Source organism: Shimazuella sp. NTD248, assembly GCF_059510395.1.
In genome coordinates, this window is record NZ_JCAJZT010000001.1 from 804,617 (window position 1) to 848,505 (window position 43,889).

Here is a 43,889-nt window from a genome sequence, read left to right on the forward strand (position 1 = left end):
CCCGTGTTGCGTAACATTTTAGAAAAACATGGATTTGACGTGACCTTTACTCGTTATAATCATTTTGTGTGGTTATTACATGCAACGAAAAAATTATAAAACCAAGTGCAGTCTTGCCGTTTTTGTTTTTTGGATACTCATTAATTATATAAATCGAATATTGCTCTATTACTTTTATACGTCCGGCTACACTGGACTTTTATTTTTACAGTTTCATCTTTTTTCTGCTCAATGATTAGATTTTATACTCTATTTGTAGGAAAATTCGTTTTATAATAGAATACTCAATGAACAGGAATGTAGCTCAGTGGTAGAGCAACACCCTTGCGAGGGATGCGGGTCAGTGGTTCAAGTCCACTCTTCCTGTTCACGCGTGGGTGGTCTCAGGATCATCCACGCACCAAGATTTTTTTATTAGACATATCGAGATTACTGTGACGATAAAGTTGATTTTGCTATAGTTATTTTCAACCTGTTTGATAATAACGCAAAGAATCCCGAACCAAATGGTATCGGGATTTTTTATATTTAACAAAAACCAAAGTGAGTATGCAGGCTCCATTTCCTTAGCTGCAATAAGACCTAAGCGCTTAACACAGTAAACATCAGGGATGAAACGTTTTTTCACCCCTCTAAATAAGCATAAAAAAGTTGATAACGAACCAAAGGGGAATTGTACGCCTTCCTAAAATTGTTTCATTAATCTTCCTAGCATGGCTAATTAAACAAACTGATCCTGGATCAATTTCATGTTTCCCTCCGAGCAAATTGATTACAAATCCTTAGGAAGTGGAACTTACTTTTACTTTTTTAGCCAAAAAAACCTTCTTCTCTTATTAAGTGTTTTACGCTGAATGAAAAATGAAGATTGTATGAATACCTATTGATCTATTTTTCTTAAGAAGATTACTCATGAGTTTCTATCAAAAAATATAAATGGATCTAACATTGGACTTGCGATAAATGCTGTTCAAACATATCAATGATTTCAAGGAATCTCTCCGCTTCCCGGAAAACATGATCTGCTAATAATGGATGAATAATACTTTTGATCCGACACTGTTCGATTAAATCACGTGCGGTTTTCTTGAAGTCTCGTAAGGATTGTACGGAAACACGATTTTGATCAAGAAACTGCCCAAGCAATGGAACTGTTTGTGATTGAGGTCGCATGGATTCTAAATCTTTTGCTTGAAAGAGTAACTGATCAAAATCGTGACTAAAATTCCTCGCAGTTTCCCCTAATTTTCGTTCAGAAGGATCTAGTAAATGACCAATAAATTTTGCATGGTCAGCCATAATACGTAAGAAGAATACATTCTCATCAATAATAGCGTCTTGTAGTGGAGCTAAATTCCCTTTATTCAGTTCCTTTAATCTTCTTCGAAAGTAATTTGCTTCTCTGCTTGTATGGTCAATTAGTAATGGAAAGTTATTTTGGCCTGGAAGTTTGCAACAAATGACCAAACCTAATACTTTTCTTTTAAATGCCCAAATGCCAGTAGCAGCAACAATAACTTTTGAATTAAAACTTTTTATTTTCTTTGGATCAGTTTCCAATGAGAATGCATGGGCTCTATTTTCTATGTCTTCGAATACGGCATAATAATAATCCGCTTCTTGGATTAGTTTGGTCCTCACATCGAAATCCTAACTTGAGAAAAAGGGAGTGCTCCTTCATAATACGTGCCCAAAAACGAATCTCATCTAGTGAACGAGCTACAAAAAGATCAGACATCCACCTACCTCCATCTTCATGGCTTTCGTTTTTCTGTATTACCGCTTCCATATATGAAAAAATTCTCTTCCTTATCTTTATGAAAGAAGACAATGAAAAAGAATTAGATAGGAAATAGGATAAAGAATTACCTTAGTTTCCTTGTATATATCTGAACGAAGACCAATGGCACATAGGTAAAAGTAAGATATGATTCGTCTCGATTTTCTTTCCCAATATTGCACAGGAAAGATCTATAATTTATTCTTATACTTATTCTTTTGGTTGATTAACTTAAACTATTCGACGAATTATTTAAAAATCTAGTGTTGGATATTGAAAAGTTGATGAAGTCTTATTGAAGGCAAGCATTATATTAGATTTTATTTGGAGGTATAGACAATGAAAGCAATGGTTATTAAAAGGTATGGGAGAGTCCCAGTAACTTTAGCAGATATGCCCTTACCTGACGTTGGAGATTATGAGGTTCTCGCGGAAATTCATGCCGCTAGCATAAATCCTGTTGATTTTAAGATCCGTGATGGAAATGTAAAATTACTGATTAAACATAAGATGCCACTTATTCTAGGGAATGATTTTGCTGGAGTCGTAGCAAAGGTTGGAGCAAAAGTGACTCGTTTTAAAGTTGGAGACGAAATTTATGGTCGTCCACGCAAAAGTAAAATCGGTACTTTCGCAGAATACATCTCCATTCATGAAAACGATATAGCTCTAAAACCTAAAAATTTGAGTTTGGAGGAAGCAGCATCGATTCCACTCGTAGGTCTCACCTCATACCAAGCGTTACATGACATCCTACAATTACAAAAAGGACAGAAAATTTTGATTCATGCTGGAGCTGGTGGTGTAGGTACATTTGCTATTCAATTGGCCAAATTAATGGGAGCAACTGTTGCGACTACTGCCAGTGAAGCTGGTATTAATTTAGTAAAATCTCTTGGTGCAGATAAAATTATTAATTACAAAACAGAAAAATTCGAAGATATACTGAAAGATTATGATGCAGTATTTGATACACTCGGAGGAAAAATCATAGAAAAATCATTCCACGTTATAAAAAGCGGAGGGAAAATTGTTTCTGTTTCAGGATTACCAAATGCCCGTTTTGCTAAAGAAAATGATTTAGGACTCATTAAACAAATCTTGTTTTCAGTAGTCAGTCACAAACTTTCTAAATTTGAAAAGAAGCATAATGTACAGTATACATTTTTGTTTATGAAGCCTAGTGGAAAACAATTAAGCATTATTGCAAACTTTATTGAATCTGGAGAAATCAAACCTGTGATTGATAGAGTTTTTAGCTTTGAAGATACCCAGAAGGCACTTGAGTATTCGGAATCAGGAAGAGCAAAAGGGAAAATAATTATAAAAATTAGATAAAATATCTGTCCATTCAATAACTGCGATAAAAACGATCTCCTTCTTATTTGACTGGCAATATCATGCAATTTAAATCACTTATCACTAGTGTTAAAAGCTATAATATAAGTAAGAAGGGGGCGTTTTCATGATCGGAAGTTTACTAAATCAACGATATCGGGTTATGGATGTGCTTGGTAAAGGTGGGATGGCTGCGGTTTATTTAGCTGAAGATCAAGTTTTAGAAAGAAGAGTGGCAGTGAAAATTCCCTTTGCCACTACAGATAAACTATTGGATCAACGCTTTTTTCGAGAAGCGACGAACTTAGCTAAAATGTCCCATCCGAATATTGTAAATATTCATGATGCAAATTTGGATCAAGATTTTCCTTTTATTGTGATGGATTATGTCGATGGTGTCTCCATAGATAGAAGGATCGCAAACAAGAAGCCTATGCCAGTGCTTGATGTATTACATATCATGTTTCAAATATGCAGCGGATTAGCCTATGCACATGAGAAAGGGATTATTCATCGCGATATCAAACCTTCTAATCTCTTGATGACGAGTTCAGGAGACATTAAAATATCTGACTTCGGTATAGCTCGTCGAATGGAATCGGACACCGTATTCACACAAACGGGAGAACTTGTAGGAACGGCATTTTATTTTTCGCCTGAACAAGCGCGGAATAAGGAAGTTACACAAAAGTCCGATATCTACTCTCTTGGCATTGTGTTATACGAACTATTAACAGGAAAGCGTCCTTTTACCGCAAATGATTTTGTTGGAGTTGCGATGATGCATATACTGGAACCTATCCCTGATCCAAGACAAATCAATCCGGATATTCCCACTCCCCTCTACCTAGTAATCAAAAGAGCGACCGAAAAAGAACCAGAGAAGCGATATGAGCAAGTAAGGGACATGTTTGATGATTTACAGCATGTTCTTCTCCAAATGGAAGGATCAGAAAAATATGTTAAATTGAAAAATGCAAATGAAGCAGCAGTATCGATAGAAATAGAAAAGCGCAGCGAAACAAACATCCCAGCGGCCGCTAAGGCTGGTGATGCAAAAGCAATGCTCCAGTTAGGACGGAATTTGATTGATGGAGAGCATCAAGAACGGGATATTGAAAAAGGAGAACAGTGGTTACGAACAGCTGCAAAAGCTGGAAATGTGGAGGCTATGCTTCATTTAGGAATGCTCTTGATGAAAGAAGAGAACCTAGAACAGGATATTGAAAAAGGAGAACAGTGGTTACGGGCTGCTGCTAAGGCTGGAAATGTGGAGGCTATGCTTCATTTAGGAGTTCACTTGATTGAAGGAGAGCATCTGGAGCGGGATATTGAAAAAGGAGAACAATGGTTACGGGCTGCTGCTAAGGCTGGAAATGTAGAGGCTATGTTTTATTTAGGAATGCACTTAATTGAAGGGGAGCATTTTGAACAGAATATTGAAAAAGGAGAACAATGGTTACGCGATGCTGCTAAGGCTGGAAATGTGGAGGCTATGCTTCATTTAGGAATGCACTTGATGGATGGAGATCATCTAGAACAGAATGGGACGGAAGGAGAGCTATACTTACGAGCCGCTGCAAAAGAAGAGAATGTGGAGGCTATGGTTTATTTAGGAGTGCACTTGATTGAAGGGGAGCATCTAGAACAGGATACTGCCGAAGGAGAACAATGGTTACGCGATGCTGCACAGAAAGAGAATACAGAGGCTATGTTTCTGCTTGGAAAGTATTTGATTGAAGGAGAACATCTCCAACAGAATGTGACAGAAGGAGAGCGATGGTTACGTGCCTCTGCCGAGAAAGGTTATGCAGAAGCAATGAAAGAGTTAGGATGGTATTTAAAAAAAGGGACGCATCTAGAACAAGATATTATCGAAGGAGAACAGTGGTTAATATCCGCTGCCAAAGCTGATCCTAGTTCGATGTGCTTTTTAGCATTAGATTTGATCGAAGGAAGACGGACAGAACAAAATATTGTGGAAGGGGAGTTATACTTAAGAGCTGCTGCGGAATCTGACCCGTATGCGATGTACCAATTAGGAAAGCATTTGATGAAAGGGGAGTATTTAGAACAGAATATCTCGGAAGGGGAGAAGTTCTTACGGGATGCTGCGGAATCTTACCCATTTGCGATGTACTGGTTAGGGAGGTGTTTGGTTGAAGGGGATTATCTGAAACAGGATATTATGGAAGGAAAACAGTACTTACAAGCAGCTGCGGAATTGGAAGATGTTCCATACGCGATGAAGTATTTAGGAAAGCATTTGATTGAAGGAGAGTATCTGGAACAAAATATTGGGGAAGGAGAACGGTGCTTACGTTCGGCTGCTAAAAAGGACCCTGCTTCGATGCACCTGTTAGGAACATATTTGATAAGTGGAGAGTATCTAGAACAGAATATTACGGAAGGAAAAAGATACTTACATGCGGCTGCAAAAGCGAACATGTTGTATTCGTACTTTTTAGGCAGAGATTTAATAGAGGGAAATTGGTATCACCTAAAACAAGATGTAGTAGAAGGAGAACAATGGTTACGTGCCGCTGCAAAAGCTGAAAATCAATTTGCGATGTTCCTGTTAGGAAAGTATTTGATTGAAGGAAAGTATCTTCTAAACCAGAACATTTCCGAAGGAGAACAATGGCTACGGGCTGCTGCTAAAACAGAGAATGATGAGGCTATGTGTTATCTAGGAAAACACTTGATTGAAGGAAAATATCTTAAACAGAATATTATCGAAGGAGAGCGATGGTTACGGGCTGCTGCTAAAGCTCAGAACGATGAGGCAATGTATTGTCTAGGGAAGTATTTGGTAGTAGGTAAGTATCTAGAACAGAATATTACAGAAGGAGAGCGATGGTTAGCTGCTGCAAAAAAAAGGAATGATGAGGAAGTATACTCTTCATCAAATGGAGAATCGATTGAAGATACTCTCGGATGGATAGCCTTCTGGATACTCATTATCTACCTCCTTCATAAGTATCTAAATTAATAAGACCGAATTTATAGAATACCGAAACACATAGTATTTAGCATATATACTCTCCTTTCCTGCTGGTAATATCATGCAAGTTAACTCTCCTATTAGTACAATTAAAAGTTATAATATTAAGTAAAAAGGGGGAATTTTCATGATCGGAAGTCTGCTAGGTCAACGATATCAGATTATGGATGTGATTGGTAAAGGCGGGATGGGTGCGGTTTATTTAGCTGAAGACCACATCTTAGAAAGAAGAGTAGCAGTGAAAGTCCCCTTTTCCGATGCAGCGAAACTATTGGATCATCGCTTTGATCGAGAAGCAAAGCTGTTAGCAAAATTGCCACACCCAAATATTGTAAATATTTATGATGCAAATATGGATCAGGATATCCCTTTTATGGTGATGGAGTATGTCGACGGTATCCCCATGGATAGATGGATCGCAAACAACAAACCGATGCCGGTAATCGATGTATTACATATTATGTTTCAAATATGCAGCGGGTTAGCCTATGCACATGAAAATGAGATCATTCATCGTGATATCAAACCATCGAATATCTTGATGACGAATTCAGGAGGAATTAAAATCTCTGACTTCGGCATAGCTCGTCGAATGGCATCGGATACCGCATTCACACAAACAGGAGAACTTATCGGAACGATGTTTTATTTTTCGCCTGAACAAGCTCAAAATAAAGATGTTACACACCAGTCTGATATCTACTCTCTTGGCATTGTGCTATACGAGCTATTGACGGGACAGCGTCCTTTTACCGCAAATGATTATATTGCAGTTGTAATGATGCATCTATTGGAACCCATTCCTGATCCAAGACAAATCAACCCGGATATTCCCACTTCCCTCTTCCAAGTAATCAAAAAAGCGACAGAAAAAATACCGGAAAATCGATATCAGCATGTAAGGGATATGTTTGATGATTTACAGCATGTTCTTCTCCAATTGGCGGGCTTAGACAATAATCCTGAAGCAGACAATGCAATTGAAGCAGCAGTATCGATAGAAATAGAAAGACACAGCGAAACAAACATCCAAGCTGAAAATGCAGATGATGTAAATGCAATGTTCCAGTTAGGATTGGATTTGTTAGATGGAAAACAGCTAGAACAGAATACAAAGGAAGGAAAACAATATTTACGAGACGCTGCAAAAGCTGGGCATGAAGAGGCTATGCTCCGGTTAGGATGTCACTTATTAGAAGGGGCACCTCTGAAACAGAATATAAAGGAAGGAGAGCAGTGGCTGCAAACTGCTGCAAAAGCTGAGAATAAAGAAGCCATGTACTCTTTAGGAATATATTTGATCAAAGGAGAGTATCTCGAACAGAATTTGAAGGAAGGAGAGCGGTGGTTACTAGCAGCTGCAAATGCTGGGTATACAGAGGCTATGTACTCTTTGGGAAAGTATTTGATAAAGGGAGAGTATCTCAAACAAAATAAAAAGGAAGGAGAACGGTGGTTACAAGCTGCGAAAAAAGCTGGGAATAAAGAGGCAGCAAAAATATTAAGCGATCGTAACGAGACTGTGCTTTTATGTGTTTTTGTATTTTTTATGTTCTTTATGTACCTTATTGTTAAGTTTCATTAATAAGACAGAATTTGAGGAATATCTGACTTTTCAAGTAATCGTTCTATGAACCTCCTTCACTTACGCTAGCGCTTGGAGGTGGAACAAAATAATCCTTTCTTATTTTTGGTAACGAAACTTATTTTGGAATTAATAAAATTATTGTTCTGCTGCTTGTAACATTTGGGAGACGGTTACAAACTGATATCCTCGTTTTTTTAATTCTGGCAGGATTTCTTTTAAAGCCAATACTGTTTTCTCGTTCATATCATGAAACAAAATAATATCTCCATTACTAGCATTCCTTAGAACCTTATTTACAATAGATGATTTTTTTGTCCGATTACTCCAATCCTTTGTATCTTGATCCCAACTCCACATAATCATCCTAAGTTGATTTTTCTTTGCAATGCTCACCACTTGATCATTGTATACTCCACCTGGAGGCCGAAATAAATAAGGTTTCGTTCCAGTAACTTGTTCTATAGCTGTCTGAGTCATCTTTATTTCTTTGTCTAATTTTTCACCCGTTAATCGATTCAAATCGAAGTGGAAATAAGTATGGTTGGCAATTTCATGACCTTGTACCACAATAGATTTAGCGATCTTCGGATATCGATTTACTTTATTGCCTAAACAAAAAAAGGTGGCTTTCGCTTGGTATTTTTGAAGAAGAGAGAGAAGTTTTCCTGTGGTTCTCGAACTCGGACCATCGTCAAAGGTTAATGCAATCCACTTTTTATGTATGGGTTTATCCCAAAAGATTTCCTTATGGGTCTCATAATATTTTCGATCTTTAGGAGGATCATCTGCATATGCAAGATGACTAGTTAAACCTGTATTGTTTATCGTAATAAATAGAAGTATGCCAATAATCAACCATTTCATAGTAACTTTTGCTCCATCTCTAATTGTATGAAAGTAGTATGTCCATTTCCCCTAAAAGAATGCCATACATCACAAAAATCCCGTACCAAAAGGTACCGGGATCTTTTACAGAGGAAATCGAACATATTTAAGTCTAAAATATTCTCTGAATGATAAAACTACAAGATTACCAACGAATACAAGTACAAGAAGTCTAACCATCATGATTGATCTAGACTTGCCTGACTGATTTTATTCCGCGAACTGAATTGGTTAAAACGAGCAGAACCTGCAAAAAACGCAGCAACTAACCCAAGCAAAGCAAATCGAAAGAATAAAGCCATGGTTCATCGTATGTCCGAGTGTCTCTCTGGGTAACTCTTGAATGTGTAAAGGAATTCGCGCTCCTTGGTGTATTAGAAGCTCAGGATTGGTAAGAGATCCAATCTGGTCAGACGGAATATGATATTGTGATGCTGCATTCTAGAGAAAGGTAAAATGGGTTCTTTGGCTCTTTTTTCAATTTGAATGAAGATAATACCACTTCGTTTCTTGTTAATTCATTACAGAACCAGCAATTTCGTTTTTCATATCCTTACGAGTAATGGACAGAAAACCTACAAGCACCAAGATAACTATGGTCATTGCAAGACTGACAATACCTTCTCCCCATCCCAAACCTCCACGGCCCGGTGAAACCGAGATCCAATCCGAGAAAGAGGCACCTACAGGACGCGTCATGATATATGCAAACCAAAAGGCTAAGATCTCATTCAGACCAAATAACCAACAGCCTACTGCTGGTATAATCAGGAAGACAGTGAACACTACTCCTGAAGAAAAATAGCCCAAGTGCATAGTGGATGCTGTCATATCTCCTGCAGCGGTACCTAGTGCAAATGTGATAAGCACCGTAGCCCAGTAAAATAGTTCACGTCGACGAGTATAGATACTGTGTATAGAGAGAGTTCTCTCTTTCGCATACCAAATGGAAAAGAGGACAATCATTACAATGATAAAAAAGATAGTGGATACCACATATGGGATACCTATGGCAACATGGATTACATCAGCAGCCATCGTCCCAAAAATACTTACCATCACAACGACTAACCAGTAAATCCATGCCACATATTTTTTTACGGAAAATTGCAGGATCAAAGAAACGACTAAGGCAATCCCTGTTAGCCCAACGGCAATCATGGGATTGATACTTTTGACTAGATAATCAGAAAATACTTCGCCCATTCCAGTGGTCAGTACTTTGGTTAACCAGAAGTAGGCTGTAATCTCGGGAACCTTTGTAAAGATTTGCATTCCCTGTTGCATGTTGTTAGATACAGATTTATTCATTTGTAGTTTTTTCCTCCGAATTTATACGAAATATATCCTTTATTCTCTGGAGTTCGTCCTATGAAAACGATTTGACTGTAAATTATTATTTACAGATTGAAAGATGGAGGAGAGGTTATGCTCCACCCTCTCCTAAGCGATTCTAAAGTCAACTGATTAACGAACAAGAAGCTGTTCCGTTTTGTTGGAATCATCTATTTTCGTCTTGGTTAGGTAGATGACTAAACTCAAGATGATGACAAGAAAAATAGAACTAGTTCCCGTTGTACCCAAACCAAGTCCTCCGTCGCTTCGAGGCTGGGATAGAAAATCTCCAACAGAGGCGCCAAAGGGGCGGGTCAAGATGTATGCAATCCAGAAGGATAACACTGCATTTAATTTAAAGCGATAGTGGGCGATGCTTACCACTAGAATTACGGCAGCAAACATGAGCGCTGATACCCAGTAACCTAGATCAAACCCTTCCGATATCAGATCGCCAGCAGCAGTACCAAGAGCAAAGGTAAACAAGATAGCTAGCCAGTAAAATGCTTCTCGCTTCGTAGTATTTATGGAGTGAATGGATAGAGTCCTCTCACTTGCATACCAAATGATAAATGTTGCTGCCATTAAGATGAAAAAGAAAGTTGTTGTTGTTTCGAGTGATACTCCATAATTGTCTGTGAGATTGTCTGAACCCAGCGTGCCAACAACACTGATTAGTACGACAGTGAGCCAATAAATACTCGGTATATATTTTTTTGCTCGAAACTGTAAGAACAGGGTGATAAGCAAGAGCCCACTCATAACAAAAGTTGTGTTCGTCAAACCAAAACCCAGTGTTTCATTCAGAAAGTCTGCCGCAGTCTCCCCAACCGTGGTGGCCATGATTTTAATAATCCAGAAGAAAATCGTAACCTCGGGAACCTTGTTCCAGATTTCCTGAATTCGTGATGAGCTAGTCGGTATATCACTGGACATTTTATGTGATCCTCCTTTGTTCATTCATATATCACTAGTTATTTCTCACTGAAAGACTATAAAACAGAAGACTGAAAAACACATGAAAAAAACAAAAAAAGTTAGACATAATTACTGTCTAACTCAATTCTAAAAAACTTACCCTTTTTGAAGTGGGATGATAATGGTAAATTTACTTCCAACATTTTGTTTACTAGAAACTTTAATTGTTCCATGTAATGCTTCGATAATCGATTTACCGATGGATAAACCTAAACCTGAACTTCCAGTTTGCCGTGAACGGCTTTTATCTGCTCGATAAAATCGGTCAAAAATACGTTTCTGTTGCTCAAAAGAAATGCCAATTCCATTATCCTGAACAATAATAGAAAGTATCTCATTTTTTCGTTCGTATGAGATACTTACATAACCACCATTTGGCGTATATTTTAATGCGTTATCAATGAGAATATACAGCAATTGCTTTACTTTTTCTTTGTCTGTGTAAATTGGTAATGGATTTTGTGTAAGTAAATCTAATCTTATTTCCTTTGATTCGGACAACCGTTGGAATAGGCGAATAATTTGTTGCATCAGAGTGAGTAGATCAAAATTCTCTTTTATCGTTGGTTGTTCACCTAAATCGGAACGGATTAAATATAATAAATGGTTCACTAGTTGTGTTGTGCTTCTTACTTCTTCTTGCAGATCGGATAAGATATTTTTGGAGATTGGCGAGAAACGTTTGGCTTCTTCAAATTCGATTGTCTCTAGTCCTGATTGCAACACACTTAAAGGAGTTCTTAATTCATGGGAAACATTAGCGATAAACTCAGACTGTAACGTATATGCTTTAATTATTGGCTTAATTGCTTGCTTTGTCATGGTTCGTCCAACAAGTAGGGCAATCACAAAAAAGAGAAGCGAAATTCCTAACAGGATAAATAAAAAGTGGTAATACATGGTGATCAAATAGGTGATATCTTTCCCGATGTAAATCGTTCCTTTGCGTTCGCCATTTTGATAAACATTTTGTGAAACAAGAAATAGATAATAAGAGTCCTTTTCGGACAATTCAATCCTCAAAAATTTGAATTCCATTTTGTCTGGTTTCCAATTTGCTACGTTTTTTAAGATAGGCTTACGGATTTTTGATGAAAACTCATCAATGATGATAAGGTTATGATTGAATTTTAGAAAATAAGTTAGAAAAATTCCTTTTGTTCTATTTATACTAGGAACTGGAATATTATCTTTGTTTTGCTCTCTTGGATATTCATCTATATCTATCTTGAGCTCATTAATCTCTTGTTTACCGAGATCAAACAATTCCATTCTCTGTTCCTGATAAATAATAAGAAAGAGAACAATACTTATTACAACATTAAAAAGTAATAAGAAAATAATTAACATTCCACTATTATATTGTGTAAGCTGTTTTCTAGTAGAAGAAAATAGATTCAAATTATGCTTCAATAGAGTATCCTACTCCCCGAATATTACTAATCATTGTTTGCTTTCCAGGCTCATCAATTTTTTTTCGCAACAATTTGATGTAGGCATCTACAGAGTTAAATCCTACATTTGCATGATAACCCCATACACGATCAAGAATTACTTCACGAGTTAAAACTTGACCTTTGTTACGAATCAATAAATCTAGTAAATCGAACTCACGTGGAGTTAGCGTAGTTTCAGTTCCATTACGATATAATATACGTTTCGTACGGTCAATTTTAAGATTTCCTAACGAGACAACATCCTCATACAATGGGGCATAGTTTCTTCTCGTAAGGACACGGATACGGGCAAAGAGTTCCTCCAATTCAAACGGTTTCGTTAGATAATCATCAGCACCTGAATCAAGCCCTTCTACACGATCCAAAACGTTATCTTTGGCTGTTAACATTAAGATAGCTCCTGCATAGCCATTTTGTCTTAGTTTTTGGCATACAGAGATTCCATCTAGTTTAGGGATCATCCAATCCAATATGATTAAATCATAATGGGAGGCAAGGGCATATTCATAAGCTTCCATTCCGTTCGTATACCACTCTACAGAATACCCTTCTTTCACTTTTAACATATGTTCTAATATTTTGCCTAGACGATGATCATCTTCGGCTAATAGGATCTTCATAAGGTCTCTCCAATCTTTAGTTAAGTAAAACCAAATGATATCTGCAATAGCAGCTGTTAATTTAAATCATATCCAAATTAGGATTTGATTATTGCGACAGATTTGGCACTCCCACCAGTACGAAGTTTTTACCGAATCATTGAACAGTATCCCCTTACAAAAATATGTGTTCATGACATCCGGCGAGCTCATGCTATTTTAAAGTTGAAACAGCAAAATTGTTTCAGAACTAAATCATGCAAACACAAGAATTAAAATGGACACATATAGCCACACCTTACTCAATATACAACAAGAAACTGCTGAGGGCTTTGAGCAATTGCTAACAGAAAACCAACCGAAAAATCACAAAAACTTCAGTGTACTAAAGATTTGTATTTCGTTTGCAGTTCTACATTTCCTCTATTTTCTTTGTATCTCTAAAAATCAAAAACCCCTTGATATACAAGAGGTTTGGGTGGCCGAGTATAGCGGCATTCAACCGCTAACCTCTACACTACCAGTGTAACTCACTATATGATTTTAGTTTAACCTAGTATACATATGTCAATTGTTGTACAGGATTTCGAGGTTTCACTTAACAAGCCTTATTCACACTGTTCCCTCACGTGATTCTGCAATTTGCTTAGTATGCTTTATCCCCCACTCCATCATTTGCTTTATAATCGGAGCCAATGTCTGCCCAAATTCAGTCAAAGAATATTCCACTTTTGGCGGCACTTGCTTATATATCTCTCGATGAATGATTCCGTCCCGTTCCAACTCGCGAAGCTGCAAGGTGAGCATCCGTTGCGTAATTCCAGGTATTAACCGGCGAAACTCATTAAAACGCTTTTTTCCTGCCAGAAGGTGATAAAGAATAATACTTTTCCATTTTCCCCCCATCACATCGATCGTTACCTCAACCGGACAAGCATATCCATATGGCTCCCAACTTGATAAGCCTTGAAATTCCAATTCCATCCCCCCATAAGTATAAAAAATGATACTATACAACAAAAATGTGCCTACTTTTAAATATGTATTGTACTCATTACAATAGACTTTGTAAAGATTCTTCGACTGAATAAAAGGTCTTTAAAATAAATCACTATCCAAACTAATAAAAAGAAAGGATCTGATTACGATAGAAACAAAACAAGTTAGAAAAGAACAAATTCTCGAAACCTATCATTTTCGCCATGCTTGTAAAGAATTTGATCCACTGAAAAAAATCTCGGATGAAGATTTTGATTTTATTTTAGAAACAGGGCGATTATCACCCAGTTCCTTTGGATTTGAACCATGGAAATTTGTCGTTGTCCAAAACGAACTTTTACGTGAAAAACTACGAACTGTCACTTGGGGAGGACAGCGTCAACTTCCAACCGCTAGTCACTTTGTCATCATACTAGCGAGAACAAAAGAAGATATGCACTATGATTCTGCTTATATTCAATATATGAACAGAGAAATCCAGAAGTTGCCAGAAAAAAACATTAACGGGAAATACGAAGCTTTGAAAAAATTTCAGGAGTCCGACTTTCGTCTACTAGAAAGCGACCGTGCTATATTTGATTGGTCAAGCAAACAAACGTATATTGCCCTCGGCAATATGATGACAGCAGCAGCTCAAATCGGAATCGATTCTTGTCCCATTGAAGGATATGACAAGGAGAAGGCAGAGGACATTTTAAAAACAGAGGGGATTATTCAAGGACAACAATTCGGCATTTCAACAATGGTTGCATTTGGATATCGCATACAAGATCCTCGACAGAAGACTAGGCAGTCTATCGATAAAGTGGTGGAGTGGGTGAAATAACCAACATCAAACCATTGTCATTCGAATAAAACAATTTGGATAATCGCGTAATACAAAAAGGTTTCGTTTCATTGGATAATTATCGGATGCAACGAAACATTCCCATGGAACCAAATCAACGACACATCGTTTTAACCTTTTTCCAGATAAAAGAAAGGAATGTTATACCATGAATGAAATCATTTGGCCCGAAGGATATACGCCAAGTACAACCGACAACTTTGTTTCTAATGAGATTATCGTACCTAGTATGAGCACAACTGAGGTGTGGAAGTACCTCAATAACACCTCAGAATGGCCAAGTTACTACAGCAATGTTTCGGATATTCGCTTTTACGATGGATCTGGCCCTGAGTTAAGTAAGGGTGCCCGCTTTCGATTCACTACCTTCAGTTTCCCAGTAGAGGCGGAGGTAACTGAATACGAACCGCCTGTCGATGGTAAACCGGCACGAGTTGCTTGGCACGGCTGGGTGGAAGGTTCAGCAAATACAGCATTAGATGTTCACCACGCTTGGCTGCTGGAGGATCTTCCCGGCGGTCGGGTACGAATCCTCACCCAAGAGACACAGAACGGGAAGCCAGCTCAAGATATGGCTCAAGAAAAGCCAAATCCCATGCTTAACGCCCATCAAGAATGGATCGACGGGCTGGCACACGCAGCTCAGCAGGTATATTCCTAAAAATCGTCTTGAAAAGAGATGAGACTGACCGTCACTTCGCAAAGGTGGCGGTCTTGTCATGAAATAGATGAGATAGGTGGTATCGTGCTAGTTCTTCATTAACCCAGCTTAAGCGTGTTCTAATTTCGTCCGTCCTCGTTTCCCCTCTTTGGAATAACAAAAAAACCTCCATCGAGCACGTTTTCATAACGTACCTAATTGAAGGTTATGACACTACATATTATTTACAGAGTACACTTTGCATAAATTACCGTACACATATCGTTTAAAAACGCTTATAGACATTGGATGGTGGAGTATAGCGGGATCGAACCGCTGACCTCTACACTGCCAGTGTAGCGCTCTCCCTGCTGAGCTAATACCCCATATTAGATACGTTGCAAATGTTAGTGTAGCGCAATTTCCGATAAAAAACAAGTGTTAAAGATAACCCCCGTTACCTCTATTATTGCAAATACAGTTTCCCGAACGTAATTAGCACGCTACCCGAAGTGAGCAAATTCACCATATTACACACTATCCAATACGCCAACTCTAGCGGGTATCCACTCTAGTTAGCGTTAACCTGTTGAAAATGAATTGTAAATAATTTAAAATAAAGTTAGTCAATAACCAACCTCTACAGGAGGTTCCTGTGTCTGCTCACGCTGAGACCCCTTCCGACAGTACGGACGCGCAGGTCGAGATCCCTGTGAACTCCCGCGCGGTGTGCTACGACTACGTCGACAGCGAGGGAAACAAGTGCGTCATCGAGGACGGCGTTCACTACCGCCTCGACCACCGCGGCAACCGTAGGTGGAGGAAAAACGGGGACGGAACGTACACCGACGTCGTACTGTGATAACAGAGAGCCCCACAGGGATATTTCTCCTGTAGGATGTGCTCCGGCTAAGAGTACACCTGAGCAACTGCTTTTAATCAAGCGGCTGCTCGGGCTCGATAACAACTTTTGTTCATATAAATTTGACGGTATAATTAACTCAAATATAGAGCCGCTGATACGCCCTGTCACGGAAAAAAAGTCCGCTGAGGTACTTTGACCTTTCAGCGGATTTTTAATGCCCTTAGACGGCGTTTCTTTAAATTAAGCGTTTCAAGAACCCTTTATTTATGAAATATATAAAACTCTATTTGCCAGTTCTTCATTGACACGGCTTAAAGCACGTTCTAATTTCGACCGTCCTCGCTTTCTCTCTTTAGGCATAACAAAAAACCCTTTCGTTAATTACGTTATTTACAACGTACCTAACGAAAGGATTCTCTAGTTTTTTGGGTAGTGTACACTCTTTTTTATTGGCAGATAACACTACGTATAAAATAGCGTTCATAAATCGCCAAACTATATTCCGTAGTTCAAGCGGTTGACCTCTCGGAATAAACTGCCAGTGTAGCACTATCCCATCTTCTTTTCTTAACCATATTATATATTTTTCACTTTCAAATAAAAGTCAAAAGGAATACTTTGCACATGATGAAAGGTGTCCTTATCGATCAAACATTTACCCTAAAGTTTCGATTATCAAATTAAGTTTCATAAATCAGACACAAAAAATCGATATAATCACAACATATCTTTGATATTTTAGTTGATTTGACCATTTTAAAAACCTATAATTAGCTAGTTAATAAATATAATTTTATACTCCTAAGGAGGAAATTCTTTTGATGAAGCGCTTACTTGCCTCTTTTTTCTCATTAGCGTTAATTTTTACACTTTCACCTCTACATAATCTTGCTAAGGCGGAAGAAACTCAGAAAGATGATTCTACCATAACGAATACGGAGCAACCTCATACTTTACCTGCTCCAGTAGACGAAAAAACAACTTCTGATAGCAAAGACCAACAACCAGCTGAAAACAAAGAAAAAGAAACTCCTAAACCAAACACAGAAACACAACCTCCTGCTGGTAAAACGGATAAACCAAAAGAAACCGATAACAACACTACTACTCCTGTTACAGAAACAAAGCTGGAAATTCATCGTAAACTCAACGATGTTGGTTATGCGATCAATGCACAACTGTCCGATGTTAAATCTGCTGAAGGAACTTGGACTTTTTATGTAGATGGCAAGAAGAAAGCTACTAAAAACAACAAAAAAACCTCGGTTTCCTTTAACCTCTCTCTCGATGCTGATTTTGAGGAAGCGGGAGAAATTCAAGCTCATGCGATCAAAATCGTATTCGAAGGAAAAGCAGATGGGAAAGAAACAAAAGTAGAAGGAACTCATTCCATTCCTGATCTAACATTTGACTACAAACAAGTAGGCAACAATGATAAATTTACTGGTACTCTTAACCCTGCAAAAGACGCAGTTGGTAGCTGGGGTATTGCAGTATCGGATGAGAATGGTGAAAAAATTATCGACGCTAAAGACGTTGAAAATTTTAAAGGTACTACTTTCACTCATACTTTCAAAGGAATCAAAGCAGGTACTTATTTGGTCTATATCGCTTTTGAAGGAAAAGTGGATGGTGAAGAAACTGCGATCATCAAGTTCATGACCTTGGAGGTTACGGAAGAAGGGAATGGCGGAGAAATCAAACCTCCTCCAACTGACTACAAACCTACAAAACCTGTCGATAAAGGAACCGTGGATAAAGTTATTAACAACTCTAAAAAGGGTGGACCAATGCCTAAAACTGCTACTTCTAACCCAACTGGTTTGGTTGCAGGACTTGTTCTCATCGCACTTGGTGGTGCAATCCTCGGATATCGTCGCTTGGTGAAATAATAAAAAGGATTCCAAAGGCTTACTACCTAGGTAGTAAGCCTTTTTATATACTTCGATCATCCATTTACACTTGTTTTGCGTGGTTTTCTTCTACGTCTTTTTCGTGGTTTTGCTGGAGCGTCTGCCTCTTTTTTTGCTGTTTCTTTTTTGACTCCTGTTGGTTTTGGCTTTCTTGGGGTTGCTTTATTTGTTGGCTTTTTACGAACAGGCTTCTTCTTTTGCTTTTCCTTTTGTGTTGTTGGCAATGGAATATCTTGTGGAGTATGCTCTAAAAGCTCAAAATCGATTTTTCGCTCTTCCATATTGACTCCACTTACTTTGATCTTTACTTTATCGCCAATTCGCAGCACTCGACCGGTGCGTTCTCCAATCAAGCAATAATACTTTTCTTCATACCGATAGTAATCATCATTGAGAAAACTAACATGAATCAAACCTTCGATGGTGTTATCCAACTCTACAAAAATACCAAAGCTAGTTACTCCACTGATAATTCCTTCGTATTCTTCACCAATATGCTCTGTCATGTATTCTGCTTGTTTCAGATCATCTGTTTCTCTCTCTGCATCTACTGCAATTCGTTCACGAACAGAAGATTGCTCAGAGGCATCAGACAGAAATAACTGCAACTGTTCTATTCGCTCTGAGGATAAAGCCCCATTATTGTAAATTTCCCTCATCACCCGATGAATCAATAAGTCTGGATATCTGCGAATGGGCGAGGTGAAATGCGAATAAAAATTAGCTGCTAAACCAAAGTGACCAGCATTTTCTGTTGAATATTTTGCTTGTTTCATGGAACGGAGCATAACCGTACTTATCACTTTTTCCTCCGGCCGTCCACTGACTTTTGCGAGTAAATCTTGGAGGGCACGAGGTTTTACTTTATCCGCTTTGCCTTTCATACGATAACCAAATGTGGTTACAAACTGGTAAAAGGACTGTAATTTCTCTGCATCTGGATTTTCATGTATCCGATAAACAAAAGGTACTTCTAAGCGATTGTAATGCTCTGCCACTGTTTCATTAGCAGCAAGCATAAACTCTTCAATCAGACGTTCAGCAACAGAACGCGGGCGCTTTACGATATCGATTGGCTTCCCACTCTCATCTACTTTGATTTTTGCTTCGGTGAAATTAAAATCGACTGCACCTCTACGTATCCGTTTTGCTCTAAGTTTTTCTGCTAAATCTCCCATCAGTTGAAAATAAGGTACCAGATCTTTATAACGTTCGATGAGCTCTTCATCCTGCTCCTCTAAAATCTTCTGTACATTGCTATAAGTCATCCGTTCATTGGTACAGATCACAGATGGATAAATATCATAAGCCACCAATTCCCCACGCCTATCCATTTCCATATCACAAGTCATGGTTAGGCGATCGACTTGTGGATTCAAACTACAAATACCATTGGACAACCTTTTTGGCAGCATTGGGATTACGCGATCTACTAAGTAGACACTACATCCACGCTCATACGCTTCACGGTCAAGGGCACTTCCTTCTGTCACATAGTACCCAACATCCGCGATATGTACCCCCAATAAAATGTTTCCATTCGGTAATTTTTCCACAGACACCGCATCATCGAGATCTTTGGCATCTTCTCCATCGATTGTCACCATTACTCGATCACGTAGATCATGTCTGCCCTGGAGATCTGTATCTGTAATCGTCTCATTAATAGTTTCTGCTTCTGCCTCCACTTCAGGTGGAAACTGTTCCGGCAGACCATGTTTGCGGATAATGGAAACAATATCGACTCCCGGGTCATTTTTGTTTCCAAGAACTTCGATAATCTCTCCTTCTGCACTATTGCGGTCAGTTGGAAAATGACTCAGCTTAACAACGACTTTTTGACCATTGGACGCACCCATGCGATGCTCCTCAGGAATAAAAATATCTGCTGGCAGCCTTCTATCATCTGGTACAACAAAACCAAAATGTTCGTTGATCGCACGAAAAACTCCAACCACCTGTGAACGGCCGCGTTTTACAATTCTTACGATCTCCCCTTCTGGTCGACGGTCTTGTTTCTTTTTATTAAATACACGTACCAAAACGATATCTCCATCCATTGCACCATTCATATCACTGGAGTGGATATAGATGTCTTTTATTTCGCTTTTATCTGCAATAACAAAAGCAAACCCTTTGGCATTTCCCTGAACTTTTCCTCTAACGAGATTCATTCGATCCGGTGTTCCATATCTCTTGTTCTTCGTTTTGATGACAAAACCATTTGTTTCTAATTCCTCTAAAAGAGAAGCAAGCTTATCTTCTTCTCCTTTTAAATCAAGCGCTGCCACAATTTCCTCAAAGGATAGTGGTTTATAAGATTCTTCATCTAGAAACTGCACTATTTTTTGTAGGCTTAACAACCAAATTACTCCCTTTCAGAAGAAGTACGCAATATAAACTGCTCCACTTCTTGAAATAACTTTTTTCTCTCTCGATCAACCGTAATAATATGAGAGGAGTTTTCATACCAGGTAAGTGTCTTATCTTGGGAAGAAATGCTGTTATAAATAATAGTGGCACTACTTGGATTCACTGTCTCATCATGGCGTGATTGTATGATCAGTGCTGGTACTTCTACCTGTTTCAAATTTCTTCGAACGAAACGGATCAATCGATTTAGTTCCCCAACACTTTTGAGTGGTGTGCGATCATATGGAATCAAATGCTGTTCAATATCGGGATGTTTTTCTCCTCTAAGCGAAAAAGGCATAAACCAATGGATCAACCGCACAAAATTTGCCCGAAAATCCTTTACCTTTATAGGAGCACACATCGATATTACTCCACTGATGAGTGACTGCTGCTGGATGGTTTGGACAAGAGCTAATATGCCACCCATGGATAATCCCACTAGGTATAGTCTTTGTACACCTGATTGTTTCAATTCCTCAAATGCATTTTCAACACTTTGCACCCAATCTTGCCAGCGGGTAATCTGTAAATCTTCAGGAGAGGTTCCATGCCCAGGCAATAGCGGTGCAGATACCGTAAAACCTTGTTTATGTAAGTAATCTCCCATTGGTCTTAACTCAGATGGTGTTCCAGTAAATCCATGTATGAGTAGAATACCCGTTTTTCCAGCTGAATAAAAAAAAGGGTCAGATGAGCGCTTTATCAATTGCATCACATTCAGCTCCGATTTATATGAAAAGCGACTCACAGACGAGTCGCTTTAGTAGTTTGAATAGGTAAAGTGCTGGAAACTCTTACGAAATTATACCACGAGCGGAAACAAATCGCAAAAGACAAACAATAATGAACAAAAAAAAACAGCCGATAAACTCAGCTGTCTAAAGGGAAACTATTTTATTTTATAAAGTATCCAACTGCTAAAGCAAGAATCATAAAGAGTATTGCCAATGCTACTGTTATCCGGGATAACAGTAAATCGATCCCTCTCGCTTTTGCTTTACCCATATTATGTTCAGCACCGCCACCAATTGCACCTGATAGACCAGCGCTTTTGCTCGACTGCATAAGGATTACAATAATGAGGCCTACGCTTACGACGCTAAACAATATTTTTACTGCAAGTACCATATGATAAAACCTCCTCGCCCCATTCAATTTACCACATTTATTTCAGGTTGTAAAAAGCATTATCCCCTAGATACGTTGCAGTAAAACCAAGTTCATCCTCAATCCGCATCAATTGATTGTATTTTGCCACACGATCTGTACGTGATGGTGCTCCTGTTTTGATTTGACCGGCTCCAGTAGCTACAGCGATATCTGCAATTGTCGTATCTTCGGTTTCACCTGAACGGTGAGAGATAACAGCAGTATAACCTGCTTGTTTAGCCATTTCAATTGCATCAAATGTTTCCGTCAAAGTGCCAATTTGATTTACTTTTACTAGTATCGAATTCCCTACCCCACGGGAAATCCCATCTGCCAAACGTACAGTGTTGGTCACAAATAAGTCATCCCCAACCAACTGTACTTTTTCTCCTAGACGTTCCGTGAGGAGTTTCCATCCATCCCAATCGTCTTCTGCAAGTCCGTCTTCGATTGAAACAATGGGGTATTTGGACACAAGATCCTCATAAAAAGCGATCATTTCTTGAGGAGAACGAGTAATTCCTTCACCAGCAAAATGATAGTTTCCATCTTGATAGATCTCGGTCGCAGCAACGTCGAGTGCCAATTTTACTTCTGTGCCGGGTTTGTAGCCAGCACGTTCAATTGCTGTAACAATCGTTTTCAAAGCTTCTTCATTAGATGAGAGGTTCGGAGCAAATCCACCTTCATCCCCAACAGCAGTAGAAAGCCCTTGTTCATTTAATACTTTTTTTAGAGAATGGAAAATTTCTGCTCCCATTCGGACTGCTTCCCGGATATTGCTGGCTCCAACTGGCATGACCATAAATTCTTGAATATCTACGTTGTTATCTGCATGTGCTCCGCCATTTAGGATATTCATCATTGGAACTGGCAACACTTTGGAGTTAAATCCACCTAAGTAGTTATACAATGGTACACTGAGTGCATTTGCTGCTGCACGTGCCACTGCCATGGATACACCTAGGATAGCATTAGCCCCCAGACGACCTTTGTTAGGCGTGCCATCTAACTGGATGAGCGTTTGATCAATCATCAATTGATCGAGTGCATCCATACCTTCTAGTTCTTCTGCAATTACTCCATTGATATGGCGAATTGCTTGCAGAACGCCTTTTCCATCGTAGCGGTCTTTTTCACCATCTCGTAGTTCCACAGCTTCATGAGCTCCAGTTGATGCTCCAGAAGGAACAATTGCTCTTCCAGCTACACCAGTCTCCAGCGTCACTTCTACTTCTACGGTTGGATTCCCTCTAGAATCCAGTACTTCACGGCCGTATACAGTTTCAATTGTAGTCATTTATTATGCGCCTCCAATTCGTAATGATTTTCCTGTCATTTCTGCTGGTTTGGTAACATCCAACAAATCCAATATTGTTGGGGAAAGATCTGCCAATACGCCATCTGAGCGAAGTTCTATCCCAGGCAATGTCACAATACAAGGAACTGGATTTGTTGTATGGGCGGTAAACGGGTTTCCATTTTCATCGATAACCATATCTGCATTCCCATGATCCGCAGTTATAATCGCAACACCATTTTTATCTAACAGTGCATCTACTATTTTCCCTAGACACTCATCCACTGTTTCCACTGCTTTTACAGTAGGCTCTAACTTGCCAGAATGTCCTACCATATCTGGGTTTGCAAAATTAAGGATGATAACATCAACACTTTCTTCGTGGATCTCCTTCAATAGTGCATCCGTTACTTCGTACGCACTCATTTCCGGTTTGAGATCATAGGTTGCAACTTTTGGAGAATTAATCAAGATTCGTTTTTCACCTGGAAACGGATCTTCTCTTCCTCCACTGAAGAAAAAGGTGACATGAGGATATTTTTCTGTCTCCGCAATTCTTAGCTGCCGCAAATTATTTTGGGCCAATACTTCTCCGAGTGTATTGTCTAAGTCAGTAGGTTTATAGGCGACATAGCCGTCAACCGATTCACTAAACTTCGTGATACATACATAAAATAAATCTTTTGGAGGATGTTCTCCACGATCAAATCCACGAAAGTCAGCATTGGTAAATGCTTGTGAGATTTGAATGGCACGATCAGGTCGAAAATTAAAGAAAATAATAGCATCATTGTCCTGAATTTTACCAACAGGTTGGCCTTGTTCATCTACGAGAACAGTAGGCATCACAAATTCATCGTACACACTTTTCTCGTATGATTCATGGACAGCTTGGATTGGGTCTTGATAAGTTGGACCTATTCCATAGACCATCGCATTATACGATTTCTGTGTACGTTCCCATCGTTTGTCCCGATCCATAGCATAATAACGACCTTGCAGAGTAGCGATTTTTCCGACTCCCAGTTCATTCATCTTCGCTTGCAATCGATGAATGTAGTCAACCGAGCTTTCTGGAGAAACATCTCGTCCATCCAAAAATGCATGTACAAAAACTTTCTCCAATTTTTCCTCTGCACATAGTTCCAATAAGGCGAATAAGTGCTTGATGTGGCTATGAACACCACCATCGGAAAGCAACCCATATAAATGAAGACTACTATTATGTTCTTTGACATGTTTTATCGCTTGAAGAAAAGTTTCATTATGGAAAAAGGAACCATCATCAATTGCTTTGGATAACCTTGTCAAATCTTGATATACAACACGACCAGCGCCAATATTTAAGTGCCCGACCTCAGAGTTACCCATTTGCCCCTCAGGTAATCCAACAGCATTACCACTGGCCCCTAGAGTAGTATGTGGAAACTCACTCCAAAATCGATCAAAATTTGGTTTCCTTGCTGCGGCTACTGCATTGCCTTTGGTTTCCTCCCGCAGGCCAAATCCATCTAAGATACAGAGCATTACTGGTTTATGCATGAATTACACCTCATCTAACATCTGGTGAAACCCGTTAGGATCTAAGCTAGCACCACCAACGAGCGCACCGTCAATATTCGGTTGACTCATGTATGTTGCGATATTTCCCGGTTTCACACTTCCTCCGTACAGCAAACGAACTTTATCTTGATATCGTTCTGGCAGTAAACTGCGAATGTAGGAAATAACCGTTTCCGCATCATCAGGAGTTGCAGCCAGCCCTGAGCCAATAGCCCAAACAGGCTCATATGCAATGATTAATTTGCCTACTTCAACAGCACTGACATCCTCTAATGCTGTACGAATTTGACGTTTAACCACTTCATTTGTTTTCCCCAGCTCTTTTTCTTCCAATGTTTCTCCTACACATAAAATTGGAGTTAAACCAGCGGTAAGTACGGTGCGAAGTTTACGACCGATCACTTCATCTGTCTCGGCAAAATATGCCCGTCTCTCCGAGTGACCAATAATGACATGGGTAACATGTAATGCTTTCAGCATCTCCACACTTACTTCGCCTGTATAAGCGCCTTCTAATTCCCAATGCACATTTTGCGCACCAATTTGAATCGAAGTACCTTCACATGCTTCTGTCAGCCAAGGTAAAGAAGGAAAGGCAGCACATATGACTACTTCTCGATCCTCAGGAATGGTCTGCTCATGAAACTGTCTTAGAAAATCCTTTGTTTCTAATAGATTTTTATACATCTTCCAGTTGCCAGCTAGTATAGGTGTACGCATGATCTACCCCCTATCTTTTATCTGTCAAAGCTACTACTCCCGGTAACTCTTTTCCTTCTAAAAACTCAAGAGACGCTCCACCACCAGTGGAAATATGATCAACTTGATCGGATAGACCTGATTTTACGAGTGCAGCCGCAGAATCTCCGCCTCCAACAATAGAATAGGCATCAGACTGAGCTAGAGCTTCTGCCACACGATACGTTCCTTTTGCAAATTGATCCATTTCGAATACTCCCATAGGACCGTTCCACAGAACCAACTGAGAAGAAAGTACCACATCTTGAAACTGTTCGCTCGTTTTAGGACCAATATCCAAAGCCATTTTGTCAGTTGGAATCTGATCAATGTCTACTGCTGTACCTTTTGCATCTACTGCAAAACGATCAGCTACTACTGCATCGATCGGCAAATACAATTTTACTCCTCTGTCTTTAGCCTGCTGGATTAAGCTTTTGGCTAAATCGAGTTTATCTTTCTCCAGCAAAGAGGTCCCAATTTCATAACCCTGTGCTTTGACAAACGTAAAAGCCAAACCCCCACCGATTAGCAGGTTGTCCACTTTTTGCAATAAATTTTGAATCACTTCAATCTTATCTTTTACCTTTGCACCACCGATGATAGCTGTGAAAGGTCGATCAGGATCACCAATCGCTTTTCCTAGTACTTCCAATTCTTTTTGCAGTAAAAGCCCAGCAACGGCAGGTATGTAGGCAGCTATACCAGCGGTGGAAGCGTGTGCTCGGTGAGCTGCTCCAAAAGCATCATTGACAAAGACATCTGCAAGATCAGCAAACGCTTTAGCTAATGCCGGATCATTCTTCTCCTCACCTGCTTCAAAGCGAACATTTTCCAGAAGGAGAATCTCTCCATCTCGTAACTGTTCTACAGCTTCCGTTACTTCTTCCCCAATCACTTGATCCACTTTTTTCACATCTTTGGAAATCAATTCTCCAAGTCGTTTTGCAACTGGTGTCAGACGATACCCTTCGATTACTTTTCCTTTTGGTCTTCCAAGATGGCTTGCCAGTATCACTTTAGCGCCCTGTTCCAGCAAGTACGAAATAGTAGGGATGGCAGCACGAATTCTCGTATCGTCTGCCACCTTACCTTCTGATAATGGAACATTGAAATCGACACGGCAAAATACTCGCTTGCCATGCAAATCGATATCATAGACAGTAAGTTTATCCAAAGGTGATTCCTCCCCAATTGACTGCGCACAAAACATTCGATTAAAACCGATCTGATTGTAACCGATTATTTTATACCCTTCTACAGATATGCTGTTTAAAAATAAGGATTAAACACCTTTTTCTAAAATAAAATCTGCTAAGTCTACTACTCGGCAAGAATAACCCCACTCATTATCGTACCATGCAAGTACTTTTACCATGTTGTCTTCCAATACCATCGTGGAAAGTCCATCAACGATAGAAGAATGTGGATTTCCTTTGTAATCAATCGAAACCAATGGTTCATTGGAGTAATCCAATATATTTTGTAATTCCCCTTCTGCTGCTTCTTTCAAAGCACTGTTGACCTCTTCTACTGTCACATCTTTGTCTAACTCAGCAACGAGGTCAATAATAGATACGGTTGGAGATGGAACACGGATCGACATACCATTTAATTTTCCTTTCAGTTCCGGGAGAACAAGCGAGATCGCTTTTGCAGCACCTGTAGTAGTTGGGATCATAGACATTGCAGCAGCACGTGCACGTCGAAGATCTTTGTGAGGAAGATCGAGAATTTGTTGATCATTGGTATATGCATGTGCAGTAGTCATAAACCCGCGTTTGAGGCCAAATTTTTCATGCAATACTTTTGCTACAGGAGCCAGACAGTTGGTTGTACAAGAAGCATTGGAAATAACATGATGGCTTTGTGCATCATATTTATCTTCGTTTACTCCTAAAACGACGGTGATGTCTTCATCCGAAGCAGGAGCAGAAATGATGACTTTTTTGGCACCGGCTTTCAAATGTTTTTCTGCATCTGCACGTTTGGTAAAACGACCAGTAGATTCAATCACGATATCGATGTTATCTTCTGCCCAAGATAGCTTCTCAGGATCACGTTCCGCTGTTACTTTTACTTCGTGATCATTCACCTTAAAACCATTATCAGATACTTTAACGGTGGCATCCAAAGTACCGTGTACCGAATCATATTTAAGTAAATGAGCCAATGTTTTATTATCCGTTAGATCGTTTACTGTCACTACTTCCAAGTTTGGATGATCGATCAGAGAACGAAACACATTACGCCCAATTCTTCCAAATCCATTAATTGCAACTCTACCTTTACCCATACATACTTCCTCCTTATACGCATTCCTTAGTAGTATGACCAAAAAAATGCCATTTCAAATAAATAAAACAGTCCAATCGGACTGTTAACGATGAATGGCATCCCATCATCCTTTCTAATGGGAGTTGATATGCGTTGACTGATCTCTGGGTGCAAGACAAAATGCCTTATGGAAACCGCTTACTATCTCGACATGCGATAAATATTATCGTTTATTTGAGATCGCCATCTACCAACTCCTATCATCATGAGAAATGATGTATAGGATCAATCATTGTCAACAAAAATCATTACTACTTTAAATTACTATATTTTAGGGTACAGGTAAACCACAAATTGTACACTTTTTTTATTGTTGTACTATGGATTGAAAACATGGTATAATAGCGGTTGTCCTATCATGCGCCTATAGCTCAGGGGATAGAGCACCGGTCTCCGGAACCGGGTGCCCAGGTTCGAATCCTGGTAGGCGCACCACAACAATATTTATGCGGTTTATCAGTGGGTTCAAGTGTTGAACGTAGGAAATTGAATACCGCTGTTCACGCTCTTTTTCTTCCGAAACTTCGAAGAAAAGAGCGTTTTTCATGACTATAAAACCATACGAGCGTCTACTAGTGATTTTTAGGTCAATAAAATCAAAAACTCCTAACCATGAACAGGATAGGAGTTTTCTTGATACGGTTCTAGTCATTTGGAGGGTGGCTGAAAGCAACTTTTTTTGGGATTGCGGTTTGATGTTTCATTAGTGCTTTCCTACCTTTCACCAAAGATATTGAAACCTCTTGGAACTCACCCGTTATTTTATGATAATCGGGTAAATTCTGTCTCTTACAAATATCACTCATATTCAGTAAAATGTCAAACATCAGCTCTTCAAAGTGATACTCAGTTGCCAGTTCTCTTGCTTCTTCAAGATATTTGTATGCGTCCATGTCCTTGTTCTGCATGATCAAACATTGACTCAAAGCGATAAGAGCTTTCACTATGCCTTGAACATCTTTGTATTCACGTGCTAGTTTGACAGCGTTTTCAAGTATAGACTGACCTTTTTTTAGCTTCTCAAATCCACAGTATACAATCCCCAAATGAGTATGGGTTTTAATAGCTAAGCGTTTCTTTTTTATTTTACCTTCTAATTTTAGAGCTGATTGATAACAAAGTTCAGCATTTGTCATAAATCCTTTTTGATAATAACTTTCACCTAAAGACGACCACAAGTCAAAGGCATGGTCATATAATTCATCAACACGAGCAAGGAACAGTCCTTCTTGTGCAAAATGAATGGCTTCATTATATCTGCCTAGTTTGTTCAACAACTCAATACGAATGAGCAATAAGTTTAACCAAGCATCATCACTTCTTATGCTGTTTCCTTGCTCATATACTTCTTCCACAAGTAACAACGCTTCCATGTCTCTGTTCAGTTTCTCAAGGATAATTGCCTTGTTAATCCATAAGTTATATTGAATATGGTGACGTTTGTTCTCAGGCTTGAACGATTCAATTCCATAGTTTACATACGTTAGAGCGTTAGCAAGATCATTCAAAAATAAATAAACCCTTGCCATTCCATTATAACAAGCAGATTTCAAATTGCTGTCGTCTATATCATCTACAGATGAATTGACAATTTGGACAACTGTTCCATACTGCTCCAGAGCTGTATTCCATTTTCTCTTCTTTTCATAATATTTTGCTCTTATATAGTAAGGGAACAGAACGAGTGAGTTTTCACTCATTCCGTTGTGTTTGCTGTACTCTTCCAACTGTCTCAGTTCTTCAATACCTTGTTCTTTGTCTATTAGATCAACATCGTACTCAATTGCTAACAATTTCAAATCTGTATCTAACTTATCACCTAACACAGTCTCAACTGTATAGTGGTTGGATAACTCGTCCAAGTTAAAACCATAATACTCACATAATTTCTCCAAATGGTCTTTGTTCGCTTTGTAAACTCCTTTTTCTATCTTGCTGATTATCGAGTTATGTACGTCTATTTCAACAGATAAACCCAATTGACTAAATCTTTTCTTTTTCCTCTCTTCTCTGAAAATCTCTCCGAGTTCAGCTGATACAAATATTTGATTGTTCTTTCCCATACAACACCGCCTAAAAGCAAGATAACTTTGTTTATTTATTTAGGAGCATAAAAACCTCGGTCGATTAGATGTAAAACAGTGTAGATAGTCGTTAGGTAGTGATAAAACATCCAACTCAACCAAATAGCTAGGTCATAGTCTGTTTTTTGTCTATTATTATGGTGTCGAATACCAAAATTATTGGCTATATTGAATAAGTCACTTTCGTCTTTTGAAAATAACACTTCTTTTAGCTGAGGTTTTAAGAATTCAAGCACGTCTGCAAGATCACGGACAGCGTCTCTTCTATCTTCAGTAGAAGACTTGTAACGTCGGAACTTCTTAATAGCCGATTCCACACGATGTTTCACAGGTATCTCGTGTTCCTCTGATACAGGAATATTTGCTTCATATAAATTTTGTAAACCATCATCTCCGAGAGTCAAAATCTCACCTTCAGGGGATAATTCCCAACCATCTCCGTAGAGTGCTAGATTCTCATTTATTTCTTTGCGAAATTCTTCTTGTCCGGTTTCTTTATCGAACGTATCATAGTGCCATCCACAATCATCCCAAGAGTGATAGCGTCCTTTCAATGGTTTTGATATGTGGTCATACAAAAATTCAATCAGGTCAAATATATCTTCTTCAGAGTAGAAATATTCATGGTCATCCTTAATATAATCCCATGTAGGATTAGTAATACGTGTTGCATCAATTGGAAATAAACCATCTTTTTTTAAATGCATAACCGCGTATGCATCTATAACATCGCCCATAGTACCCAATATATATCCTTCATCTGGGCAGTGTTTCCCCATAGCTTGTTGGAAGTAGTGTTTATTCTCAAATTGACGATAAATGTTATAGAAGAGTTTCCGAAAAGTACCCAAATCAATAATAAAATTTCCTACACGTTTGCGATTGCGTATAGAGTAATAATCACGCCGATTCTCCGATGTCACTTCTTTTACTCCTTCCTACGTATTCCATTGTAAATTTCCATATATTTCGTAGTGTTATTAATAATAGCACAAAAAAATAACACGACAAAACAAGAGAAAAAATGGGTTTTTGGAAAAAAACATTTGGTAGATGTGTTTTTGATGTATAAAAAGAGATATTTAATAAACAGCTTGGAAAATTCATTTCAAAATTGAATAAGAACACAATATTTTAATTTTTTGTTATCTTCATTATACTATTCTATCCTGAATGTGTGGGAAGTAATTGGAATTTAGTTGAAAGGATTGATAGTTATGTTAAATACCCAACCTAGAGAACTAAATGTCATCACGATTACAACGAAAGAAGAGGTAGAGATTGAAATTCCTTTGCTCGATTTTTTCCATGTTGAAATTGAGGAAGGCAGGTGGATATTTGTTGGGCAAGCTTATGATATTTTCGCTTAAACGTCGAGCTGAAATCCGTTTTTGGTACAACTTTGAAACAGCAATATTTTATGTTCAACATATTCCAAGTTCAACAATTGAATTGATAGAAAACCAAAAGAAAATAGCAGAGTTTCTTGAAGCGTATAACTTGCAGTTACGAGAGTGCAAGAGCATACGTGAAGATGTAGACAAGCTTGGTATCTTTATGAAAATGAAAATAGCTCCAAAAACAAAAAGTTCTTAATCACTACAATGGTAGGAGCATCAAAAACAGATATTAAATAGTGAAATCGAAAAAACCTGTGATATTTTCACAGGTTTCTTGTGTATATGAACATATTTACCATTATATTTGGGTCCCGGTGACAGAGTGGGACGGCTTTCGCCATCGACCATTCTGCCCCGGGTTGAGCCCCGTTGAGGTCAGTAGTAGTACTGGACCCTCTGGTGCGCTTCGGTGTACGCCAGTTCAGCTTGCTTGGCTTCCTCACCGAAGGTGAAGACCTTGTCCCGGTAGTACTCCTCGTACTTACCGGAGCCGCTCATCGCAAGGTAGATGATGGCATAGCTCCTCGCTCGCTCCCAGTTCTTGAGCAGACTCACGGCCTCGCGGAGACCGGAGCTCCTGACCGGGAGGGTGCTCAGCAGCTCTTCCAGCTCCGCTTCCTTGCTGTTCAGCTCCTGCTGGAGGCTCTCTGTCATGAGGCGCAGATCCTCATGCAGCTTCACATCCGAGGACATGATCGCCTCCTCCTTGGAGAAACCGATCCTCGCCTGAAGCCCTCCACACTCTACAGCCTTGACAACGATGAGCCGCAGGGCAGCGATGAGAGTGGAATCCATGACAACCTACTTTCCCCCATAAAAGGGACTCGTGGATACTTCCAAGTATACTAAATAATTAAATAGATGTCGATGGACTAAAAAGCCTTCAACGATCCCATATCTTCACACTTTTATTGCTTTATAAACATGATGACTCCTGTAATTACCTTGGCCAAACAACTTCTATCTGAATACCATTATTATCGAGGAAAATAAAATTACGAATCTCACCTTGCTCATAAATATCTGTCATCACGACTTCAAGCTGTTGCAATCTGTTTCGCAAAGCCAGTCCTTCTTCCTCTGTTTACAGAAAAAAAACAATATGATGAAATCCTAACCATTGTGGAAAATCTGTTTTCTCATTCTCCATTGTTGCCTGACAATCGTTTGATGTAAATATAACTTTTTCTCCGTCTAGCAATAAGCTCAATCGACATTCATGAATAGTAACTCTCCTTCATAGAAAGCAAAATAGCTGTGAATGATAATCACAGCTTATCTATATATAAATGAATTTGGATTTGGGCCCGGAGGCAGGGAGATCAGCACTGCTGTCTTCCTGTCCCCGGGGTGAGTCCCGTGGAGGAGGCTCTTACTTGCAGAGCCAGGGCTTGTAGACCTTGTTGTAGAAGTCGATCCCTGCGATCAGCTCCATCTGGACGGCCACGCCGTAGTTCCACGCGTACCCGGGGTACTTCTTCACGAGGACGCTGTAACGCTCGTACAGCCGGCGTGCGTAGCCGTAGGCCCTGCCCTTGTCGAGCAGGAGCGAACGGAGTTCCTCGGGGACCGACTTCAGCAGCTCGGTCAGCAGCAGGTCCGCCCGACGCTTCTTGGCTTCCAGCATGACCTTCGCAACCGAGTAGATGAATACCTCACAGGGGCACTTCGCGCTCCGGAGGTGCTGATCGGTGATCTGGAGTTCCGCCTCGATTTCGCCACACAGGATGGCCAGACGAGCTGCGATTTTCTCGATGGAGCGAGAGGGACGCATGATTGCCTTCCTTCCCCCACAATTGGGGCTCAACGAATGGTTGATTTCATTATATAAAAAATGAAAATAACTGTCTATTGATGCAACCGTTCTAGTAATTTAAGCATCTTATCTTTACATTTGAAAAAAGCTGGTTAATTCTTTTTGGAGAATTAACCAGCTATCAAAAATCTTTATTTCAACTTTTCCAACCAAGCTGCAAGCGCTGTTCCAATCTCATCAGGAGCATCCTCCATTGGATAGTGCCGCCCTGCTACTGTGATTTCTGTCTGTTCAGGCCAGCTGCGGCAAAAATCTACATGAGACTGTGGAGTTGTTCCAGGTTCTGTATGGATGAATAATTTAGGAACAGAACTCTGTGCTAACCAATCACCATAAGCGGTGACTATCTCTGTCACATCCGCTGGATTACCATCAAAGGGCAATTGCCGCGCCCAAGATAACATCGGACGACGTCCTTCCCCTGCTTCTGTAAAAGGTCGGTGATATTGAGCCACTTCTTCCTCTGTCAACTCACGCAAGATACCAACCGGAAGATTGACATTGAGAAAAGAGTTTTGTTCCAGTACCATTTTTTCTCCTTCTGAAGATCTCAATGCCTGAAAAATTTTGCGCCCCTGTTCTGGAATCTCGCTCCAGCTGCGGGGTTTGATAATCGCCTCCATGTACACAATGCCATCTACCGCACCAGGATGACGTCGTGCCCAATCAAAGCCCAAAGCTGAACCCCAATCGTGTACCACGAAGATGATATTTTTATGAATTCCAAGTTTATTGAGAAGCTCATCTAGGTATTTTCGATGCTCGACAAAGGTATATGAATCTGGATCACTTTCAGTTAATTTTTCCGAATCTCCCATTCCGATTAGATCTGGGGCAATACATCGTCCATATTCTTGCGCATAAGGAATAATATTTCTCCAGAGATAGGAAGATGCTGGATTGCCATGCAAGAAAACGATTGGATTACCACTACCTACTTCCACATATGCCATCTCTAAATCGAAAACTTGTTGATGCTTTTTTTGATAAGGAAATGCTCCACTAATCATATAATCTCTCACCCTTCTGTTTACACCATAGATAGTATTTTGTACCTGTTACTACATTTGTAGTACTATGATGTGGCTGGTTATTAGTTGACTTATCAACTATAAACAGAGTATAACTCCATATTGTTGATAAGTCAACTATATGAGGTAAATTAAATTTCATAGTATGATTTCAAGGGATAACACGATCATTTATTCATTTTTATTGAAATAAAAACATTTGAATATATAAGAACATAATACGATTTTATTAAGATAAACTTCAACACAAGATTTTATGCAGAAATTCCCCCTCTGAAAAATATTTGACCTTTTTTGACCAATGAGGTATGATAGTCCTGTGAACAAAATATTTCCTACATATGGAGGAGACGAACATGATGAACAACCTAATACCAATGGTAGTTGAACAAACAAACCGTGGTGAGCGCTCCTATGATATATACTCTCGACTTCTCAAAGATCGTATTATCTTACTTGGTAGTGCTATCGATGATGATGTAGCAAATGTGATTGTTGCTCAGTTGCTATTCTTAGCAGCAGAAGACCCAGAAAAAGATATACACTTATATATCAATTCTCCAGGCGGCTCCATTACTGCTGGAATGGCAATTTATGATACCATGCAGTTTATTCAGCCTGATGTTGAAACCAACTGTATTGGGATTGCAGCGTCCATGGGTTCTTTCTTGCTTGCAGCAGGAGCAAAAGGAAAACGATTTGCCCTGCCAAACAGTGAAGTAATGATCCACCAACCACTCGGCGGTGCACAAGGTCAAGCATCTGATATTGAAATTCGAGCAAAACGTATCATTAAAATGCGCGATAAACTAAATCATTTGTACTCCACATTTACCGGACAACCCATCGAACGAATCGCAAAAGATACCGACCGCGATAATTTTATGAGCGCTGAGGAAGCTTTAGAGTACGGATTGATTGACAAAGTGATCGAAAAGAAATAAGATGGACAAATAAGATGAATCGAAATCCACCCTGACGGGTGGATTTTTTGCGGGATTAAAAGATTAGATTCTCTACTTGAGCAGATATAGATATAAATCATTCCCAGCGAAGATATACACCTCAAACAAGAGCAAAATGCTCGCTAGGCCGCTTTGCTCCTAGTCTCTCTATGCTTGGCTGTAGCGTCCCATGTATTCTTTACAACAAGACGCGGAAGACACGTTCCGGGGTCCCTTCACGCGAAGCGGATCAGCGGATTTGCTCATCTGGAGTTAGATTCTTGCATCCTGCAACATAGGATGAGATTTTATACAAATAATAAGAGAAACAACCACAAATTAATTAAAGGAGTTTTAAACACATTGAAACCTTTTTCCGAGCTAGGATTAAGCCCACAGCTTCTGCAAGCCATCAGTCAAATGGGTTATGAAGAAGCTACCGACATCCAAGCAGAAACCATTCCTATCACTCTTTCAGGCCAAGACCTTATCGGGCAAGCACAAACCGGAACAGGAAAAACCGCAGCGTTTGGAATACCTCTTGTCGAGCGCATCGATACACATGATGAAAGTATTCAAGCTTTGGTCATCGCACCTACCAGAGAACTCGCTATTCAAGTTGCTGAGGAATTAAATCGAATCGGTCAATTTAAACGCGTTCGCGCATTACCTGTTTATGGCGGCCAAGATATTGACCGCCAAATCAGAGCACTAAAAAAACGACCTCAAGTTATCGTCGGTACACCAGGTAGACTACAAGACCATCTTCGTCGAAAAACCATTCGCCTGCAAAATATCCAGATCGTTGTGTTGGATGAAGCAGACGAAATGCTAAATATGGGCTTCATCGAAGATATTGAGGCTATTTTGGATCAAGCACCATCTGAGAGACAAACCTTGCTTTTCTCTGCTACCATGCCTGAACAAATTCGCAAATTGGCGAATAAATTTATGATTGACCCTATGCAAGTAAAAGTAAAAGCAAAAGAAGTTACCATGCCAAACATCGAGCAATCTTTTATTGAACTTGCTCCTAAGCAAAAGTTTGATGTTTTATGTAACCTGCTCGACATCCAATCTCCAGAACTAGCCATCATCTTTGGACGTACCAAAAAACGCGTAGACGAACTTACTGAGGCGTTGAGCAAGCGAGGTTATGCTGCGGAAGGACTGCATGGTGACCTCAACCAAACTCGCCGTGATACGGTTGTACGCCGTTTTAAAGAGGGTACAATCGATATCATGGTCGCCACAGACGTCGCTGCTCGCGGACTCGATATCTCAGGAGTAACCCATGTCTATAACTTCGATATCCCTCAAGAGCCTGAGAGCTATGTCCACCGCATCGGCAGAACTGGCCGTGCAGGGAAAACAGGGGTAGCAATCACCTTTGTCAGTTATCGTGAAATGGATCACCTTCGCTATATCGAACGAATGACCAAGAAAAAGATTAAACGAGAAGCAATCCCAACGATCCATGAAGCGTTAGAAGGTCAACAGTTAACTGCAATGGAAAACTTACGCAGTACAGTGGAAGAAAAAAATTATGGTTCTTATCGCGAGCTCGCTAAAAAACTGTTAGAAGAACATGATTCTGTAGCACTTGTAGCAGCAGCTCTCAAAATGATTACCAAGGAACCAAATAAGACAAAAGTAAACATTTCCGATCTAAATGCACCAGGAAGATTACGTACACCAAAAAAACCAGAGAGAAAAACAGAAAAGAGAGTTTTTCCTAAAACAAAGCGAAGTAATGGAAAAGGCGGCTCTTTTGCTTCTGGGAAACAAAAAAATCGTTTCGTTGAGAAAAAGAAACGAGCGAAGAATAGATAAAACGATTTTTCTAGAATGACATTCTTGCAAAAAAACAAACACAGGGAATAGCAACTTCCTCAATAATTACCGGATTATTTATTTAATCCGGTTTTTTTATTTCTATTTAAGAATTAGTATCCATTGATTGAATTATCTTATTTATTATAGTATGATTAAATCGTAACATCAAAGATTATGTTACTCATCTTGCATCACTCATCCGTACGTCCTGACGTCTTTCGTCTAAGCATCTCGCATCCTGCATCTTTCGTCTGAGCGTCTCGCATCTTACGTCCGAGCATCTTGCGTCTTGCATCTTACGTTTGTACGACATTACGTACAAATGGGTCGGTCACAAGCCAGTGATTCGACCCCGACATAAAAAATACAGCCGAACCTAACATCAGGTTCGGCTTTCTTCTGTTGGATGGATATGAAGGATAAAAGGATTTAGCGGAGCTGCTTGTGTAACTTTTTTTCTTACTTGTGCTTCAATCATGGCATAATTACGAGGCTTAACACCAGGTTTTACATAGATATCCATGATAATATTGCGACCTGTATACTCCATTTTTGCCCGGTAAACAGCATCAACTGTTTTTGCAGCTTGAACCATCTTACTCTCTGGATAACTCACATAACTATAGGAACGAGAATCATTATCCAAACCTGTTCTTCTCTCAGGGGCTGCTGTACGTTGACAAGCCGTAAGCAAAAGACCAAAACATAAAATAATCCAACCTATTTGTCGAAGCATGTTTCCCACCTCCTAAAAGTAGTTTGTCTAGGTAGGGTTATCTTCATGCTTCAAAAAGGTTGGATGTGAAATCTTCCTGTTTAAATCTATATTCTGTCAATACTAAAACAGACATAAAAATCAATTCGGTAAATGAACCAAGTGCGTAATATTCAACAAAGAAAGCAATCGCTCCGAGTAAACTAACAAAGAGACATCCAAAAAATAGGATAGACCATTGCATTCTTTTCCACACCACAAAGGATGTAAAAATCATCGGTACAAAAGCAAATAGCATCGAAATTGAAAACGGAGATTCGCTCACAATATACCGGTCAATCCCATTTATAGAAATTGCTTCCATATGAACCCACAAAAAATCATGAAAAACTCCAATGATGGTCACGATGAAAGTATAGAGGTTGAACAATACTTTGATTGCTACACTTTCCACCCATCTCGCTCCCGTTCTCCGAAGAAAATCTAAAGATACAAAGGCTAGTGTAGGGATGAGTAATACATGCAGGAGATAACGAATCATACTTAGCATCTCCAATGTTTCTCCAAACCCAATCCATCTACCGCATAACAAGACAAGATTATCGTACGCAAGGGCTATGATTAGGAAAAAAACCCAAGCTGTTCCCCAAAACGGGGATTCCTGAAAGAAACGAAAACAACAAAAGAATAAAACCATACAACCCAATACAAAAAGAGGGTAAAGTAGAATATCCATGTTGTTGTCCTCCATGTCATTCTTCATCACCCTCCATCATAACAAAATTTAGCCTTCAACCTTGTTATAATTGTGACACTCTCTTAACTTTTTTCTTGCACGATCTCTACCAATCGTTCTACAGCTTCCTGTTCGTCTCGTCCTGATGCTTCGATTGTAATCTCTGTCCCTTTATTAACAGCTAAACTCATAACACCCATAATACTTTTCGCATTTACTTTGGCTGTGCCTTTGATCACATAAATCTCCGACGAAAAACGGCTTGCTTCACGAACAAAGTATGCTGCTGGACGGGCATGTAGGCCAACATCTAAAGTCACTATTACGTTTTGATTATACACTGTCATTTTCCCCCAATTTGTCTCGTAGTTGTTTGGCCAGCTCATCAATTTTTCGCATACGGTGATTCACCGCAGATTTACTAATTTTCCCGCTTGGAATTAACTCTCCTAGTTCAGTAAAATTTACTTCTGGATATTGTAATCTCAGCTCCGCTACTTCTCTGAGTTTTTCAGGTATATTATCCAGTCCATGATGTTCTGCTATCAACTCGATATTTTCTTTTTGCCGCATCGCAGCCTGTACAGTCTTATTAAGATTTGCAGTCTCACAGTTTACCAACCGATTGACTGAATTTCGCATATCTTTCATGATGCGAACGTTTTCAAAGTGAAGGAGTGATGGGTGAGCCCCAATAATATTTAGGAATTCACCAATTTTATCTCCTTCTTTCATGTAAACGATGTAGCCTTTCTTCCGTTCAATCATTTTGGGATTCAGATGATATTCCTCCATTAATTGCTGTAAGGATTCCGCATGATCGTGGTAGGTTGTCATGATTTCCATATGATAAGAACCACTATCAGGATTATTGACAGATCCACCAGCGAGAAAGGCACCTCTTAGGTAAGAACGTTTACAACAAGAATTAACGATTAAAGTGGAAGAAATCCCTGGGATTCGCTGCCACGTCTCAAGTTCAAAAATCGCCAAATCTGCAAGTATTTTAGCTGAATTTTGATGAAGACGGATAGAATACACATTATTTTTTCTCAGCCTGATCTTTTTTCTTACAAGTACTTCTGGTTGAACTTGATACAATCCACGCAATAAGGAAAACATATGTCTTGCAGTAGAAGGACTCTCTGTAACAAGTTCCACCATTAGTTGCTTATGTTTGATTTCAAGTATACCATTCATGCGGACTAATGCTGATAACTCAGCTCTTTTGCAGCATGGTTTGGTTTCCATTTTTGTTAGTTCTTTTTTTGTATCCGAAGTAAACGACATGATTTGTCCCTTCTAGCTACTTTACTTACTATCCATTTTAATGGATTCCCACACTTATCCGCAACTAAACTCCCTGATACTCCCTTAATCTTCCACGAACTAACCTTAAGATGTGTTTGCTGATCCGATAAGCATCATGCCTTAGTAAGGTTCGATAGAGCAGCAAGTTATCCATGATTGGATGGCACCCTTGACGCATGATCTCTTCTAAATCTGGTAGAACCATGCTTTGCTGACTGCTAGCATACCGCTCCTTTAAAAAAGAAGGAGGGACTTCATTATTCAGCAATGTAAAATCAAACAAGCCAGGCCCAACATGATCATAAATAACGCGAATATGATCGCTCGCTGAGAAGCCATCTGTTTCACCATGCTGCGTCATAATGTTACAAATATAAATTTTACAAGCATTGGAATTCCGAATCTCATCTGCCATCCCTTTCACTAGGAGATTTGGAAGTATGCTTGTATATAAGCTTCCTGGACCTACAATTATCCCATCCGCTTCTCGAATGGCTTCTATCGCTTCTTCTTGCGGCTTTGGACTTGGCGGATGGAGAAACACTCGACGTATTTTCTTCCCAGCCTTGGGAATTTGAGACTCTCCTTTGACAATCGTTCCATCCATCATTTCTGCTAAGAGCACCACATCTTGCTCACTCGCAGGGAAAACCCTTCCATTTATGGCGAGCACTCTACTCAATTCTTTGATTGCTGTAGTAAAATCACCTGTGATCTCTTGCATGGCAGCAATCATTAAATTACCTAAATTATGTCCTGCTAGTCCGTTTCCATTTTGAAAGCGATGTTGAAAAACTTTCTCTAACAGCGGCTCTGTATCAGCCATTGCGATTAATACATTTCGAATATCGCCAGGCGGGGGCATCTGTAGATCATTACGCAATCGACCTGAGCTACCACCATCATCTGCGACTGTCACAATGGCTGTGATCTCTACAGGAAACTTTTTGAGACCTCTGAGCAAGACTGATAACCCTGTACCTCCACCAATACAGACCATCCGCGGGTATTGTTTTTTCCGTTTCATACCTGTGCTTAACCGCCTTTCTCCATATCTCGGTGTTTCACTTGGCATCTTTCCTGATCCTTCAATGTATGATATAGATGCTCGGCAATTGCCACAGAACGGTGCTTACCCCCCGTACAACCTATCGCTACCACGAGTTGAGACTTACCCTCTTTTTTATACTGTGGTATAAGAAAAGTTAGCAAATCTATTATCTTTTCTAGAAACAGTTTGGTCTCTTCCCATTTCATCACATAATCAGAGACGATCTTTTCTCTGCCTGTTTGCGGACGCAATTCATTAACATAATGTGGGTTAGGTAAGAAACGCACATCAAAAACTAAATCAGCGTCAATGGGAATTCCATGTTTGAAGCCAAATGACATAAATGTAACAAATGCATCTGTCTTCGAGGCGTTCTGTAATGTTTGAATCTGCTGTTTGAGTTCAAGTGGTCGAAGTCTGCTAGTGTCAATCACATTATCTGCTTTTTCTCGAAGCTCCTGCAATAACACCCTCTCTTGCCGAATACCATCAAGTGGTGTTCCGTCAGGCGCAAGCGGATGTCTTCTTCTTGTCTCTTTATATCTCCGGACAAGTGTATCATCATCTGCCTCAAGGAAAAGGATTTGATGATGGATTCCATACTGTTCCTCCAATTGTTTTAAAGAGTCTAACAAGGTGGAGAAAAATGCTCTGCCTCGCAGATCGATAATAAGTGCTACTTTTTGTAGTTTCCCATTTGATTGACCCAATAGCTCAGCAAATTTAGATATAAGGATTGGTGGAAGATTATCTACACAAAAGTAACCGAGATCTTCAAAACACTGAGCTGCGACTGTTTTTCCTGCTCCAGACATACCTGTAACTACAACAAGTTGAACTTCATTATGTTTCTGCATAGCCCACACTCCGCTTTTTCTTATGTTTTTTACTATAGCACCTTTTCCATCAATAAAAAAGCAAGTGAAGAGATAGACATGGCATTGGCATAAAATAATATATTTAATTTAAATATAATACTTAATAAGTAATTTTTACTAGTGAAAATTTATAGGATATTTTAGGAAAACAATTTCAGTAAACACAACTATAAGAAAATACAAACAACCTACAAAATAGCAGGCTGTTCGTTGGTAATTTTCAAGTTTTTGTCCCTATCATATAGGTAGAAATTTATTTGGACTCACCTAGTATCGTTTTCGATTGTATTGGTGTAGAAAGTATTGTCATTGTTTTGGTAAAACCATACTTGCTGCAGTCTATAATGAACTGATCCATCGTTTTTAATGAATCAGTCACTATTTTTAAGATATAATTGAAATCCCCACTCAATTGGTACATCTCCATAACCTCTTTAGATTGTTTACAAAATTCGAATAGATTCCCACAATCATTAGCTTGTACCAATACAAATGAGGTAATTTGTTTCCCCAGTTTTTCAGGATTTACCACCGCATGATAGCCAGTAATAACTCCTTGTTCTTCTAATTTCCGCACTCGTTCACTAACTGCTGGTTGAGTCATATTAATTAGCCGTCCCAACTGAGAGATCGTAGTCCGTGCATTCTGCTGCAATAATTCAAGTATTTTTACATCTGTTTGGTCCATTGTTAAGATTCATCTCCCATCATTACATAGAACAAAAGTCACCTTTTATATTTCCTTTCAGTTTAAAAGCAAATCAAACCATATGCTTTTATTTTTCCATGTATTCCTCCATCAGAAGCAAGTAATGATTAATACGTGAAAAGGAGGCACACACAAAGAAGTTCCGATTCCATATGATCTATTATAATCAATATGTGCAAATACCCATTGTTACTAATGCTAACGTTTTAAAATAAAATATTAGCTAAATATATTTTATCAAATGAACTAGCAGATTTCATTGTAATAAACAATTTATCACCTAGAAGCAAGCAGTTATTAGATTTAAAATCATAAATCCATTATTTTTAAAAGGAGAATTAAGGAAAATGACAAGCGAATTAAAAACCAAAGGTATTCTAAAACATTTTACTACTGGCGATAGAAATCGTATAGCATATCAGTTCGATGGATCAGCAGACGCACCGGTATTGGTTTTGGCAAATTCAATTGGTACTACACTCAACATGTGGGATGGACAAATTGCAGAACTATCGAAACACTTTCATGTTTTACGTTATGATTTTCGTGGCCATGGTTCTTCAGATGCACCATCAGGAGCATATTCTATTGACAGAATGGGACGAGATGTAATCGAGTTGATTGACTCTTTGCATATCAAACGAGTTCATTTCCTTGGACTATCACTAGGTGGTGCAGTGGCACAGTGGCTAGCAATTCATCACCCAGAGCGAATTGAGAAACTGATCTTATCCAATACTTCATCCTATTTAGGTCCAGCCGATCAATGGGATGAATTGATAAATTCGCTAAAGCAAAACAAAGATTTGTCTGGATTAGCTGATATGTTTATTGGAAATTGGTTTCCACCATCTATGTTGAAAGAAAAAAATGATATTGTATCAACGTTTCGAGATATGGTACTTTCTACTGATCCAAATGGATTTATGGGAGCATTCGCAGCAATTCGTGATTTGATATGCGTAGAACAGTAGCACTAATTAATAGTCCAACATTGGTGATAGCTGGAGAAAAAGATACAGTAACTCTCCCGAGTCATGGAGAATTGATCGCTAAAACAATACCTAATTCCAAACTAGTCATGTTACCAGCTGTTCATTTGTCTAATATAGAACATACAGACAGATTCCACAGTGAAGTTATTGAATTTTTGCTTTCGAAGTAAGGGAAAAGAATTAGAGACATGTCAAATTTTCAATTGGATAATGCAGTGGGGCTGGGTTTGGTGGTTTAGTTATAGGATATTTCACTGTTGAAAACAGGAGTTGGATAGCTGCTATATTCATATTGGTTGCACTTTTAGTTTCTATGTATTTTTTTTCCATAAGCAAAACCAAAAACTCTACTTTCCCTTAAGCTATAAATGTAAAAAATACTCTTTCTATAAATAAATTTGCAAAGAGTATTTTTTATTCTCTAAATTCTCTCAAACTATTTGATTATGGTTTGTTGAATGATTAATGTTTTGATCTATTTTTTACATGCTATAAGCCATTAGTTTATGCATATGTGTTATATGAAATCTTGACTCAGTTTTATAAGCTTTCTTTTTTAAAAAGAAAAAACCCACCATAAACGGTGGGTTTTTGTGTTTGCCTGGCGACTACTTACTCTCCCAGGACCCTGCGGTCCAAGTACCATCAGCGTG

At 39.2% G+C, this 43,889-nt stretch carries 42 protein-coding genes, 3 tRNA genes and 1 pseudogene (1 of these 46 cut by a window edge); 16 read left to right on the forward strand and 30 right to left on the reverse strand.

Annotated elements, in window-relative coordinates; genetic code table 11:
* Together AC5WOE_RS04305 and AC5WOE_RS04310 are read left to right on the forward strand one after the other, a co-directional pair.
* Positions 1-99, forward strand: the final stretch of a protein-coding gene (locus tag AC5WOE_RS04305) for a class I SAM-dependent methyltransferase (protein WP_496052012.1). It extends 546 nt beyond the left edge of the window; the window shows 99 of its 645 coding nt (coding positions 547-645); its start codon lies off the left edge, out of view; it ends in the stop codon at positions 97-99.
* Positions 100-291: 192 nt separating this feature from the next.
* Positions 292-368 (forward strand) — tRNA-Arg (locus AC5WOE_RS04310).
* A 574-nt stretch (positions 369-942) separates the two neighbouring features.
* Here the strand turns inward: AC5WOE_RS04310 and AC5WOE_RS04315 are convergent.
* Positions 943-1,738 (reverse strand): annotated as a pseudogene (locus AC5WOE_RS04315) (DUF2935 domain-containing protein).
* Between the two features lie 381 nt (positions 1,739-2,119).
* Between AC5WOE_RS04315 and AC5WOE_RS04320 the strand changes: the two are divergent.
* The 3 genes from AC5WOE_RS04320 (at position 2,120) to AC5WOE_RS04330 (ending at position 7,707) form a co-directional block, all read left to right on the forward strand.
* Positions 2,120-3,118: an NADP-dependent oxidoreductase gene (locus tag AC5WOE_RS04320; RefSeq protein ID WP_496048770.1), complete on the forward strand. Its 999-nt coding sequence runs from the start codon at positions 2,120-2,122 to the stop codon at positions 3,116-3,118.
* Positions 3,119-3,245: 127 nt separating this feature from the next.
* The gene (locus AC5WOE_RS04325) at positions 3,246-6,110 is read left to right on the forward strand and encodes a protein kinase domain-containing protein (RefSeq protein ID WP_496052013.1); all 2,865 of its coding nucleotides are present in this window, start codon (positions 3,246-3,248) and stop codon (positions 6,108-6,110) included.
* Between the two features lie 139 nt (positions 6,111-6,249).
* Positions 6,250-7,707, forward strand: a complete 1,458-nt coding sequence (locus AC5WOE_RS04330) for a protein kinase domain-containing protein (protein ID WP_496052014.1) — start codon at positions 6,250-6,252, stop codon at positions 7,705-7,707.
* Between the two features lie 138 nt (positions 7,708-7,845).
* Here the strand turns inward: AC5WOE_RS04330 and AC5WOE_RS04335 are convergent, their stop codons facing one another.
* The 7 genes from AC5WOE_RS04335 to AC5WOE_RS04365 form a co-directional block, all read right to left on the reverse strand.
* Complete coding sequence (locus AC5WOE_RS04335; RefSeq protein WP_496048773.1) at positions 7,846-8,574, reverse strand: polysaccharide deacetylase family protein; 729 nt, start codon at positions 8,572-8,574, stop codon at positions 7,846-7,848.
* A 200-nt stretch (positions 8,575-8,774) separates the two neighbouring features.
* On the reverse strand, positions 8,775-8,897 hold the full coding sequence (locus AC5WOE_RS04340; RefSeq protein WP_496048774.1) for a hypothetical protein: 123 nt from the start codon (positions 8,895-8,897) through the stop codon (positions 8,775-8,777).
* A 211-nt stretch (positions 8,898-9,108) separates the two neighbouring features.
* On the reverse strand, positions 9,109-9,906 hold the full coding sequence (locus AC5WOE_RS04345) for a COG4705 family protein (RefSeq protein ID WP_496052015.1): 798 nt from the start codon (positions 9,904-9,906) through the stop codon (positions 9,109-9,111).
* A 156-nt stretch (positions 9,907-10,062) separates the two neighbouring features.
* Entirely contained in the window at positions 10,063-10,866 is an 804-nt protein-coding gene (locus tag AC5WOE_RS04350; protein ID WP_496052016.1) for a COG4705 family protein, read from the reverse strand.
* A gap of 138 nt (positions 10,867-11,004) precedes the next feature.
* The gene (locus AC5WOE_RS04355; RefSeq protein ID WP_496048777.1) at positions 11,005-12,321 is read right to left on the reverse strand and encodes a sensor histidine kinase; all 1,317 of its coding nucleotides are present in this window, start codon (positions 12,319-12,321) and stop codon (positions 11,005-11,007) included.
* The gene (locus tag AC5WOE_RS04360) at positions 12,311-12,985 is read right to left on the reverse strand and encodes a response regulator transcription factor (protein WP_496048778.1); all 675 of its coding nucleotides are present in this window, start codon (positions 12,983-12,985) and stop codon (positions 12,311-12,313) included. The genes AC5WOE_RS04355 and AC5WOE_RS04360 overlap by 11 nt, the downstream gene beginning before the upstream one ends.
* Positions 12,986-13,576: 591 nt before the next feature.
* Complete coding sequence (locus tag AC5WOE_RS04365; RefSeq protein WP_496048779.1) at positions 13,577-13,942, reverse strand: winged helix-turn-helix transcriptional regulator; 366 nt, start codon at positions 13,940-13,942, stop codon at positions 13,577-13,579.
* 145 nt (positions 13,943-14,087) lie between these two features.
* Here AC5WOE_RS04365 and AC5WOE_RS04370 point away from each other — a divergent pair, with 145 nt between their 5' ends.
* Together AC5WOE_RS04370 and AC5WOE_RS04375 are read left to right on the forward strand one after the other, a co-directional pair.
* A complete protein-coding gene (locus AC5WOE_RS04370; RefSeq protein ID WP_496052042.1) occupies positions 14,088-14,789 on the forward strand; it encodes an NAD(P)H-dependent oxidoreductase in 702 nt (233 codons plus the stop codon).
* A gap of 169 nt (positions 14,790-14,958) precedes the next feature.
* Positions 14,959-15,471 (forward strand): SRPBCC family protein, encoded by a 513-nt coding sequence (locus tag AC5WOE_RS04375; protein ID WP_496052017.1) that lies wholly within the window; start codon positions 14,959-14,961, stop codon positions 15,469-15,471.
* A 289-nt stretch (positions 15,472-15,760) separates the two neighbouring features.
* On the opposite strand, the gene AC5WOE_RS04380 is transcribed toward AC5WOE_RS04375, so the two are convergent.
* A tRNA-Ala gene (locus AC5WOE_RS04380) sits at positions 15,761-15,836 on the reverse strand.
* A gap of 269 nt (positions 15,837-16,105) precedes the next feature.
* Between AC5WOE_RS04380 and AC5WOE_RS04385 the strand changes: the two genes are divergently transcribed.
* Positions 16,106-16,312 (forward strand): hypothetical protein, encoded by a 207-nt coding sequence (locus tag AC5WOE_RS04385; RefSeq protein WP_496048781.1) that lies wholly within the window; start codon positions 16,106-16,108, stop codon positions 16,310-16,312.
* 821 nt (positions 16,313-17,133) lie between these two features.
* A complete protein-coding gene (locus AC5WOE_RS04390; protein ID WP_496052018.1) occupies positions 17,134-18,207 on the forward strand; it encodes an LPXTG cell wall anchor domain-containing protein in 1,074 nt (357 codons plus the stop codon).
* A gap of 56 nt (positions 18,208-18,263) precedes the next feature.
* Here AC5WOE_RS04390 and rnr read toward each other — a convergent pair whose 3' ends face one another.
* The 8 genes from rnr to gap all read right to left on the reverse strand — a co-directional run bounded on the left by rnr (position 18,264) and on the right by gap (position 27,689).
* On the reverse strand, positions 18,264-20,591 hold the full coding sequence (rnr, locus tag AC5WOE_RS04395; RefSeq protein WP_496048783.1) for a ribonuclease R: 2,328 nt from the start codon (positions 20,589-20,591) through the stop codon (positions 18,264-18,266).
* Between the two features lie 5 nt (positions 20,592-20,596).
* Positions 20,597-21,355 (reverse strand): alpha/beta hydrolase, encoded by a 759-nt coding sequence (locus AC5WOE_RS04400; protein ID WP_496052019.1) that lies wholly within the window; start codon positions 21,353-21,355, stop codon positions 20,597-20,599.
* Between the two features lie 182 nt (positions 21,356-21,537).
* Positions 21,538-21,771, reverse strand: coding sequence for a preprotein translocase subunit SecG (gene secG / locus AC5WOE_RS04405; protein ID WP_496048785.1), 234 nt, complete (start codon positions 21,769-21,771; stop codon positions 21,538-21,540).
* 37 nt (positions 21,772-21,808) lie between these two features.
* Positions 21,809-23,092: a phosphopyruvate hydratase gene (gene eno, locus AC5WOE_RS04410; protein WP_496048786.1), complete on the reverse strand. Its 1,284-nt coding sequence runs from the start codon at positions 23,090-23,092 to the stop codon at positions 21,809-21,811.
* Between the two features lie 3 nt (positions 23,093-23,095).
* The gene (gene gpmI / locus AC5WOE_RS04415; protein ID WP_496048787.1) at positions 23,096-24,634 is read right to left on the reverse strand and encodes a 2,3-bisphosphoglycerate-independent phosphoglycerate mutase; all 1,539 of its coding nucleotides are present in this window, start codon (positions 24,632-24,634) and stop codon (positions 23,096-23,098) included.
* 3 nt (positions 24,635-24,637) lie between these two features.
* Positions 24,638-25,375 carry a triose-phosphate isomerase gene (gene tpiA / locus AC5WOE_RS04420; RefSeq protein WP_496048788.1) on the reverse strand — a complete coding sequence of 246 codons (738 nt, stop codon included), beginning with the start codon at positions 25,373-25,375 and terminating at the stop codon, positions 24,638-24,640.
* A 10-nt stretch (positions 25,376-25,385) separates the two neighbouring features.
* On the reverse strand, positions 25,386-26,570 hold the full coding sequence (locus AC5WOE_RS04425; RefSeq protein ID WP_496052020.1) for a phosphoglycerate kinase: 1,185 nt from the start codon (positions 26,568-26,570) through the stop codon (positions 25,386-25,388).
* 108 nt (positions 26,571-26,678) lie between these two features.
* Entirely contained in the window at positions 26,679-27,689 is a 1,011-nt protein-coding gene (gene gap / locus AC5WOE_RS04430; RefSeq protein WP_496048790.1) for a type I glyceraldehyde-3-phosphate dehydrogenase, read from the reverse strand.
* Between the two features lie 401 nt (positions 27,690-28,090).
* Between gap and AC5WOE_RS04435 the strand changes: the two genes are divergently transcribed.
* Positions 28,091-28,165 (forward strand) — tRNA-Arg (locus tag AC5WOE_RS04435).
* A 209-nt stretch (positions 28,166-28,374) separates the two neighbouring features.
* Here AC5WOE_RS04435 and AC5WOE_RS04440 read toward each other — a convergent pair.
* Positions 28,375-29,793, reverse strand: coding sequence for a helix-turn-helix domain-containing protein (locus tag AC5WOE_RS04440; RefSeq protein WP_496052021.1), 1,419 nt, complete (start codon positions 29,791-29,793; stop codon positions 28,375-28,377).
* 35 nt (positions 29,794-29,828) lie between these two features.
* A complete protein-coding gene (locus tag AC5WOE_RS04445) occupies positions 29,829-30,737 on the reverse strand; it encodes a hypothetical protein (RefSeq protein ID WP_496052022.1) in 909 nt (302 codons plus the stop codon).
* 294 nt (positions 30,738-31,031) lie between these two features.
* On the opposite strand from AC5WOE_RS04445, the gene AC5WOE_RS04450 reads away from it, so the two are divergent.
* Positions 31,032-31,184: a hypothetical protein gene (locus AC5WOE_RS04450; protein ID WP_496052023.1), complete on the forward strand. Its 153-nt coding sequence runs from the start codon at positions 31,032-31,034 to the stop codon at positions 31,182-31,184.
* Positions 31,156-31,410, forward strand: coding sequence for a hypothetical protein (locus tag AC5WOE_RS04455; protein ID WP_496052024.1), 255 nt, complete (start codon positions 31,156-31,158; stop codon positions 31,408-31,410). The genes AC5WOE_RS04450 and AC5WOE_RS04455 overlap by 29 nt, the downstream gene beginning before the upstream one ends.
* Positions 31,411-31,589: 179 nt before the next feature.
* On the opposite strand, the gene AC5WOE_RS04460 is transcribed toward AC5WOE_RS04455, so the two are convergent.
* From AC5WOE_RS04460 to AC5WOE_RS04475, 4 genes are all read right to left on the reverse strand, one after another.
* Positions 31,590-32,009, reverse strand: a complete 420-nt coding sequence (locus AC5WOE_RS04460; RefSeq protein WP_496052025.1) for a hypothetical protein — start codon at positions 32,007-32,009, stop codon at positions 31,590-31,592.
* 145 nt (positions 32,010-32,154) lie between these two features.
* The gene (locus AC5WOE_RS04465) at positions 32,155-32,277 is read right to left on the reverse strand and encodes a hypothetical protein (RefSeq protein ID WP_496052026.1); all 123 of its coding nucleotides are present in this window, start codon (positions 32,275-32,277) and stop codon (positions 32,155-32,157) included.
* A gap of 309 nt (positions 32,278-32,586) precedes the next feature.
* Positions 32,587-32,988, reverse strand: coding sequence for a hypothetical protein (locus AC5WOE_RS04470; protein ID WP_496052027.1), 402 nt, complete (start codon positions 32,986-32,988; stop codon positions 32,587-32,589).
* Positions 32,989-33,161: 173 nt separating this feature from the next.
* Positions 33,162-34,040, reverse strand: a complete 879-nt coding sequence (locus tag AC5WOE_RS04475; RefSeq protein WP_496048794.1) for a haloalkane dehalogenase — start codon at positions 34,038-34,040, stop codon at positions 33,162-33,164.
* Positions 34,041-34,417: 377 nt separating this feature from the next.
* On the opposite strand from AC5WOE_RS04475, the gene clpP reads away from it, so the two are divergent.
* Together clpP and cshA are read left to right on the forward strand one after the other, a co-directional pair.
* Positions 34,418-35,005, forward strand: coding sequence for an ATP-dependent Clp endopeptidase proteolytic subunit ClpP (clpP, locus tag AC5WOE_RS04480; protein WP_496048795.1), 588 nt, complete (start codon positions 34,418-34,420; stop codon positions 35,003-35,005).
* 363 nt (positions 35,006-35,368) lie between these two features.
* Complete coding sequence (gene cshA, locus AC5WOE_RS04485) at positions 35,369-36,838, forward strand: degradosome RNA helicase CshA (RefSeq protein WP_496048796.1); 1,470 nt, start codon at positions 35,369-35,371, stop codon at positions 36,836-36,838.
* 385 nt (positions 36,839-37,223) lie between these two features.
* Here cshA and AC5WOE_RS04490 read toward each other — a convergent pair whose 3' ends face one another.
* From AC5WOE_RS04490 to AC5WOE_RS04520, 7 genes are all read right to left on the reverse strand, one after another.
* Positions 37,224-37,577 carry a hypothetical protein gene (locus AC5WOE_RS04490; RefSeq protein WP_496052028.1) on the reverse strand — a complete coding sequence of 118 codons (354 nt, stop codon included), beginning with the start codon at positions 37,575-37,577 and terminating at the stop codon, positions 37,224-37,226.
* A 43-nt stretch (positions 37,578-37,620) separates the two neighbouring features.
* Positions 37,621-38,292 (reverse strand): hypothetical protein, encoded by a 672-nt coding sequence (locus AC5WOE_RS04495; protein ID WP_496052029.1) that lies wholly within the window; start codon positions 38,290-38,292, stop codon positions 37,621-37,623.
* 83 nt (positions 38,293-38,375) lie between these two features.
* Entirely contained in the window at positions 38,376-38,633 is a 258-nt protein-coding gene (locus AC5WOE_RS04500; RefSeq protein WP_496048799.1) for an HPr family phosphocarrier protein, read from the reverse strand.
* Positions 38,626-39,582 carry a DNA-binding protein WhiA gene (gene whiA, locus AC5WOE_RS04505; RefSeq protein ID WP_496048800.1) on the reverse strand — a complete coding sequence of 319 codons (957 nt, stop codon included), beginning with the start codon at positions 39,580-39,582 and terminating at the stop codon, positions 38,626-38,628. The genes AC5WOE_RS04500 and whiA overlap by 8 nt, the downstream gene beginning before the upstream one ends.
* Positions 39,583-39,646: 64 nt before the next feature.
* On the reverse strand, positions 39,647-40,678 hold the full coding sequence (locus AC5WOE_RS04510; RefSeq protein ID WP_496048801.1) for a gluconeogenesis factor YvcK family protein: 1,032 nt from the start codon (positions 40,676-40,678) through the stop codon (positions 39,647-39,649).
* Positions 40,639-41,511, reverse strand: coding sequence for an RNase adapter RapZ (rapZ, locus tag AC5WOE_RS04515; protein ID WP_496048802.1), 873 nt, complete (start codon positions 41,509-41,511; stop codon positions 40,639-40,641). Before rapZ ends, AC5WOE_RS04510 begins: the two co-directional genes overlap by 40 nt.
* Before the next feature lie 274 nt (positions 41,512-41,785).
* Positions 41,786-42,220: an Lrp/AsnC family transcriptional regulator gene (locus AC5WOE_RS04520; protein WP_496048803.1), complete on the reverse strand. Its 435-nt coding sequence runs from the start codon at positions 42,218-42,220 to the stop codon at positions 41,786-41,788.
* 368 nt (positions 42,221-42,588) lie between these two features.
* Here AC5WOE_RS04520 and AC5WOE_RS04525 point away from each other — a divergent pair, with 368 nt between their 5' ends.
* Positions 42,589-43,215: an alpha/beta fold hydrolase gene (locus AC5WOE_RS04525; protein WP_496052030.1), complete on the forward strand. Its 627-nt coding sequence runs from the start codon at positions 42,589-42,591 to the stop codon at positions 43,213-43,215.
* The gene (locus tag AC5WOE_RS04530; RefSeq protein ID WP_496052031.1) at positions 43,200-43,406 is read left to right on the forward strand and encodes an alpha/beta fold hydrolase; all 207 of its coding nucleotides are present in this window, start codon (positions 43,200-43,202) and stop codon (positions 43,404-43,406) included. The genes AC5WOE_RS04525 and AC5WOE_RS04530 overlap by 16 nt, the downstream gene beginning before the upstream one ends.
* Positions 43,407-43,889: the final 483 nt, after the last annotated feature.

Excerpts from the sequence above, each read along its gene's own strand:
- AC5WOE_RS04320 (WP_496048770.1), top strand. The coding sequence starts at position 2,120 with ATGAAAGCAATGGTTATTAAAAGGTATGGGAGAGTCCCAGTAACTTTA.
- AC5WOE_RS04325 (WP_496052013.1), top strand. The coding sequence starts at position 3,246 with ATGATCGGAAGTTTACTAAATCAACGATATCGGGTTATGGATGTGCTT.
- AC5WOE_RS04330 (WP_496052014.1), top strand. The coding sequence starts at position 6,250 with ATGATCGGAAGTCTGCTAGGTCAACGATATCAGATTATGGATGTGATT.
- AC5WOE_RS04335 (WP_496048773.1), bottom strand. The coding sequence starts at position 8,574 with ATGAAATGGTTGATTATTGGCATACTTCTATTTATTACGATAAACAAT.
- AC5WOE_RS04340 (WP_496048774.1), bottom strand. The coding sequence starts at position 8,897 with ATGGCTTTATTCTTTCGATTTGCTTTGCTTGGGTTAGTTGCTGCGTTT.
- AC5WOE_RS04345 (WP_496052015.1), bottom strand. The coding sequence starts at position 9,906 with ATGAATAAATCTGTATCTAACAACATGCAACAGGGAATGCAAATCTTT.
- AC5WOE_RS04350 (WP_496052016.1), bottom strand. The coding sequence starts at position 10,866 with ATGTCCAGTGATATACCGACTAGCTCATCACGAATTCAGGAAATCTGG.
- AC5WOE_RS04360 (WP_496048778.1), bottom strand. The coding sequence starts at position 12,985 with ATGAAGATCCTATTAGCCGAAGATGATCATCGTCTAGGCAAAATATTA.
- AC5WOE_RS04375 (WP_496052017.1), top strand. The coding sequence starts at position 14,959 with ATGAATGAAATCATTTGGCCCGAAGGATATACGCCAAGTACAACCGAC.
- AC5WOE_RS04400 (WP_496052019.1), bottom strand. The coding sequence starts at position 21,355 with ATGCAATTGATAAAGCGCTCATCTGACCCTTTTTTTTATTCAGCTGGA.
- secG (WP_496048785.1), bottom strand. The coding sequence starts at position 21,771 with ATGGTACTTGCAGTAAAAATATTGTTTAGCGTCGTAAGCGTAGGCCTC.
- eno (WP_496048786.1), bottom strand. The coding sequence starts at position 23,092 with ATGACTACAATTGAAACTGTATACGGCCGTGAAGTACTGGATTCTAGA.
- gpmI (WP_496048787.1), bottom strand. The coding sequence starts at position 24,634 with ATGCATAAACCAGTAATGCTCTGTATCTTAGATGGATTTGGCCTGCGG.
- tpiA (WP_496048788.1), bottom strand. The coding sequence starts at position 25,375 with ATGCGTACACCTATACTAGCTGGCAACTGGAAGATGTATAAAAATCTA.
- gap (WP_496048790.1), bottom strand. The coding sequence starts at position 27,689 with ATGGGTAAAGGTAGAGTTGCAATTAATGGATTTGGAAGAATTGGGCGT.
- AC5WOE_RS04440 (WP_496052021.1), bottom strand. The coding sequence starts at position 29,793 with ATGGGAAAGAACAATCAAATATTTGTATCAGCTGAACTCGGAGAGATT.
- AC5WOE_RS04450 (WP_496052023.1), top strand. The coding sequence starts at position 31,032 with ATGTTAAATACCCAACCTAGAGAACTAAATGTCATCACGATTACAACG.
- AC5WOE_RS04460 (WP_496052025.1), bottom strand. The coding sequence starts at position 32,009 with ATGGATTCCACTCTCATCGCTGCCCTGCGGCTCATCGTTGTCAAGGCT.
- AC5WOE_RS04470 (WP_496052027.1), bottom strand. The coding sequence starts at position 32,988 with ATGCGTCCCTCTCGCTCCATCGAGAAAATCGCAGCTCGTCTGGCCATC.
- AC5WOE_RS04475 (WP_496048794.1), bottom strand. The coding sequence starts at position 34,040 with ATGATTAGTGGAGCATTTCCTTATCAAAAAAAGCATCAACAAGTTTTC.
- clpP (WP_496048795.1), top strand. The coding sequence starts at position 34,418 with ATGATGAACAACCTAATACCAATGGTAGTTGAACAAACAAACCGTGGT.
- AC5WOE_RS04490 (WP_496052028.1), bottom strand. The coding sequence starts at position 37,577 with ATGCTTCGACAAATAGGTTGGATTATTTTATGTTTTGGTCTTTTGCTT.
- AC5WOE_RS04495 (WP_496052029.1), bottom strand. The coding sequence starts at position 38,292 with ATGGATATTCTACTTTACCCTCTTTTTGTATTGGGTTGTATGGTTTTA.
- whiA (WP_496048800.1), bottom strand. The coding sequence starts at position 39,582 with ATGTCGTTTACTTCGGATACAAAAAAAGAACTAACAAAAATGGAAACC.
- AC5WOE_RS04510 (WP_496048801.1), bottom strand. The coding sequence starts at position 40,678 with ATGCCAAGTGAAACACCGAGATATGGAGAAAGGCGGTTAAGCACAGGT.
- rapZ (WP_496048802.1), bottom strand. The coding sequence starts at position 41,511 with ATGCAGAAACATAATGAAGTTCAACTTGTTGTAGTTACAGGTATGTCT.
- AC5WOE_RS04520 (WP_496048803.1), bottom strand. The coding sequence starts at position 42,220 with ATGGACCAAACAGATGTAAAAATACTTGAATTATTGCAGCAGAATGCA.
- AC5WOE_RS04525 (WP_496052030.1), top strand. The coding sequence starts at position 42,589 with ATGACAAGCGAATTAAAAACCAAAGGTATTCTAAAACATTTTACTACT.
- AC5WOE_RS04530 (WP_496052031.1), top strand. The coding sequence starts at position 43,200 with ATGCGTAGAACAGTAGCACTAATTAATAGTCCAACATTGGTGATAGCT.